This window comes from Desulfosporosinus sp. (assembly GCF_014237355.1).
In the GTDB taxonomy this organism is placed as follows: domain Bacteria; phylum Bacillota; class Desulfitobacteriia; order Desulfitobacteriales; family Desulfitobacteriaceae; genus Desulfosporosinus.
Genome location: NZ_JABZFS010000086.1, coordinates 1 through 57,671, shown reverse-complemented (window position 1 = coordinate 57,671; position 57,671 = coordinate 1). Strand labels below are relative to the sequence as shown.

58 protein-coding genes and 1 pseudogene (1 of these 59 running past the window's edge) are annotated in these 57,671 nt (G+C 44.4%); 2 read left to right on the top strand and 57 right to left on the bottom strand.

Annotation, left to right across the window (positions count from 1 at the left end; translation table 11 throughout):
- Positions 1 to 68, bottom strand: a pseudogene (locus tag HGJ98_RS21010) (GNAT family N-acetyltransferase); its annotated part reaches 204 nt to the left of the window's first position; the annotation flags it as partial.
- A 254-nt stretch (positions 69 to 322) separates the two neighbouring features.
- Between HGJ98_RS21010 and HGJ98_RS21005 the strand changes: the two are divergent.
- The gene (locus HGJ98_RS21005) at positions 323 to 1,189 is read left to right on the top strand and encodes a Na/Pi symporter (protein WP_291353684.1); all 867 of its coding nucleotides are present in this window, start codon (positions 323 to 325) and stop codon (positions 1,187 to 1,189) included.
- A gap of 154 nt (positions 1,190 to 1,343) precedes the next feature.
- On the opposite strand, the gene mobB is transcribed toward HGJ98_RS21005, so the two are convergent.
- From mobB to HGJ98_RS20730, 55 genes are all read right to left on the bottom strand, one after another.
- Positions 1,344 to 1,868 (bottom strand): molybdopterin-guanine dinucleotide biosynthesis protein B, encoded by a 525-nt coding sequence (gene mobB / locus HGJ98_RS21000; RefSeq protein WP_291353675.1) that lies wholly within the window; start codon positions 1,866 to 1,868, stop codon positions 1,344 to 1,346.
- 1 nt (position 1,869) lies between these two features.
- Positions 1,870 to 3,084 (bottom strand): gephyrin-like molybdotransferase Glp, encoded by a 1,215-nt coding sequence (gene glp, locus HGJ98_RS20995; protein ID WP_291353682.1) that lies wholly within the window; start codon positions 3,082 to 3,084, stop codon positions 1,870 to 1,872.
- Between the two features lie 431 nt (positions 3,085 to 3,515).
- Entirely contained in the window at positions 3,516 to 5,477 is a 1,962-nt protein-coding gene (locus tag HGJ98_RS20990; RefSeq protein WP_291353674.1) for a FapA family protein, read from the bottom strand.
- 214 nt (positions 5,478 to 5,691) lie between these two features.
- On the bottom strand, positions 5,692 to 6,840 hold the full coding sequence (locus tag HGJ98_RS20985; RefSeq protein ID WP_291353672.1) for an LCP family protein: 1,149 nt from the start codon (positions 6,838 to 6,840) through the stop codon (positions 5,692 to 5,694).
- A 130-nt stretch (positions 6,841 to 6,970) separates the two neighbouring features.
- Positions 6,971 to 8,545, bottom strand: coding sequence for a bacillithiol biosynthesis cysteine-adding enzyme BshC (bshC, locus tag HGJ98_RS20980; RefSeq protein ID WP_291353670.1), 1,575 nt, complete (start codon positions 8,543 to 8,545; stop codon positions 6,971 to 6,973).
- 38 nt (positions 8,546 to 8,583) lie between these two features.
- Positions 8,584 to 9,639 (bottom strand): selenide, water dikinase SelD, encoded by a 1,056-nt coding sequence (gene selD, locus HGJ98_RS20975; protein ID WP_291353680.1) that lies wholly within the window; start codon positions 9,637 to 9,639, stop codon positions 8,584 to 8,586.
- A 476-nt stretch (positions 9,640 to 10,115) separates the two neighbouring features.
- Positions 10,116 to 11,540 carry an L-seryl-tRNA(Sec) selenium transferase gene (selA, locus tag HGJ98_RS20970; RefSeq protein WP_291353668.1) on the bottom strand — a complete coding sequence of 475 codons (1,425 nt, stop codon included), beginning with the start codon at positions 11,538 to 11,540 and terminating at the stop codon, positions 10,116 to 10,118.
- A gap of 555 nt (positions 11,541 to 12,095) precedes the next feature.
- Positions 12,096 to 12,695 (bottom strand): adaptor protein MecA, encoded by a 600-nt coding sequence (locus HGJ98_RS20965; RefSeq protein ID WP_291353666.1) that lies wholly within the window; start codon positions 12,693 to 12,695, stop codon positions 12,096 to 12,098.
- 123 nt (positions 12,696 to 12,818) lie between these two features.
- The gene (locus tag HGJ98_RS20960; protein ID WP_291353664.1) at positions 12,819 to 13,922 is read right to left on the bottom strand and encodes a DUF362 domain-containing protein; all 1,104 of its coding nucleotides are present in this window, start codon (positions 13,920 to 13,922) and stop codon (positions 12,819 to 12,821) included.
- A 74-nt stretch (positions 13,923 to 13,996) separates the two neighbouring features.
- Complete coding sequence (locus HGJ98_RS20955) at positions 13,997 to 14,443, bottom strand: hypothetical protein (RefSeq protein ID WP_291353663.1); 447 nt, start codon at positions 14,441 to 14,443, stop codon at positions 13,997 to 13,999.
- A gap of 510 nt (positions 14,444 to 14,953) precedes the next feature.
- A complete protein-coding gene (locus HGJ98_RS20950; RefSeq protein WP_291353661.1) occupies positions 14,954 to 15,586 on the bottom strand; it encodes a lytic transglycosylase domain-containing protein in 633 nt (210 codons plus the stop codon).
- Positions 15,587 to 15,630: 44 nt separating this feature from the next.
- Positions 15,631 to 16,095, bottom strand: coding sequence for a chemotaxis protein CheW (locus tag HGJ98_RS20945; RefSeq protein ID WP_291353660.1), 465 nt, complete (start codon positions 16,093 to 16,095; stop codon positions 15,631 to 15,633).
- Between the two features lie 53 nt (positions 16,096 to 16,148).
- The gene (locus tag HGJ98_RS20940; RefSeq protein WP_291353658.1) at positions 16,149 to 16,901 is read right to left on the bottom strand and encodes a flagellar hook-basal body protein; all 753 of its coding nucleotides are present in this window, start codon (positions 16,899 to 16,901) and stop codon (positions 16,149 to 16,151) included.
- A 26-nt stretch (positions 16,902 to 16,927) separates the two neighbouring features.
- Complete coding sequence (gene flgB / locus HGJ98_RS20935; protein ID WP_291353656.1) at positions 16,928 to 17,323, bottom strand: flagellar basal body rod protein FlgB; 396 nt, start codon at positions 17,321 to 17,323, stop codon at positions 16,928 to 16,930.
- A gap of 6 nt (positions 17,324 to 17,329) precedes the next feature.
- Positions 17,330 to 18,103 (bottom strand): flagellar hook-basal body protein, encoded by a 774-nt coding sequence (locus tag HGJ98_RS20930; RefSeq protein ID WP_291353654.1) that lies wholly within the window; start codon positions 18,101 to 18,103, stop codon positions 17,330 to 17,332.
- A gap of 101 nt (positions 18,104 to 18,204) precedes the next feature.
- Complete coding sequence (locus HGJ98_RS20925; RefSeq protein ID WP_291353652.1) at positions 18,205 to 19,644, bottom strand: flagellar hook protein FlgE; 1,440 nt, start codon at positions 19,642 to 19,644, stop codon at positions 18,205 to 18,207.
- A gap of 70 nt (positions 19,645 to 19,714) precedes the next feature.
- Positions 19,715 to 20,290, bottom strand: coding sequence for a flagellar hook capping FlgD N-terminal domain-containing protein (locus HGJ98_RS20920; protein ID WP_291353649.1), 576 nt, complete (start codon positions 20,288 to 20,290; stop codon positions 19,715 to 19,717).
- Positions 20,291 to 20,304: 14 nt separating this feature from the next.
- A complete protein-coding gene (locus HGJ98_RS20915; RefSeq protein ID WP_291353648.1) occupies positions 20,305 to 22,080 on the bottom strand; it encodes a flagellar hook-length control protein FliK in 1,776 nt (591 codons plus the stop codon).
- 70 nt (positions 22,081 to 22,150) lie between these two features.
- A complete protein-coding gene (locus tag HGJ98_RS20910; RefSeq protein ID WP_291353647.1) occupies positions 22,151 to 22,900 on the bottom strand; it encodes a FliA/WhiG family RNA polymerase sigma factor in 750 nt (249 codons plus the stop codon).
- Between the two features lie 195 nt (positions 22,901 to 23,095).
- Positions 23,096 to 23,482 carry a hypothetical protein gene (locus HGJ98_RS20905; protein ID WP_291353645.1) on the bottom strand — a complete coding sequence of 129 codons (387 nt, stop codon included), beginning with the start codon at positions 23,480 to 23,482 and terminating at the stop codon, positions 23,096 to 23,098.
- Complete coding sequence (locus tag HGJ98_RS20900; protein ID WP_291353643.1) at positions 23,482 to 23,964, bottom strand: chemotaxis protein CheD; 483 nt, start codon at positions 23,962 to 23,964, stop codon at positions 23,482 to 23,484. Before HGJ98_RS20900 ends, HGJ98_RS20905 begins: the two co-directional genes overlap by 1 nt.
- Positions 23,961 to 24,557 (bottom strand): chemotaxis protein CheC, encoded by a 597-nt coding sequence (locus HGJ98_RS20895; RefSeq protein WP_291353641.1) that lies wholly within the window; start codon positions 24,555 to 24,557, stop codon positions 23,961 to 23,963. Before HGJ98_RS20895 ends, HGJ98_RS20900 begins: the two co-directional genes overlap by 4 nt.
- Before the next feature lies 1 nt (position 24,558).
- Complete coding sequence (locus tag HGJ98_RS20890) at positions 24,559 to 25,203, bottom strand: flagellar brake protein (RefSeq protein WP_291353640.1); 645 nt, start codon at positions 25,201 to 25,203, stop codon at positions 24,559 to 24,561.
- A gap of 41 nt (positions 25,204 to 25,244) precedes the next feature.
- Positions 25,245 to 26,108 carry a MinD/ParA family protein gene (locus HGJ98_RS20885; protein WP_291353639.1) on the bottom strand — a complete coding sequence of 288 codons (864 nt, stop codon included), beginning with the start codon at positions 26,106 to 26,108 and terminating at the stop codon, positions 25,245 to 25,247.
- Positions 26,101 to 27,237 (bottom strand): flagellar biosynthesis protein FlhF, encoded by a 1,137-nt coding sequence (gene flhF, locus HGJ98_RS20880; RefSeq protein ID WP_291353638.1) that lies wholly within the window; start codon positions 27,235 to 27,237, stop codon positions 26,101 to 26,103. The genes HGJ98_RS20885 and flhF overlap by 8 nt, the downstream gene beginning before the upstream one ends.
- Positions 27,227 to 29,296, bottom strand: a complete 2,070-nt coding sequence (flhA, locus tag HGJ98_RS20875) for a flagellar biosynthesis protein FlhA (protein WP_291353637.1) — start codon at positions 29,294 to 29,296, stop codon at positions 27,227 to 27,229. The genes flhF and flhA overlap by 11 nt, the downstream gene beginning before the upstream one ends.
- Before the next feature lie 154 nt (positions 29,297 to 29,450).
- On the bottom strand, positions 29,451 to 29,582 hold the full coding sequence (locus tag HGJ98_RS20870; protein ID WP_291353636.1) for a hypothetical protein: 132 nt from the start codon (positions 29,580 to 29,582) through the stop codon (positions 29,451 to 29,453).
- Positions 29,579 to 30,631: a flagellar biosynthesis protein FlhB gene (flhB, locus tag HGJ98_RS20865; RefSeq protein ID WP_291353635.1), complete on the bottom strand. Its 1,053-nt coding sequence runs from the start codon at positions 30,629 to 30,631 to the stop codon at positions 29,579 to 29,581. The genes HGJ98_RS20870 and flhB overlap by 4 nt, the downstream gene beginning before the upstream one ends.
- Positions 30,628 to 31,407 carry a flagellar biosynthetic protein FliR gene (gene fliR / locus HGJ98_RS20860; protein WP_291353634.1) on the bottom strand — a complete coding sequence of 260 codons (780 nt, stop codon included), beginning with the start codon at positions 31,405 to 31,407 and terminating at the stop codon, positions 30,628 to 30,630. Before fliR ends, flhB begins: the two co-directional genes overlap by 4 nt.
- Before the next feature lie 124 nt (positions 31,408 to 31,531).
- A complete protein-coding gene (gene fliQ, locus HGJ98_RS20855; protein ID WP_291353633.1) occupies positions 31,532 to 31,804 on the bottom strand; it encodes a flagellar biosynthesis protein FliQ in 273 nt (90 codons plus the stop codon).
- 34 nt (positions 31,805 to 31,838) lie between these two features.
- Positions 31,839 to 32,516, bottom strand: a complete 678-nt coding sequence (fliP, locus tag HGJ98_RS20850; protein ID WP_291353679.1) for a flagellar type III secretion system pore protein FliP — start codon at positions 32,514 to 32,516, stop codon at positions 31,839 to 31,841.
- 89 nt (positions 32,517 to 32,605) lie between these two features.
- The gene (locus HGJ98_RS20845) at positions 32,606 to 33,076 is read right to left on the bottom strand and encodes a flagellar biosynthetic protein FliO (protein WP_291353632.1); all 471 of its coding nucleotides are present in this window, start codon (positions 33,074 to 33,076) and stop codon (positions 32,606 to 32,608) included.
- A gap of 1 nt (position 33,077) precedes the next feature.
- Positions 33,078 to 33,440: a response regulator gene (locus tag HGJ98_RS20840; protein WP_291353631.1), complete on the bottom strand. Its 363-nt coding sequence runs from the start codon at positions 33,438 to 33,440 to the stop codon at positions 33,078 to 33,080.
- A 56-nt stretch (positions 33,441 to 33,496) separates the two neighbouring features.
- Positions 33,497 to 34,783 (bottom strand): flagellar motor switch phosphatase FliY, encoded by a 1,287-nt coding sequence (fliY, locus tag HGJ98_RS20835; RefSeq protein ID WP_291353630.1) that lies wholly within the window; start codon positions 34,781 to 34,783, stop codon positions 33,497 to 33,499.
- Positions 34,776 to 35,771: a flagellar motor switch protein FliM gene (gene fliM / locus HGJ98_RS20830; protein WP_291353629.1), complete on the bottom strand. Its 996-nt coding sequence runs from the start codon at positions 35,769 to 35,771 to the stop codon at positions 34,776 to 34,778. Before fliM ends, fliY begins: the two co-directional genes overlap by 8 nt.
- A 241-nt stretch (positions 35,772 to 36,012) precedes the next feature.
- On the bottom strand, positions 36,013 to 36,441 hold the full coding sequence (gene fliL / locus HGJ98_RS20825) for a flagellar basal body-associated protein FliL (protein WP_291353628.1): 429 nt from the start codon (positions 36,439 to 36,441) through the stop codon (positions 36,013 to 36,015).
- 4 nt (positions 36,442 to 36,445) lie between these two features.
- Positions 36,446 to 36,646: a flagellar FlbD family protein gene (locus tag HGJ98_RS20820; RefSeq protein ID WP_291353627.1), complete on the bottom strand. Its 201-nt coding sequence runs from the start codon at positions 36,644 to 36,646 to the stop codon at positions 36,446 to 36,448.
- 54 nt (positions 36,647 to 36,700) lie between these two features.
- A complete protein-coding gene (locus HGJ98_RS20815; protein ID WP_291353626.1) occupies positions 36,701 to 37,159 on the bottom strand; it encodes a flagellar FliJ family protein in 459 nt (152 codons plus the stop codon).
- Between the two features lie 139 nt (positions 37,160 to 37,298).
- Positions 37,299 to 38,570, bottom strand: coding sequence for a flagellar protein export ATPase FliI (gene fliI / locus HGJ98_RS20810; RefSeq protein WP_291353625.1), 1,272 nt, complete (start codon positions 38,568 to 38,570; stop codon positions 37,299 to 37,301).
- The gene (locus HGJ98_RS20805) at positions 38,476 to 39,435 is read right to left on the bottom strand and encodes a FliH/SctL family protein (protein WP_291353624.1); all 960 of its coding nucleotides are present in this window, start codon (positions 39,433 to 39,435) and stop codon (positions 38,476 to 38,478) included. The genes fliI and HGJ98_RS20805 overlap by 95 nt, the downstream gene beginning before the upstream one ends.
- Positions 39,419 to 40,423 (bottom strand): flagellar motor switch protein FliG, encoded by a 1,005-nt coding sequence (gene fliG / locus HGJ98_RS20800; RefSeq protein WP_291353623.1) that lies wholly within the window; start codon positions 40,421 to 40,423, stop codon positions 39,419 to 39,421. Before fliG ends, HGJ98_RS20805 begins: the two co-directional genes overlap by 17 nt.
- Positions 40,424 to 42,019, bottom strand: a complete 1,596-nt coding sequence (fliF, locus tag HGJ98_RS20795) for a flagellar basal-body MS-ring/collar protein FliF (protein ID WP_291353622.1) — start codon at positions 42,017 to 42,019, stop codon at positions 40,424 to 40,426.
- Positions 42,020 to 42,279: 260 nt separating this feature from the next.
- On the bottom strand, positions 42,280 to 42,609 hold the full coding sequence (gene fliE, locus HGJ98_RS20790; RefSeq protein WP_291353621.1) for a flagellar hook-basal body complex protein FliE: 330 nt from the start codon (positions 42,607 to 42,609) through the stop codon (positions 42,280 to 42,282).
- Between the two features lie 5 nt (positions 42,610 to 42,614).
- Positions 42,615 to 43,103 (bottom strand): flagellar basal body rod protein FlgC, encoded by a 489-nt coding sequence (flgC, locus tag HGJ98_RS20785; RefSeq protein ID WP_291353620.1) that lies wholly within the window; start codon positions 43,101 to 43,103, stop codon positions 42,615 to 42,617.
- Between the two features lie 3 nt (positions 43,104 to 43,106).
- Positions 43,107 to 44,351 (bottom strand): chemotaxis response regulator protein-glutamate methylesterase, encoded by a 1,245-nt coding sequence (locus HGJ98_RS20780; protein WP_291353619.1) that lies wholly within the window; start codon positions 44,349 to 44,351, stop codon positions 43,107 to 43,109.
- Complete coding sequence (locus HGJ98_RS20775; RefSeq protein WP_291353618.1) at positions 44,335 to 44,781, bottom strand: chemotaxis protein CheW; 447 nt, start codon at positions 44,779 to 44,781, stop codon at positions 44,335 to 44,337. The genes HGJ98_RS20780 and HGJ98_RS20775 overlap by 17 nt, the downstream gene beginning before the upstream one ends.
- A gap of 295 nt (positions 44,782 to 45,076) precedes the next feature.
- Positions 45,077 to 47,275, bottom strand: a complete 2,199-nt coding sequence (locus tag HGJ98_RS20770) for a chemotaxis protein CheA (RefSeq protein ID WP_291353617.1) — start codon at positions 47,273 to 47,275, stop codon at positions 45,077 to 45,079.
- A 471-nt stretch (positions 47,276 to 47,746) separates the two neighbouring features.
- Positions 47,747 to 48,115 (bottom strand): flagellar protein FlaG, encoded by a 369-nt coding sequence (locus tag HGJ98_RS20765; protein ID WP_291353616.1) that lies wholly within the window; start codon positions 48,113 to 48,115, stop codon positions 47,747 to 47,749.
- 26 nt (positions 48,116 to 48,141) lie between these two features.
- Positions 48,142 to 48,477: a hypothetical protein gene (locus HGJ98_RS20760; RefSeq protein ID WP_367142756.1), complete on the bottom strand. Its 336-nt coding sequence runs from the start codon at positions 48,475 to 48,477 to the stop codon at positions 48,142 to 48,144.
- On the bottom strand, positions 48,477 to 48,869 hold the full coding sequence (gene fliS / locus HGJ98_RS20755; RefSeq protein ID WP_291353615.1) for a flagellar export chaperone FliS: 393 nt from the start codon (positions 48,867 to 48,869) through the stop codon (positions 48,477 to 48,479). Before fliS ends, HGJ98_RS20760 begins: the two co-directional genes overlap by 1 nt.
- 80 nt (positions 48,870 to 48,949) lie before the next feature.
- On the bottom strand, positions 48,950 to 50,770 hold the full coding sequence (gene fliD, locus HGJ98_RS20750) for a flagellar filament capping protein FliD (protein ID WP_291353614.1): 1,821 nt from the start codon (positions 50,768 to 50,770) through the stop codon (positions 48,950 to 48,952).
- A 343-nt stretch (positions 50,771 to 51,113) separates the two neighbouring features.
- Positions 51,114 to 51,467, bottom strand: a complete 354-nt coding sequence (locus tag HGJ98_RS20745) for a flagellar protein FlaG (RefSeq protein WP_291353613.1) — start codon at positions 51,465 to 51,467, stop codon at positions 51,114 to 51,116.
- Positions 51,468 to 51,663: 196 nt separating this feature from the next.
- Positions 51,664 to 53,412: a flagellin gene (locus tag HGJ98_RS20740; protein WP_291353612.1), complete on the bottom strand. Its 1,749-nt coding sequence runs from the start codon at positions 53,410 to 53,412 to the stop codon at positions 51,664 to 51,666.
- A gap of 91 nt (positions 53,413 to 53,503) precedes the next feature.
- Positions 53,504 to 55,213, bottom strand: a complete 1,710-nt coding sequence (locus tag HGJ98_RS20735) for a flagellin (RefSeq protein ID WP_291353611.1) — start codon at positions 55,211 to 55,213, stop codon at positions 53,504 to 53,506.
- 348 nt (positions 55,214 to 55,561) lie between these two features.
- A complete protein-coding gene (locus tag HGJ98_RS20730) occupies positions 55,562 to 55,948 on the bottom strand; it encodes a flagellar protein FlaG (RefSeq protein ID WP_291353610.1) in 387 nt (128 codons plus the stop codon).
- 500 nt (positions 55,949 to 56,448) lie between these two features.
- Between HGJ98_RS20730 and HGJ98_RS20725 the strand changes: the two genes are divergently transcribed.
- Positions 56,449 to 57,054, top strand: a complete 606-nt coding sequence (locus tag HGJ98_RS20725) for a Uma2 family endonuclease (protein WP_291353609.1) — start codon at positions 56,449 to 56,451, stop codon at positions 57,052 to 57,054.
- A 119-nt stretch (positions 57,055 to 57,173) separates the two neighbouring features.
- On the opposite strand, the gene HGJ98_RS20720 is transcribed toward HGJ98_RS20725, so the two are convergent.
- The coding region (locus HGJ98_RS20720; RefSeq protein WP_291353608.1) for a methyl-accepting chemotaxis protein at positions 57,174 to 57,671 on the bottom strand (498 nt) is incomplete at its 5' end.

Sequence of the window (57,671 nt, the reverse complement as noted above, 5' to 3'; positions counted from 1 at the left end):
GGAATACCAACTTTTCCAAGAGCATAAATAAATGGCCAGTCACGAACATTTCCTTGTCGAACTCGCATATAATCACCTCTTAGGTAATCTATGCAATCATCCCCGGTATCGCTTTTAACTGAATAAATATATCCGGGCACTATAATAGTGTCTTTTTTGTTCTTTACAGATTTATTGCTCCATATAAGTAAAAAGAGGACTCAAACAGGGTAGGGATTCAGGAATCGCCCCTACGAAACGCCCTAAGAAACTTCCTCCGAAAGAGGTGAAACTACTGTACATCGCTATCCTAGTACTAGGCCTCTGCCTTCTTCTTTGGGGAATGAAGATTCTGCGGCAGGGGCTTCAAACCTTCGCCGGACAACGCCTCCACCAAGCACTTCTTTGGATGACAGCCACTCCCTGGAGAGGGTTTTGGAGCGGCTCAATCTCCACAGCTCTTCTTCAATCAAGCACTGCCTTGACTGTCATGGCCGTATCCTTCGTTGATGCAGGACTCCTCCCCTTTGGCAATGCCTTCGCGTTAATATTAGGAAGCAATATAGGTACTACCTTAACGACACAACTACTTGCTCTCCCCTTAGATCACATCACTCCCTATATTATGGTATTTGGCTCTCTTGGATTTCTTTTTATTCCGTCTCGCTGGAGATTTCTTTCACAATCTGTTTTCGGCCTAGGGGTACTTTTCTTTGCATTAGGCCTACTCCAGGTTGGAATGGCACCACTCGTTGACATGCCCATAATTCAAAATTTCCTTCGACAGTTAGGAGACAATCATCTTCAAGGGGTTATAGCAGGGACGGTGGTATCCGCCCTACTCCATTCCTCAAACGCTACGACGGGAATCGTCATGCTGCTCACGGCTGACGGATGGATAACCCTCCCTACTGCACTTGCTTTTATCTTTGGTGCAAATATCGGCACCTGTTTTACCGCCGTTATCGCAGCTCTCGCCTCCTCACGAGCGGCTCAGCGAGTAGCACTATTTCATGTCTTACTGAATGTTTTTGGCGTACTAATTTTCTTACCCTTTGTGGAACCAATGGCCAATGCCCTGACTCTTCTAGGCGGAAGCCTCTCTCGCCAAGTTGCTAACGCCCATACTATCTTTAATCTTTTGTCTTCCCTATTAGCCTTCCCCTTATTGCCCTGGTCGACTAGGTTCCTTAAAAAAGTACTCCCCTAAAAGAATTGTCATCCTGAAGGTCGTGAAGGATCTTCCTCTAAATGCGGCAAGATCCTTCGCTGACACTCAGGATGACAACTTCACAAAATACTCCAAATTGACAACATATTAGTGCACTCCAACGATCAGCGAATAGTTTCCTGAACGCCAACGATCACTTATTTCCCTGAACTCCAAACTTATCTTCAATCAAATCACAAATCCCTTGAACATCCTCTAAGCTAAAGCAGGGTATGCCGTTATCAAACTCAAGATCACTGGCTATGGCAATAAGCTCCTCAGGCTTGGAAAAAAGCCCCTCATGTACTGCCGAGCGAAATACTTCGATTTTCGGCTTATCAGCATGCTTATATCCCTCAGTAAAAATGATATCCACTCCATGAATTCGGGCAAGCACCTCATCCAGGGGCTGATCCTCAGAGACACGTTCCAAGACAGCAATCCTTTGAGGAGAGCTTATTGCCACTATATCTGCCCCAGCACGATCATGGCGCCAGGTATCTTTACCTGGTTGATCCATCTCAAAGCCATGGACATCATGTTTCAAAGTCGCCACCCTCCATCCGCGGCCCTTAGCTTCCCTAATTAGTTTTTCTAGGAGGGTCGTCTTTCCTGAGTTTGACTTTCCACCGACAATAGAGATAACGGGAATTTGAGTAGGTCCTAATCTTACATCCATTTTAACTCTCCCAGTCCGCAATCCAACGCGCCATTAATAGTTCCCCAACTTCCACTGCCCCATGGTTTTCTGGTACATCTACTAATAGATGGCTGCCAATCATCGAGCGAAGGATTCCCGACCCCTGAGCAGGAGCTAGATCCGCCCATAGTTCTCCATCTTTAAATACTGCTTGGGCACGCAAAAAGCGTCGTTGTTTCCCAGTCTTACCAAAGCTGCTCGCCATCTTAACCGGGAATTCTCCCTCTTCCGGGGTAGAACGTCCCGTTAACTTGCGAAGCACTGGACGAACTAAGAGTTCAAAGGTTACCATTGCAGCTGCCGGATTACCTGAAAGGGAGAAAAAGATCTGCTTTCCTTTTTGTCCGACGGAAGCCGGAGTCCCCGGCTTTAAGTTCAATTTCCAGAACAACATTTCACAGCCAAATTGGGCAAGAGCATGACGCATAATGTCATAATCTCCCACTGAAGCTCCGCCAGTGGTTATAACTATATCGGCCTCCGCTACCTTTTCTAAAGCCGCAAGGGTATCCTCAATTTCGTCTGAAACAATTGGAATCACCAGCACCTCGCAACCGGCATCTTGAAGCATACCTCGTAGGGTATAACTGTTACTATTATAAATCTTGCCTGGCTTTAATGGTTGCCCTACGTCCATCAGTTCTGATCCTGTAGAAAGCAGCCCTACCCGCGGGCGACGGAATACATTGACTTGATCCAGGCCTACCGCTGCAAACAATCCAATAGCGGGAGGGGATAAATAAAAGCCCTGTCTAAGCAGAATATCCCCCTCTTTAATCTCTTCCCCTTTATGTACGATATTAGAACCTGGTGACACCGGACGAAGGATCGTCACTTTATTACCTAGTGACTCAGTGTCTTCCATGCGTACTACACAATTTGCACCAGGCGGTATCGGGGCACCTGTAAATATTTTAGCCGTTTCACCAATGCCGATAACTCGATCCGAGAAGGTTCCTGCTGGAATTTCACTCACAACCTCTAATTGGAGAGGTCGGGGATCAACCTCAGTCGCTAGATAGGCATATCCATCCAGTGGCGATCTTGCAAAGGGAGGCATAGCAATTTGCGATGCAACATCCTGAGCCAATACTCTATGGTAAGCGTTGGCAATTGGTAGACACTCTGTTTCAACGGATTGAATGCGAGCAAGAACTATCTCTAAAGCCTCTTCTAATTGAATCATTACCTTCATATCTATTAATTCCTTTCGACCTATAAAACTAGACCCCAAAACCCAAAGGTATTTTTTATTCTGAATAAGTCGATCATAGCTTAACTTAAGTGTAACGGTAATACCAAACCTTGTCAAAAATAACCTGCCAAAGAGGCAGGTTATTTTTGTTTTTGTACTGTCAGACCCCTATGCCGAACTGCGGCATGAATGAAAAAATCCAGTGCGCTTTTGTCATTGTAATGAAAGCAACTTAAGCGCTATGTCATCCTGAAGGAGGAAGGACTGAAGGATCTAGATCCTTCGCTAACGCTCTGGATGACATTTAACCTTAAGTATGCCGTGGCCAAGGATGGCCGAGTGTCCCGTAGCCGGAAGACACTGTCTTCCCACGGATTACTCTTCTTGCAGAATGGCGAGAAGGGACCACCCGCGCCAAGGTTTCTTTAAGTTCAGAGTGGATTTACCCGGACCTTTTCTACTTCTACCCGGCCTTTCTCACGATAGATTTCCAATTTCCGATACGCTTCTTCTATGCGAATGATTTCCTTGCCTACAGCAATAATGACATTAGCGTGGCAATAATCTACGTAAAGATGGCTGTTCGGACTGATTTGAACAAAGGTTGAACTAACCTCCGAGCCTCCCAGTTCATGAATCCGAACCTGCCCACCTGCAATAATCTTACCTCCACGGCATACTCCCTCAATGCTTACGTCCCCTTCTACACGAATATCTGAATTATAGGTCCCTTTCTGACACTCAAATGATCCTCCACATTCAATAGTCGACCCTTGCACATAACGAACGACAAAACTGAGTTTCTCAGGAATCTCGACGGTTAGGTTTTCAGCAAATTGTACAAGGGCTTGGCTCACTCTCTGTAGGAAGGGGATTGATTGAGGATCTAACGGCCCTAAGCCTGTTAAGAAGTGTTTAGCCGATCGGATCGAGACAATGAGACCTTTAGTAATTACTTCATCGTCTTTATTCTCTAGTACAAACTTTTCAACTTGATTGGAGAGTTTGGGAAGCTGATGAAACTGTTTTTCCATGATTAATTTTAAACATTGTCCCGGTTTCAGGTTCATAGCCCCCGGGGACTTTATCAACTCTTCCGTTCGCCTTAAACAAATACTCAGTTGATCCCGTAATTCGGAAACAAGGCGAAGAAGTTCTGAGCGAAACACAAACTTATCTCCGATAACAACCTTTCCGCCTAAAAGATTCTGATGAATCTTAGTCCCTTTTTCCGACCTCAGCTCAGCATGTGAAACTGAACCCCGAACTTCTATCTTCCCACCCGCAAAGATTCTCAGCCCCTCTTGAACATTTCCATTTACGTAAACATCTCCCGGAAATTCGATGCTTCCAGTCGACAAATCAACATCCTTATCTAAGATATAGACATTTTCAACCAGATAGGTTCGATCATCTAACCGTAAAGGTTGTCCAGCACAATCCGCTATCACTTCAAGTTCATCCTCAGAAAGATGAACATTCTTTTTTAGACGAAATTGAAAATCCTTATTGACGGAAGCGGGGAGAATCCTGCCAAAGACGTCTTTACCAGGCACCCCGGGACTACCGGGAATTTTTCGAGCAAGAATAGCTCCCTCTTCAACTAACTTTACTCTGGATGCAAAAAAATCAATCTTTTGTTCCTCTAGGCAAAGACCTTGAGGATCTCCTACAAAGTCTATTAATTGTGAGTGGATTGGCGCAACCGGAAGAGTTGCTTCAGCAACAACGACTTCTCCCAAGCCTTTGACCGCCATTATTTCTGCCCAAATTCCTTGCCGTTTTCCATGAACAACCTTTAAGTGCTGTAAGTCTGCATGCAGCCTGGCCTCATCCCACATCCCCTCTTGAGAGGGCAAACTCTCCCAGCTAACATACTGAGCTAAATCCAACTCTGCCTCAGTCGGAAGATCTTTAGCCAGAACATATCTGCCCGGTTGTTCGTGCTTGACTTTGGCTACAATAGACAATCCCTGAAAACGAACGTCTAGTTCCCAAACCAACAGTCCTTTCTGAACCAACGGATAGAATTCCACTTGATCTCCTAAGTTAACTTTAAAAGGTTCACTTTGCAGCACACCATTGAGCCAGACTTCACCTGCCTGCTGATAGGGAATAAATGTTTTAACCCCGTCACTAGGGATAATAAGGTATTTGGTCCCATCCCAGATTGCTTGACTCGGATCTAATAGACTGGACTGAGGTTGGTCCCGCCAAATTAAGCGAACCTTCCACTGTCGAGAAAAAAAGCTGGGTTTATCAATCACTTCTAGCGTAAGATCTTCTGGCAATAGTTTGAGTTTAAGTGCCCACTCCTCTTTAATTTCTTCTAGAGAATCTGCCTGAACGACCTTTTCCGGCATATTAATCACTCCACTCTCGATAATTGCCATTTTTTAAATAATAACATAATTTCACAGGAACCCCATAGGTCTAAAGTCCTGATACCGGAAATATTCGGGGGGTTTGTTAAGTTTCAAGGAGATTCCTATCGACAACCCACTACGATAAGAAAAAGACAGGAACAAACTTGCGCTTGTTCCTGTCTTTTGTTTTAGATATTTTCCTCTGAACGAAATGGTACTTTTATAGATTGTTTACGTTCTTTTATAGATTGTTTACGTTAATGGTTACTTCTAAAATTCCCGGGGATGCTTGCCCATTCGGATCTTGACTATTACCTGGGACAATGATCTGATCAACATTCTCCTGCTCAGTGGCTTTATCCGAATAATTCGGAGACTTTACTCCATTGGGATCTTGACTGTTACCAGGGACTTTAGGCGGCGGATTCTTAGGCGTTGGTAGGATCGGCTTTAATAAATCAATCTCCGCCTCACCAATTATTTTATCCGTCGTTTTGCCCTGGAACAAGTTTTCAACCACTTTTTTAACCTCATCCGGATCAACCTTCCAAAAGCTTATGCCATCAAGGTCCAGAAATGACCCAGGTAGTGTCTGGGAAATCACCTTTGAACTATCAAATCCCACCGCAACTCTGGACAGAGTTAACATATCCTTGGCCGCTAAATTTGTGTTGACAACATCCATTAATTGAGGAACAAGAAAGGGGAGTTTTGGTATTGTGCTAATTCGAAACACTTCTTTAGCTACGGCTTTTAAGACAACCTGCTGCCTGGCAGTCCGTGAAATATCTGCTAGAGCATCGTGACGAAAACGAGCGTATTGCAAGGCTTTAGCGCCATCTAAGCGTTGTTCACCTTTACGCAAATTGATATACCCATCCTCATCATCACCGGTCTCATAATACATATCTTTCTCGACATTGACTGTGACTCCACCTAAAGTATCAATGATTTTTTTAAATCCTTGAAAGTTAGTCTGTACATAGCCTACGATGGTTTCTCCAGTTAACTCTTCCACAGTACTTTGAAGTGTGGCTAAATCCGTTAATGCTACAACCTCATTTATCTTCACATAGCCATGTCCCTTAAGAGCAACCCTTGTATCCCGAGGAATAGAGAGTAAGCTAGTCTGCTTAGTTTCCGGATCAACACTTGCTAGGATTATTGTATCCGTACTAAAGCTTTTCTGTTCTGGGCGCTGATCTGCTCCTACAAGCAAGACGCTGACCCGATTTTCAAATCCTTGAACACCGGTTGGAGTTGAATCTGATACATTCCCTTGCGGTAAGATCTTACCAGTTTCAAAGAATAATTTATAGCCCAAAAACCCAACAGCTAGTGCTACTGTTATGGTAACCGCTATCAGGATCAACTTCAATGCACGCCTCACATAACCAACTCCATTTAGTAACATCCTTTTACTATTATACTCAACTTTCGTATTTAGAAAAGAACTTTCACAAAATCTGTAGAAATTATTAAGAAATGATCAAGCTCTTTCGATTAAATACGAAGATCAATTATAAAAGAATCCGATGTTCTCTAAAATCGCGAATTGGAATTTGCGCAACCCGATCTACAAAGCTATCTCCATAACGAATGACAAAACTCAGAGGATTCAACACCCGCTCCTGTCTGGACTGATGGGGTGTTATCCCATCTTCAAGCTGTTGTAAGCGATTGAGTATATCATTACATCCTTTGCGTTGTGCCTGCCAAATCTTTGCTTTTAAATAATCCAATTGAAAGTTAACTTTCTCCTCATTTCGAATCAGCCAATCATGCACATTAACATGAATCTCTTCTAGTGGCTTAAGTTCTGCATAACCCTTGGCAATTTCTTCGCGAAAACGCTGAAAGCGATCATCGATATTAAGCGTATCTTGTTCCCGCACATAGCGGTTTCGATAGTCTTCTAAACCGCTATAGACATCTTCAATCGTTAATGCTTGTTTGCTTAGGAATTTTTGCCAAGAAGCAGTCAGCACTACAGCAGATAAGCGCGGAAAAAGAATAGGCATCACGAATCCCAGCGTAGTAAAAACTTCTCCAAGCTGTGCCCAATAATTCAATTCCCCTGGTCCTGGAACATAGGCCAAGGTAGGAAAGAGAAATTCCTGTACTACCGGCCGTGTCACTACATTGGGGGAAAATCGTTCCGGTGCTTGGGTCAACAAGCTGTTCAGGGCGTCCAAATTCCACGACTCTTTTCGCCCACGCAAATAAAACGCTCCATCACTATAAAGGATCCCTCGTCGTTCAGGTACAGAAAGAAAAAGATTTACTTCCCCACCGATTGGTTTGATTTGCGCCTCAAATCCAAGGGCTACCCATTCCTTCGTTCGTTCAGCTAAAGCTTCCCTGATATCAACCTGCATCTTTATAATCTGTTCATACAATGGCGCAGCTAGGCGCTTAAATTCTGGCAACATTGGATCAAAAAAAATCAAACCCCATTTATAAACAAGCCACTGTAAGGTCAGTGCAAACCATTGGGTTAGATTCTCCGCTTGTTCCGTAAGTTGGCGGCATTTTTTCAAGACAGAGGATCGAAATTCACTATCGGGCATTTCTAAAAGCTGAGCTTCAATCGTTTCCCAGGCAGGAACCTTTTGATGACCCACCGATTCCCCACCCCCGTCGCCGGATAAACGACAAGGAATCGGTTTTCCCTCAGAACTTAAAATATAAGTCTCGCGAATCTCCAGCCAGTCATGATCTTCCCCGGCAATCCAAAAAACCGGAACCACAGGGCGACCAAGTTTTTCACGTTGCTCTTTAGCTAAAAGTATCGTGGTCATGGCCTTATAAAGAGTATATAAAGGCCCAGTCAAGATTCCCGCTTGCTGTCCAGTAATCACCGTAAGAGTTTCTTTCTGTCTTAGCTCTTCAATCATCTGAAAGGTTTCGGCCTTAGAACCTAAATGTTGATGATACTCCTTCAGTGTATCTGCCAAAATCTCTCTCGCATAATTTCTTGAGTCCAAATAAGCTGCCCGCTGTTCAAAGCTTTCTTGTAGTTTAGGATCTCCACTCGGAAAAAATAAGGCTACTTGTTCAAAACAAGTAGCCATGGTTTGCATTGGATTTCTCATCTCTATCCCCCCGCTACCTACCAGTACAGGGTATTTTATCATGCACGATTAGAAACCGCAATTCTCCCCGGCTCACCTTTTCTGATACGGCCAATAACAACTGCTGCCGGGGTCTTATACTCTTCTAATTTTTGAATCAGTCTTTCTACCTTGTTTTCCGGTACAGACAACAATAATCCTCCCGAAGTAATGGCATCAAAGAGTACGATTCGGAGCTCCTCCTTAACATCCTCTTCGAATTCCACCTTGCTTTCAAGATGACGCCGGTTAGCCTGAGTCCCCCCGGGAACAGCCTTATGTTCAATACAATTCCAAACACTCTCTAGCACCGGAACAGCCTCTGCATAGACCTCTGCACAACATCCACTGGCCTCGAGCATTTCATGTAAATGACCCAAAAGTCCAAAGCCGGTTACATCTGTAATAGCATGGACCCCAACAGATATTGCCGCTTCAGCTGCCCCCTTATTCAGAGTGGCCATGACTCGTATGACTTCTGCTTCCGCTTCCGGCGAGACAATTCCTCGTTTGATCCCAGTCGTGATGATCCCAACTCCCAGGGGTTTTGTCAGAATTAAGAAATCTTCGGGTTGGGCTTTGGCATTCGAAAGAACATGGTCCGGGTGCACAATCCCAGTAACCGAAAGTCCGTATTTCGGCTCAGGATCATCAATAGAGTGCCCACCAACTAGAACCGCACCCGCCTCCCGAATTTTATCACTCCCACCTTGCAGAATCTTAGCCAATACTTCCATTTCTAACTTTTTAACCGGGAAAGAAACCAAGTTCATCGCAGTTATCGGTTTGCCTCCCATTGCGTAAATATCACTTAAAGCATTAGCAGCTGCAATTTGCCCAAAAGCATAGGGATCATCCACCACAGGAGTGAAAAAGTCTACGCTTTGAACTATGGCCTGCTCATCATTCAAGCGGTATACTCCAGCATCATCCGAAGTCTCCATCCCTACTAAAAGGTTAGCATCCTCTTGATTTGGGGGTAAAAAACGCAAAACTTGCGCCAGGTCCGAAGGACCAATTTTGCACCCTCAGCCAGCCTTCGTGGACAACTGGGTCAACCTGACCTTCTCGGTCATTTTACCCTGTGACATATTAAGATCCATCTTTGCACCACCTATTTATTTACACTTATTTATAAACATAACACTTTAATTATAACAAGATATTAAGCCACGTCAACTACAAACAGGAGCCTGACAAAAGCAAGCGTGACGTGAAAAGCCCCCCCCCCCCCCCGTGATACAAGGGGACGGTCCTTTTGACACGCCCGTTATAAACACAAACAGCTCCCAAAGCTACCGTCTACGTCTTACCCCTCGTCGACCCCAGACTTGAGGAAGTTTCTTAGCTTAGGGAGCAAAATGAGAGAATCGCGTCAATGAGCGCAGTCGTGAATAGCGATGGAACACGTAAGTCTCCAGTGACGATAGTGTCCGGTGGACACTATCGCCGAAGGCGCATGCTCCATAGAGTTCTCACCGCCTGAGGATGACTTACGCCGAAGGCGCAGAGCTACTGACGTTACTTTAGCGCCGTAGGATGTGCGACCGTGCTAAGACACTTCCTCCCCCCATTCCCCTAACCGTTGAATGATCTCTTCAAAGTCACCGCTTAACAGGGTTCGCACATCAATTAGGACCCGATCCTTGTGAATCCTTGATAATATTGCTATTGGCCCTAGGCGGAGAAATTTCTCTAAATCCATGATGTCCCCTTGCTTTGGACGAATAGCACATACCCAAGTAGGCAGCTTAACCGTCGGCCAAGCTCCACCGCCCACTTGAGAGACATCTTCTTGCAACTCTACGGCAATATTCGGATTCGCTTGAAGGGCGGTTACAAGTTCTAAAGCAGCTGTATGTAGTGTATCCAAAGGAGCAGAGAGCATTCTCCAGACAGGAATATCCTCTATTCCTCCGTTATCATATAAGCGAAGGGTAGCTTCGAGAGCCGCTAAGGTTAATTTATCAACTCTAAGGGCTCGTGTTAATTGATTCGTTCTTAAGCGTTGGACAAAACTCTTCTTTCCCACAAGAATTCCCGCCTGGGGACCGCCCAGTAATTTATCTCCACTAAACGACACAAGAGACAATCCTGCCTTAACCGTTTGTTTAATCGTTGGTTCAGGTGGAAAACCCAGACTTGTCCCATCAAAGAAGCTACCGCTTCCCAAATCTTCCATCACCGGAACCCCTAGTCTCTCTCCCAACTCTACTAGCTCAGCTCCCGAAACGGCATGGGTAAAACCTTCAACTCTGTAATTGCTGGTATGGACTTTGAGTAACAGAGCCGTATCCGGACCGATAACTGCTTCATAGTCTTTCAGCCAAGTCTTATTCGTCGATCCAACCTCGACAAGCTTTGCTCCGCCAGCTTTTAGAACCTCCGGTATTCGAAAAGATCCACCAACTTCCACAAGTTCCCCACGGGAAACAATAACCTCTTTCCCTAAGGCGAAAGTATTCATCATTAATAAAACGGCAGCTGCATTGTTATTTACGACCATAGCTGCTTCAGCGCCAGTCAAACGACAAAGTAGCTCTTCAACGTGAGTATAGCGCGAGCCTCGCTCTCCAGTCTCAATAGTCAGCTCAAGGTTGCTGTACCTTTCTGCTTGTTCGGCGACAAAGCGCGCCACGTCCGGCGCTAGCAAAGCTCTTCCGCAATTGGTATGCAATACGACCCCAGTGGCATTGATAACACGCCTTAAACTGGATTCGGTACGCGACAATGTCTTGAGAACTTCATTTACTATCCAGGGCCAAAGGGTCGCTTCAAACTCTTCGAAGGAACCGGAGTGATTATGGTAAATAGTTTCCCGTGCGCCTTGTAAAACCTGTCGAACACACTGAGTTAAACGAAGTAACCACCGCTCATTCGTCATAAACGGACTGAATTCTGTTTGTTCTTCCAACCGAGAAACTACTTCGTGAACAGCCGGAAGAGCCCTTAATCGCCTATGTATCTCTTGTTGCACTAATTGCCACTCCTTATGAGCCAATCTTATATCGACCAATTTCCTGCAATCTGGCCCGCATTCTTTTTAGGATTTCGACAGCATGATTAGCATATGATAAAGGAAACCAAGCAGTGAGTTTTCACTTTGAACCTTTTTTCTTATTTATTGAAGTTATCCGTCACCCTGGCCTTGGGCCTTTATGACTTCTGACTTCTAACTTCTGACTTCAAGGAGGTATTTCATTGTCTAACACCAGCTCAGTTTGTCCACTTAAACAGTCAGATCATCAGGCTGTTATTCTTCCCTTTAAATCACGCTCCCAAACAAAAGAACAATTCTCGCCCTGTATTTTTTGCGGTAAAACTATAAAAGTTCAGAGGTTTAAAGGCAAGACAGTTTGCATCAACTGTCTACATCAAATTCCTGCAATCTTTTACTACGGATAAAGAAAACTTGGCTGGCGCTAAGCCGTAGGCGCAGGCGGCCGGCTTAGTTGCGCTTATGCTTCGAAAGTATAACGCAAGTTTATACTTTCTGACAGTATAAAAAGAAAGGGAAGCATTTGCTTCCCTTTTATAATGCCTCGCTTTGTTTCGTTTTATTGAAGGAAGCATTGAGTGTTTGAACTGCCTTAGCAGAGATAATCTCTTTTCCGTGTTCAGAAAGGAAAACTCCTGTCGTACCAACAATTTCACCGTATTCGTCGAGGATTGCCTCTGCCAATAATCGTTTCTTACCCGTCCCCATTCGGTTGAGTACAAGATAGTATTCATTTTCAAATTCATAAAGGCTAGACTTCAACTGTGCAAATTCCGGCAAACGCCCTACAGCTGAAATTACGTCCTCAAGATCAGCAAATACATAGACTAACTCTGTCACTCTACCTTTAGAGGCCTTCCGAACCACCTTCTCTTTAACAGAACCCTCAGCTTCTTCCTGCTTCATAATCGTAATTACGAACTCATCATTTGTTGCCACGGTTGCCTGAATCCAGAAAGGTTGATCTAAATTAAATTCAACTTCTTCTCTTGCTTGCGCGATGAGTTCCCAGAACAATTGCTCCGTCTTAGCTGATCGCTGAAAAAGATCAGCCATCGTAATATCCCTCTCAGTCAATTCTGTTAAAGAGATAAAGATGCGGATGGTATGCTCGTTAACCTTTTGGACACGCATATTCCCCACTCTCCTTTCCGCATCGCTTGTTACTATAAAGTATACTTACTCTATCTTATTCCCATTATAGCATATTACGCCAATACTTTTTCCGTGAAATCCATGAGAATTGTAGATTCTTCGTTATCCAATCTGGATAAGGTCGTACTTCCTGCTCCCCAAGCCAACTCTTTCACCATAGGAAAGCTGAATAGTCCAGTCTATTTCCGGGAAAAGCACCCGGAATTTGTCATGTTCAGCATGGCGTTCGCCAAGCTCCGAGAGCGGATTCCCATGTGCTTGGTTAATCAAATCCACTGCGGCCTGATCAATAGCAATGGGATCCTTGGAAGCGAGAATACCAATATCTCCAACAATCGGCACATCATTCCAACCACAGCAATCACAAAGGGGCGAAACATTGGTTACAAAGGTTATAAACCCTGTTTTCCCCTCTTTGCCTTTAAGAACTCCTACGGTATACTCGACAATCTTTTCTTGTATGACATCGGCCTCCGTTTTCCAGTTTATAGCAATAGCGCAAACTGGACAAGTCACCGTACATTCGCCGCACCCTATACATTTACTCTCGGAGATCTTTGCCTTGCCTTCTATAACAATAGCCTCAGCAGGACACCATTTTGCGCATTTACCACAGGCAATGCAGACCTCTTCTTTAATTTGAGGCAACAAATCCGAATGCTGTTGTTGTTTGCCTGCGCGACTGCCTAAACCCATCCCTAAATTCTTCAAGGTCCCACCAAACCCTGTAGCTTCATGTCCTTTTAAATGGGTAACGGCTAATAACGCATCCGCCTGAACTGCGGCACTCCCAATCTTCACTTCTTTAAAGTGCTTAAGATCGACTGGCACAGATATATAGTCTTTCCCATTTAGACCATCCGCAATCACTAAAGGGGCCCCCACAACGGAATAATCAAAACCATTCTCAATCGCCGTCTCTAAATGATCGACGGCATTCGAACGAGAACCAACATATAGAGTATTAGCATCTGTTAAGAAAGGACGTCCACCTTTGTTTTTAACCTGCTCAACAACGCGCCGTAAATACTGAGGCGGAACATAGGCAAGATTTCCGCGTTCCCCAAAGTGCAGCTTAATTGCCACAAGGTCTTGAGGGGCAATTGCATCAAGCAATCCCGCTCGATGTATTAATTGCTCTAGTTTCTTGAGAAGGCTTTCCCCTCGCTTCGTCTTCATACTGGTAAAATAAACCTTAGAATTCAAAATAACCACTCCCAACAACTACGATGAACCGAATAGCGTTCTAAAACTCCTGACCTATCTTAAAAGTATTAACTCTATAACAAACTACCCATAACCTCACAGCGTACGACTTCTCGTCTAGTCGGCAGGTACATGAGCTTAACTTGATCATCGACATTCAACTGTTCATAAACATAATAGTCGATATAAAACTGCTTACGTTCCGTACCACTACGAAGATCTAAAACATATGAGCTTGCACCTGTATCGAAGGATTTCCCCTGTACTGAACCTTGGATAATCCCAGGTCTATGAAACCAGTCTGGTTGAGAAAACAAAAGTAAATCTATATAAACTCCTAATACTCCTATCCAGATAGAAGCTCTCACAGTCCAAATTAAAAATCCCCAAGCGTCACGAGCATAGCGCCAAGTACAAACGAATTTCCAGCCCAGTCGGAGGATAACCATCCCAATTATCAGAAAGAGCACCATCAAATTAGGCCAAGTCGTACTCCATAAATAATAATAATAGTCTGCCATTACTTACCCCTTTACTAAGCGGATCATGAAAAATGAAGCTTGCTGTCAAGCTATCGTTGCCCAGCATAAGGCTTGCTGTTTGAAGGTTTATAGGTCTTCATAATTAGTTCGCTGAAGAATCTATAATCTCCTTCTCTTAATCATAAGTTTAGTGTCCTGGTCGACGGACAAGTATGATAGTTAAGAAAAACGCCATGCGTCTTTTTACTATACTCTTTGCTATGAAAGCAACTCAAGGGCTATGTCATCCTGAAGGAGGTACGACTGAAGGATCTAGATCCTTCGCTAACGCAAGGATGACAGAATAATCTTTTGTTTATTCTGGTCCTGCGAAGCGGCATAGGGGTCTGATACGTCGAAAAAAGGAGCTGTGTTCCCACGCTCCCTAAAAACAGTTCCTCCGTGATACAATCACTGTATATCCTTACCATTTTTACGGCTGGTCATAAGCCGGCACCTCAAGGATATGGCATATGCTTACATTTGCCTTAAGTCCTGTAAAGTTTAGTCCTAAGCTTTTTGGTCGATTCCACCCAAACCGCTCATAATTTTTTGTACATAGGCCTGAGTTTCTTTGTAAGGCGGTATTCCATTATACTTTTCAACAGCACCTGGTCCGGCATTATAGGCTGCCAATGTCAAAGGAATATTTCCATCAAAACGATCCAGCAAATCCTTTAGAAAATGGGTTCCCCCATCTAGGTTCTGTATGGGATCATAGGCATTCTGAACTCCATAGGAAGCTGCGGTACCTGGCATTAATTGCATCAACCCCATAGCTCCTGCAGGAGACGTAGCTTTAGAATTAAAACCCGATTCGGCTTTAATCACCTGCTGAATAAGGCTTTGATTCACTCCATATTTTTGGGCCATTGAATTTATAAGGTGATCTAGAGAACCGACATGTTCAGTGTTGTTCTTAGGAGTATGGGGTTGTTGGGTGTGTTGATTTTGCTGACTCATTAACCCTAGTGCAGAAGACGTCCCTCCTCCAAGAGCGGCTTTAAGCAACGTAGCAAAAAGTAGCATATTCGAATTGCTGCTATCCGCTTCTGAAAACCCCACTTTATTGGGCTGGACATTTTGCCAAGAATGATTCATCTCTTGCAATTGAAATAAAAGAAGCATCTGGGCGGCATTCATACCAATTGCCTCCTTTCATTGTCACTAACGGACAAGATCAAACCCTACTGAGGGACAAACTTGCTAAGACCTTGTAATTCGGTATCCTCTAAAATGCGCTTAGGATCCAAAAGTATGATAATCCGATCAGGCAGATTGACTAGTCCCCCGATAAATGGAGCAGTAACTAAGGGGGGAGGCGGATCTACATCTTCCAAGGTTCGTACTTCCAAGACTCTATCCACGGAAAAACCCACCAACGTTTGATTGACTTCCGTAATTAAGGCAAAGGACTCAGTGTTTAAGGAAGCTTCATCAGATTCTCCTTGTTCTACTGCAGCAATGCCGAAGCGAACATGTAAATCAACGACAGGAATAGCCTGAGAGCGAATATTAATTAATCCTTGGACATAGGCTGGTGCCTGAGGAATTGAGCGTATTTCTCCTAAAAGAGTAATCTCTCTTACCACCTCAATTGGTATTGCGTATTCTTCGTTCCCTAAGGCAAAGATAACGACCTGTCCGATCAAAAACCTTCAACTCTTTCTCTACAAATTTTAGCTCCTGTTTTAAACTATATTAGTTATACTCTGCCAACGTCATTAACCGCTTTCTCTAAGGCCTGGTCTTGAATTTGCAGTACTCTTTGGCTTGCCTCATAAGCACGCATGGCCACTACCATTTTAACCATTTGATCGTTGACATTAACGTTTGACTCTTCTATTGCGCCTTGGCGCATTTGGATCATGTCCCGTGGAACCGGAACCGGGATTTGAGCCGAGCTATATAGCGTGGTTTTCCCTTCACGCTGCAATTCAGTACCCTGAATATCAACGATTCTCAAATGATCGACAATCTCCCCATTATCCCTAATCGTTCCATCATATTCTATTGAAAAATTAGGACCCAGCGGTCCGATCTCACCATTATCCCCTAGAACAAGATTTCCCGCTGTGGTGCGAAGTCGATTAGCTTCATCTAACTCAAAATGACCATTGCGAGTGTACCGTTCACCCGCCGTCGTTTGAACTACAAAGAACCCCTGAGAAACTAACGCTACATCCGTCGGTTGATCCGTTTCAACCACTAAACCCGAACTAGTTTTTATGGCGAGTTGATCAGCAAGTGCGCCCGTCCCCATTCCACCAATAGGCACCTTTTCAGTTCCATCGCCAGCTGACATTCTTTGTAAAAGCATTGAGGGAAATGACTCTACAATCCGCTGTTCTTCTCTATACCCTGGGTTGCGGATATTATCCAAGTTTTCCTCAATCGAGCCCGTCAGTTTCTGATTAACAATCATCCCAGTTGCCGAACTATATAGTCCTCGAATCATCTTTTACCTCCGACTGTATCCCTTTATCATTTAATGACCATACGCAGCAATCCTAGTTGTGAAGAAATGGTCCGTGTGAGTGAATTATAGTAAATTCCATTTTCCGCCACATTGGCCATTTCACGATCAATATCTACATTATTTGCATCATTACGCAAGCTCGTACTAAGGTCCGTCTGGACAATTGTTTGAGTTCCAGTTTCGCCGCTGAGATGCTTGTCAACAGTTGTTTTAAGCGGAAGGGCTGATCCGCTGCTGCCTAAGGCAGCATCAAGGGCCAGCTGAAAATTAACATCAGAACGTTTGAAGCCTGGTGTGTCAACATTTGCAACATTGTCTGCCAGGACTTTTTGCCTCAAACTAGAAGCGTTTAAGCCCTTTTCCAGAACTGTTAAAACAGGAATGTCTAACCATCCAGACATATGATTTTACCTCCTCAATGCATTCGCTTTGGCCATCATATCGTCCCCTTGTTGAAGCAGCCGTGCATCCATTTGGTACGCCCTTTGGGCTTGAATCAAATTCGTCATTGCAGTCGCCAAATCAACATTCGATTGTTCAATAGCTCCTGATTTAACTTCCCCGAAACCATCTGAACCCGGTGTACCTGTCTGAGGCACGCCAGATTCTGGGGTCTCTAAAAAGAGACTATTGCTTATTTGTTGGAGACCATCTGTATTTGTAAAGCTGGCTAACATGATTTGTCCAATGACTTCTTGTTTTCCATCAATCATTGCCAGGATGTCGCCATTCGGCTTAACTTGGACTTCACCGTAATCCGGTGAGATGACCACTTCTGGCTGAAGAGCATAGCCTTGATGATTTATCAACAACCCATCCTTATCCTGTTGGAACAAACCCGCTCTAGTATAAGCTATATCTCCATTGGGGGGCTTCACTTGAAAGAAGCCCTGTCCATCAATAGCTAAGTCCCATGGATTATTGGAACTGGTTATAATTCCTTGGGACATATCAATTCTCTTACCGTGAAATAAAGCTCCAGTGCCTACCCCTAAAGCCGCACCATCAGGAACTCCTCCGTATAAGGATAGATTAGCAGCTTTTTCCTGAGGATCATAGGCTTCGGCCAAATTAACCACACTGGCCTTAAATCCAGCAGTACTAATATTAGCAATATTATTCGCTAAAATATCCACTCTCTCCTGCTGAGAGCGAAGCTGAAATTCTGAAGATAGGCGCATTCTTTTCCCCTCCACCGAACTTTATAAGGATGTTAACCTATAACCAGTTTATCCCACCTTGAGATTTCCTCTTCTAAAGTGAGAGCGGTATACTAGTTGACTTAATTCCGCTTCAAGTCAATAAGCTCCTGAAGCAGCGAGTCGGATACGGTGATAACCCGTGAATTAGCTTGGAAGCCCCGTTGAGTAACGATCATATCCGTAAACTCTTGGGATAAATCAACATTGGACATTTCAACCGCCCCTGGAACAATCAAAGCACGCCCATCTTCAGCAGCGGAGCCGATGTCGGCATCCCCCGAGTTATTGGTTGTAGAATAAAAGTTCCCTCCGAGTTTATTTAGGCCTGCATCATTGGAAAATTTGGCGATGGCAATCTGGGCAATTTTCTGAGTGGCAGAGGTGTTTCCATCGCTATAAACTCCAGTGATTATCCCTGTTTGGTCGATACTGAAACTCGTTAAAGTACGAGGTAGGTTTAAAAAGTCATAACCAATCGTATCATCTTCCGTCGGGGGGGTAGGAGCATTTTCGTGGTTTGAGAAGGTAATTGTATACTTTCCGTTAGTATTTTCTGCCCAATAATAATTAGGAGAGTCATTGACTTCGGCTAAGCTTGGAGCCATGGTATATACACTCGTATCCATTCCATTCGAAGCATAGATTTTTGCTCCTGAAGAAGGCATATGATCAACCGTAATCTTGTTCGGATTATTAGCATCCACGGTCAAGGGGTTAGAGGCTGCAACATAACTAATACTCATGACCGTCCCAGAGGCTCCGTCAGTTGGGCGTTGGTACCCTTCGGAAAATGTAATTGTCCCACTTTCAGGATCAAAGGTAAATTGACCTGACTTCGGGCTGCTTTCCACCCGGGTCATGCCGTCAATGGTTAAGACCCCGGCCCCAATCAATTTATCTCCTTGCATGGTTGTCGGCGTATCAGAATCAGTATATGTGTAAGTGATATCATCATCCCAATTATCCACAGTGGCATTTAACTGAATTTTCTCAGGCTTAATCGGCATATTTTTATCCTGTGGCAAAGAATCACCCAAAGAAAACTTAATAGCCCCATACCCTGGTCCAGTCCAGTTGACCTTCGTCGAGTCATCCGCTCCCCAAGAATACCCTTGAACCCGAGCACCAGTCGAAGGATCTTCCAAGTAACCATCCCTATCGAAGCCAAAGCCGCCGGCTCGTGTATAGACGATTTGACCACCATTATCCATAACAAAGAACCCTGGTCCCTGTAACATTAAGTCTGTGTCCTTGCCCGTGGATTGAGCACTTCCTTGAGTCATAATCTTGTCAATCGAGCCCAAAACCGCCCCTAAGCCTACTTGAATTGCATTCGTCCCCCCTTGAGTAGCTGAAGGAGATGAAGCACCTTTCATCGTTTGGCTGAGCATGGTGGAGAAATTAGCTCTGCTGCGCTTAAAACCCAAGGTGTTAACATTTGCTACGTTATCCCCGATCACATCCATCTTAACTTGGTGGTTTTTCAGGCCCGAAATGGCTGAATATAATGAACGCATCATAGCGTGAATTCCTCCTCTTTTCTATGTGGATTAATCGATGGTTTTCAGGTTTTATCATATCCCCGCTACATTAAGTTGTTGCTGGGTCATTCGTATCATCTGTGGACTCATTTGTATCGATGGTGTCAGTCGTTGTATCCGTTGTATCCCCTGTATCCCCCGTATCGTTATTTACCGGAGCTTTATCCATAACCAAAGTAACTAGATTCAATTCAAGATCAGCAAGAGTCCCATCGGATTTTCGAATTTGTACGGTTGGTTCACCATCAAGCCACTTTACAGCTTCAACCACGCCTTCCATTGGAGTTGAGTCAGTCACATTGATTCCACCCACCCATTTCCCAATCATAGCAGCACCTTGGGTCAGTGTAGCCTGTTGAGCGAAGTTGAACATACTTTTGCTCAAATCTTCCATGGACTTAGCGACATTATTCATTTGCTCCAAAGAGCTGAATTGGGCCATCTGCGAAATGAAATCCTTATTATCCAACGGTTGCAGAGGATCTTGGTTTTTAAGTTCTGTCATAAGTAACTTCAGAAAATCGTCTTTGCCTAACGCTGTGTTTACGGCATTAGAAATCGATTGCCCATTAGTGGAATTATTCGTGTTCGATGTAGAATTTGTACCATTAATTGTATTACTCATTATGTTTAGCCCTCCTAGGCGGTGACATTAATTCGATTATTCAGGTCTGCATGAGAAGGCAAGTTTAAGACGGTAAGTGGATCTTCATCCTCAATTAGGTTCGTGTTTGAATCCTGTGTCCTGTGAAATTGCTCTTGATGATTTTGATTCTGCTGCTGTTCCCTGCCCTGCTGCCCCATTTGCAACGTACCACAATTCACACCTTGATTTGTTAAAGTATTACGCAGCTCTGTCAGTTGACTCTGAAGGATCTGACTTGTAGCTGCTTCGGACGCATGTACCTGAAGATGAACTTGACCATTTTCCCATCTCAACCCAATACGAATTCGACCTAAATCTGCTGGGTGCAGTTGAATATCCAGTTCCTTTAATTCATGATTTCGGCTGGAAACTCGCTCCCGAAATACATTGGAGATCTGTTCCCAAACAGGAATCCCACTGGTTTTTCCTTCAGCAACACTAACCGCTTGAATCTTTCCTTCCAATCCTATCCCCGGATTTATATCCTGATTTTGAGAGGCTTTCACTCCGGTATCGGAGGGTTCCGCTTTAAGCGGTTTACTGTGCAGTTGATTTATTTCAGCTAATTTCTGCTTAAAATCTCCGTGAACCATTATATCCTTACTAACCGATGTCGCCTTGTCAGAGACATTGCTATCTATCTTCGGCTGTTTAATGATTGCTCCAAGTTCATTACTATCCGCTTGAAGCATTTCCTTGACGACTCCTCGCGGAACATTTGCTTCTGGAACTTGATTTAGCACTTGATTGAGTACTTGATTGAGTACAGTAAGCAAAGCAGAAGACTTAGGGCTTAGCTCTCGGTTGCCATCACCTTGTTCCTTTGTCAAGAATTCCAACAAAGGTTTAATGACTTTCTGCAGACTTGGGTAAAGCTCACTTTGTGCTCCCCCATCCATTCCCTGCATCCATTCTTTTACCGTCCTAGCGATATCCTGCCGTAGAGACTCCTCAGTAACCTTTCCCTGTTTGCTATTACCTTCAATGATTTGGGCATTTACTAAACCTAAAGAAACTCCTTCTTCAGCTGAGTCTGTAACCGTATCGTTCCTAGAGCTTGAAGGATTCAGGGTATTAGTGAGTGTCTCTTCAATCGCCGTATCCAAACCTGCTCCCTGAGGCCCTTTAATTCCTTCAATATTACTCACTGTTGCTTGTAAGTTCTGAGCTTGACCTTCGACGATTGAAGGGTTGGCAACCGTCAACCACCCCTGGACAAGTTTCATCATTTCCTGACGTTGACTTAAACCCAGTTCTGAAGCTAAGGCTACTCCCTCTGAAGAGGATTCCGTAATCTGTCCAGAGAGTGCTGTTAAAAGCTCTGAGATAATTTGTCTATAGTTATCCAACTCCGAAGTTCCGGGGTTATTCCCCTGAAGTATTTGTGAGGTCATTCCTTTTATCCCAAACACTTCATTTGATATTAGAGAATCAGTTCCCTGATTCACACCGTTTCCGGAATTGGCCTCCTTGCCTGCCGGAAGATGACTCAACTCATTTGGCTGAGAAAGAAATGAAAGCACAAAATGACTATACCCGAGATTCTGTACTAAAGGATCCGGATCTTGTCCTGCTTCCTTCTCTTGACCAATCATTGAGTTTTGTCCCATCGGATCTGCGTTCATAGTTGTTAAGCCACTGAGCATAGCCGCAAATTCAACCATCGTATCTGCTAAGCTATCTGTCGCATTATTACCCTTCATGCTTGAAGTTTTAGCTAATTTACTTCCGCCACTTAGGGAATCCGAAAGGACGTTAATACCAGACATCCACTGTCACCTCCTGCTTAGAGTTCTAAGTTATATATCGACAAAAAAAGCCTTACACATTAGGTAATAATTAAAATAAATTCTTTTTCTGCCTGCTAAGCCTTCCTCTAAGTCTTAAAATGGCTTGAGAATGAAGCTGAGAAATTCTAGATTCTGAAAGCTTTAGGATAGCGGCAATTTCTTTTAGGGTAAGTTCTTCCTGATAATAAAGTGCGACCACTAACTTCTCTTTATCCGGTAACTTTTCCACTGCTACCGCCAAAATCTGTTTTTGCTCCTCTTTTTCAACAGCTTGATACGCTTCCTGTGCTTCCTGATCCACTAGCAGATTAAGCGGCGTACCGCTATAATCCCCCTCATTGTCGACGGTTTCATCGAAGGACGTTAAAGTTAAGATCTGAGCTTGAGCTAAAGTCGCTTCAACTTCCTTGATTTCTATTTGGAGCAACTCGGCGACTTCTTCCACCGTTACCGCTCTACCAAGCCGATACTCTAACTCAGTAAAACCGTCCTGAATTCGCTTTACTTTTTGCCTAGCCGAATGAGGAACCCAATCCATGGTTCTGAGTCCGTCGATCATGGCTCCACGAATGCGAATCGAGGCATAGGTTTCAAATTTAAACCCTCTGGCCGCTTCAAATCGTTCCAAGGCATCGAGTAAACCAAAGACACCATAACCGACGATATCATCCTCGTCCACATGGGGTGGAAGAGAAATCGCTAAACGACCTGCAATGCGCTTAACCAATGGCAAGTATCGTTCAATATGCTCTTGTTTCCAAGGACCGCGGGAAGCGGCTTCATAGGCGTTCGGTATCAAGATTACTCACCCCCGTAATCGTGGTTCGAGGTTCGAAGTTCGTAGTTCGAACCTAGGTTTCTATCCATATGTTTATAATCGTAGTTCGCACTTCACAATTCGTGGCTCGTGCCACGAAGAATCCATAGTTTGGGTTCGAACCTATGTATCTAATCTAAGTTGGCTCAGCTCGCCTTCGAACTATCGAACATCGAGTTACTGCCAGCCCATTCGGCGGACAATTTCTGCTTGACGCTCGCTATCAGGTAATCCCGAGCTTAAATCACGATCTATCTGTCCGGGAAATTCTGCATCTTTTTCCTGTGGAGTAGAAAACTCATCATCTCCAACAGAGAAATCGATATTGCTCCCCCGGCTCGTGTCCAATTCTGTATCTTGAGGTTTTTGAGGTGCAGTTCTTTCAAATAAATTTAAACTTCCAATCATCAGAACGTAAATGACTCCAAAAGAAACCCCGGCTCGAATTATTATGTTAAGGAGGCCTAATTCATTAAACCAACTTAGTAACACGACAATAAGGGTAGTGCCGATAGAAAGGCGCATTGCCCAAACCTGGTATTGTTCTCTGTTTTGGTCGGACATTAAACCACCTTTTCTCCATGATTAATCGTTCGTATACGTAATTCTCCTGACCCGACATCAAAATGGATGGTGCGCCCAAAACTACCTCCAACATCGGAGGCCAAAAGAGGGATTCCGTGTTTTTTCAATTCCTGGCCCACCGCTTCGGCGTTGCGATCTCCAATTTTTAGCACTGGGGGTTTCCCCGGAAAGGAAAACATCTGAGCACCACCTGCCATCTTAGCTTTTAGCCGAGATTTGTTAGCACCCATCGACGTAATCTCTTTAATCAACAATTCCAGCGCAGTATCCGCATATTTTGCTGGATTCCCTCCAAGGCTTCCACTAGCCGTAGGCAGCATAATATGGGCCATTCCGCCGACTTTAAGAAAAGGGTCATGTAGGCAGATCCCGATACAAGATCCTAACCCTGCCGTTAACAAAATGTCAGGCATCTTAGCAGTTTTGAAATCAGCCATTCCGACAGTAATAACTACACTCATACTCCCATGGCCCCCAACAATTTTTTCAATGAACCATCATCAGGCAAAAAGATAAATTGCCCTTCGATTTTAGGAATTCCGGTTAACTGGGTGTCAATAAACAATACTGTATCGTCCAGTACGCCTTCTTCGAGAAAAATTCCATCTAAACTTGCACCAATCATATCTACCGCTAAAGCAGGTACAGAAGGTTGCAAGGGGATCCCGGAAAACTGGGTTAATGCGATAATGAAGGAACTCACCAATATATTCCCTACTTCTTTTAGGGCGGATTGGGCCATCTCACCCATATAAATATCCATCGGCTCCTCGGTTCCAAATAACGCTTGCACCACAATTTCAGCGCTTTCTACAGGAAAGAAAAAGACAGCTTTCCCAGGGGCCTCCCCTTCTACTTTGACATAAATAACTGCCTGAGGAGTATCAAGTTGTCCCACAATTGATGAAACCTGTTCAAAGGGAACCGCCCAAACTTCAGGGACTGACATATCAATTCGTCGCTGTAGAAGAGTGGACAAGGCCGTGGCAGCATGTCCGGAACCAATGTTTGCTATCTCACGTAAGGCATCCAGTTGGAATTGTGTAATCTTCAATTTACACCAATCCTTTCTTACGCATTGCCCTTTGTATATCAAAGACGCAACGAATAATTTTGTCTCGTTCGCGTTCCGAAATTTCATGGAATTGGACGGACACACTGTAAAGCTTAGTATCCTCAATATTAAAAACCCGACATACACGAACTGGGGTTTGTATCTCCCCATAAGGTAAGGATAATTGAGCATAGAGTAAGGATTTATTTTCTACCTTTACCGGTGTAGAAAATCGCATACCCCCTCCACTCAAATCAAGCATAATTGCTTTGTAGAGATCGCTGAGTCCTTCTTTAGTCACCATTCGAAAGGTGACTGGAAATGAGGCTGGGACTCTCACAAAATCACGCCGTTGGACTTTTTCTACACTATCCGGCAATACTAAGACAAGTATTGGGAGTGGGATAGCAATCCTTTGCATAATTTTCCCCTCAAAGGAATAGACAGCAGTTTCGTCGTAAAAGGTTATTTTCACCTTAGTTCCTTCTCGAACAGGAACTAGCTCACCATTTTCAAAGGGAACACCAACCGAGAGAAGTCTCTCTCCCACTTCTTCAATTCGTGATCGGTAGTGCCCTTCATACTCACCTTCGAGGACGGTAAGTTCCACCGCCAGCCCAAATGAAAGTTTTTTCTTATACGACAAGTCGTCACCCCCTTTTCGAAGTTCAATGTTCGTGGTTCAATTTAAAACAGTCTGAGTAATTTGCTTAAGAAACCTTTTACACCACCAGCTTGACGCGGGGGACTAAGATAAATTCCAGTAACTTTACCGGAAATCCATTGAATACAACGATAGGCTGCACTATCCGGAAAACTAATTCCTAAAGGGTCCTGCTGCATAACTGAGCGCCCGACGAGTGGGTCATCGTATACCCATCCTAAAAAGTTGAGTGACCCATCTAAGAATTTACGAACAGCAGTTTCCAACCGTTTATAGGTAGCCAAGGCATCTTTCTCAGTTCTTACCCTATTAATCACTAAATGAATGGGAACCTCACCTGCTTCTTGTCTCAAGGATTTAAGCAAACCATAGGCATCTGTTAGCGCTGTTGGTTCTGGTGTTGTCACCATAATGACGTCATCAGCAGCCTGTAAAAAATTAATCACAGTATGACCTAGACCCGCTCCAGTATCAATAATTAGTAAATCCGTCATCTTTTCTAAGCGCCCAAGATTAGCGATGACGTTCTTTAGCTTATCTCGCTCCAAATCAGCCAGCTTCTGTACCCCAGAACCACCTGGGATAATTCCTATTCCGCGGGGGCCTGTCAGTAGAATCTCTTCAATGGTTTTTTCTCCAGATAATAGATGTTCAATTGTATAACGAGCAGACAGCCCAAAGGCAATATCGACGTTAGCAAGTCCCAAATCTCCATCAAGAATAATTACCCGACGTCCATATTCAGCCAAGGCCAGAGCTAAATTAACGGTAAAGGTAGTCTTCCCCGCTCCGCCTTTGCCACTTGTAACGGCAATAACCCTCATTTTCGTTGGCTTTGGTTGTTTGCGAGACGCCAAATCTCGCAATACACTCGCTTGATCATGCATGGGGCATCTCCTCCCCGATTACATAGCGAGCTAAACGAAAAGGTGTTGCTGCCTCTATGTCATCAGGGACATTTTGGCCGTTGGTTAGATAAGCTGTAGGAAGGGTTGTTTGACTCAAGAGATTTAGAATCGACCCGGCACTCCCTGTCTCATCCAATTTGGTAAAAATGAGATGAGTCGTAAAACTTTCAAACCGTTTATAAATCCGATATTGATCGGCTGTTTGCGTCGTCGCGCTCATAACCAGCATCGTGAAGTCTGGCTGAGCCTCTTCTAAAAATGCCCGTAACTCAGACATATGTAAATCATGATGAGGACTTCGCCCCGCAGTATCTATAAAAATTAGTTCCTTATCTGCATGACGCTCCAAGGCATCACTTAGCCCGGAGGGCGTCATGACCACTTCAACTGGTACTCCAATAATTTCTCCAAAGGTTTTAAGTTGCTCTACTGCCGCAACTCGATAGGTATCTGCAGTAATTAAGGCTACTTTGCGTTTATCGACAATACTAAACCCTGCAGCCAGCTTACCAATGGTCGTTGTTTTCCCCACTCCAGTAGGGCCAATCAAAGCGATAATCCTAGGTTTATCGATTCCAGGCTGTATAAGGCCAATCTGCCCGCATAGTTGACTGACATTGGCTTCAATCCGGGCGTATACCTGAGAATTGTCATCCCACTCTTGGGGGGATAGAGTTTGCTGGACATTGTTTATTATGCGCCGAACCAAATGCTCACTGATCCCTCTGTTTTGGAGAAGGTCCACCCATCTTTGCAGAACAGGCGGCCAATCCCTTTTGTCCTCCTTAGTGTCCGTCTGCTTATTTAATTGCTTATTCATTTGTTCAAGTAAACGTCGCATTGATTTTATTTCTGCTTGAAGGTTCTCGGATTGATCCTTTGGCTCGGATAGATTCCTCGTTGGAACCGAGACCGACGTTTTCTGGGCTGTAACCGGAACTTCTTCAATGGCCGCTGTGATTTCAATTTTCTTTTTACCAAATAAGCCAAAGAAACCTCCATCACTAAATTCTCGTGTCTGAAGAATAACAGCTTCTGATCCCAGTTCCTTTTTCACTTTTCCCATGGTCTCTGAAACATTGTCTCCCACAAATCGTCTAACTCGCACGATCCATCCCCACCATTCCTACAGCTTGAACTTGTATTCCTTGGACTAATTCGTTATATGAAAGCACCATTAGTTGAGGCAGTTGTCGTTCCGTGACTCTCTTTAGATTAATTCGAACCAGCGGAGCGCAGACAATAACCGGAGTTAAGCCTTTAAGTACCACCTTTTCCACCTCACGGGTGAGGTTTTGCATGAGCACTTGCAGCACCTTCGGATCTAAGGCTAAATACGTACCATAATCAGAGGGTTGAATGCTGTCCAGAATCTGCTGTTCAATCTGTGGATCTAAAGTCATCACCGGTAAGCTCTTATCTTTGCCAAGCAGCGGTTGCAGTATCTGCCGAGCTAAGGCCTGCCGGACATGTTCTGTCAGGCGATCCAGATCCTTGGTAACCTGCGCGTAGTCTGCCAAAGTTTCCAGAATAGATACCATGTCTCTTATAGAAACCCTCTCTCGAAGCAAATTAGAAAGCACCTTCTGAACCTGACCCAGACTAAGCATATCCGGAATCAGCTCATCCACTACTGCCGGAGCTAATTCCTTAGCATGATCAACAAGTGTTTTAACATCTTGACGGCTGAGAATTTCCCAGGCTTGACTCTTAATCACTTCTGTAATATGGGTTGCCAGCACGGTTGGTGCATCCACCACCATCCACCCGTTAAGCTCGGCTTGCTCTCGATACATGGCATTAATCCATTTGGCATCAAGTCCGAAGGCCGGCTCCTTAGTCGGAGTCCCGGGAATCCCCTCATCGTCAAACCCACCACTCATGGCCATGAAATGATCCGCTAAGATTTCCCCACTAGCGATTTCTGCACCACGAATTTTTATAATATATTGATTTGGCTGTAAGTTCATATTATCTCGAACCCTAATGACTGGAACAATAAACCCCAGCTCACTGGCAATTTGACGACGAATCAGAACAATTCGATCCAGCAAATCTCCCCCTTGATGGACATCGACTAAAGCAATCAGCGCGTAGCCTAGTTCAAGCTCCATATGGTCAACCTGCAAGAGGTTAAGAACATTTTCCGGTTTCTTGCTTTCTTCAATCTCGGTTTCTCGGACAGCTGCCGTCTCCTTAATAACAGACACCTTAGAATTTCGCTGAAGCATCATTCCCATTCCAATTAAAACAGCAGACACTGTAAACAGCGGTACTTTTGGCAAGCCAAGGAGAGCTAACATAGATAGTACTCCCGCCGTAATGAATAAGGCTTTCGGCTGTCTAAACAGCTGCTTGACTAAATCTTCCCCTAAATTACTTTCCGTAGCTGCCCGGGTGACCACTAGGCCTGTTGCCGTCGAGATTAAGAGGGCCGGGATCTGTGAAACAAGTCCATCTCCAATTGTCAACAAAGTATATTTATGAAGGGCTTCCACCAAAGGCATATCCTGCATCACAACCCCTGTGATAAAACCCCCGATAATATTAATAAATAGGATAATAATTGCGGCAATGGCATCCCCTTTAACAAACTTGGTCGAACCATCCATTGCACCATAGAAATCCGCTTCCTGTTGAATTGCCTTACGTCGGTCGCGAGCTTGTTCTTCATTAATCATCCCAGCATTAAGGTCTGCATCAATAGACATTTGTTTACCCGGCATAGCATCTAAGGTAAAACGAGCTGCCACTTCCGAAACACGCTCGGCTCCTTTGGTGATGACTATAAACTGAACCAGCACCAAAATGATAAAGATGATAAACCCTACCACTGCATCTCCACGAATGACGAATTCTCCAAACTGTTGAATAATATCCCCTGCATGCCCGTCAAGCAAAATCAGACGAGTCGCTGAGATATTCAAAGACAGTCGGAACAAGGTTAACGTCAATAAGAGGGAAGGCAGAGCAGAAAACTCTAAAGGGTCTTTGGCAAAAACAGCTAGCATTAGAGTTAGAACAGACGCTGTAATATTCAAGGTAATAAGAATATCCAGCAGCCCAGCGGGCAGCGGAACAACCATCATGACCACGATGCTGACCAGTCCTAAAGCCGCAACAATGTCAGTGTTATTCAAGAACCGACCTTTAACATTCGCAGACATGGTGTTCCTCCTTTCGTGAATTCTTTCGCTCATAATGCAGTACCGCTGAAATCCGCCCCTTGAAACCGTGCAAGCTACCATCGCATGAATGAAATGAAATTGCTAAGAGAACCATCAAGCGGGAGGAGCGATAGCGAGTGCCGTTGGCGTAGCGTTAAGACGCACCGTGGTTCACATCAGGTATTTCCCAGAGGTTTAGGTGCGTTAGTGTAGCCAACAAACGAGCCGCTCCGGGAGCTTTGGTGAACGTGCAATTCATTTCATTCATGCCCCCAAACGCATTCATGCTCGCTTCTTCTTTTTCTTTAATCGATATACAAAGGCCAAAACTTCGGCAACAGCCTTATAAAGATCCGCCGGAATCCCCTGCCCAATGTCAACTTGAGCATAGAGAGCACGGGCCAGCGGCTTGTTTTCCATAATTACAAGGTCGTATTCTTTAGCCAACTCCCGCATTTTCAGGGCAACCTGGTCCTGCCCTTTGGCAACAACGTAAGGGGCACTTTGAACCTTCTGGTCATAACGCAAGGCGACTGCGTAGTGAGTAGGATTCGTAACAACCACATCGGCCTGTTTCATGTCTTGCATCATTCGACTCATTGCCATAGCACGTTGTCGTTTTTTAAGCTCACTTTTCAGTTCAGGATTCCCCTCGGTTTGTTTGTATTCCTGTTTTAAATCTTCATGAGACATTCGTAAATTCTTTTCGTAATCCCAACGTTGATAAATGTAGTCAAAGGCGGCGATTCCTAAAAACGAAAGGGAAATGTTCCAGGCAAGTTCCATTAAGGCCTCGGCTAAAAATATGGCTCCCTGCCCTACATTTAGCTGCTGCAGAGCTGGATAAACATGCAGTCGATCCCGGACACTTGCGTAAAGAAAGTAGCCGATTAAGATCACTTTCATTAAAGACTTTGCTAATTCCACCCAAGCTTTAACTCCAAACATCCGTTTCGCACCACTGATTAGACTTAAACGAGAAAGTTGAGGTTTCATGGACTCTCCGGTAAAAAGGACTCCCACTTGGATGTAATTAGAGATTAAAGCAATAACAAAGGCCGTGCCAAAAATCGGAGCCATAATCTGAATCCCTATCCAAAGGGTGTTAAGCATTAGGCTGGCCACTGTACGTTCATTCCATTCCGCGGATAGGCCAAGAACGTAGGGAAAAAGATACTCAATACGGGTAAGCATTGCCGGAATCCAGAACCTGAGAACAGCCACAAGGCCTAAAAGCATCAACGCCGAGATGACTTCTTGGCTTTTAAAAACCTGACCTTTTTTTCTCGCTTCCTCTTTGCGCCTGGGCGTGGCGGGATGTTTTTTTTCACTCACTGCTTCCACCCCTGGTAAAGTTCTAAGACCCAAGACATGCTGGTATCAAACAGTTTTGCAACGGATTCTCCGAAAAAAGGCATTGAAAGAAACAAAATAATAAGTCCAAACATAATCTTAACCGGGAAAATAACTGCAAAAATATTTAGCTGAGGTACTGTTCTAGATAAGAGTCCCACCCCTACATCAGATACAAGCAATGCTCCAAACACTGGCATTGCCAATTGAACAGACAAAGCAAAAACATGAGCAACAAGTTGGGCGTAGAAGAGATAATTATGGGGTAAATCCGATGGGTTTAAGGGAATATAAGCATAGCTTTTTACCATAGCAGCAATTAAATAGTGATGAGAGTTCGTCGATAGTAAAAGCATGGTCGCTAAAATCATCTGGAAGTTCCCCATCATAGGACTCTGCACCCCATAAACAGGGTCGATGGCTGAACCCATGGTAAAACCCATTTGGTAATCGATCAACTGCCCTGCTCCTTGTAAGATGGCCGTTAGTAAATATATTAGAAATCCAATGACCAGACCCGCTAATATTTCCTTAATTACCACAGCCACATAAGCTAACAGTTCACCCGGAATTGCTGGATTCGTCGCCTGAATGACGGGATAGAGAATAACTGAGATACTTGCAGCCAAACCTAGCCTTACCATTCCTGGAACTCCCCTGGCACCGAAGACTGGAGCAAGCATAATCATTCCAGCCCAACGACATAAAATTAGCAGAAATAAAGAGAGATTCCATTGGAGCAGCTGGGCTAAACTCAAATTTTCTCCCCCCTAACTCGATATTCGTGGTTCGATGTTCGTGGTTCGAAGTCTAAAGTTCATGTTTTGAGGTCGCTGTTGATTCATCGTTCGAACTACGAACTACAAACTACGAACCACGAGTTCACATGCCTCCGAACGTGGCCAGCTCGGTCAATAAATTATGTGTGTAGGCGGTCAGAACAGACAACATCCAAGGACCTAATAGAAGCATAACGACAGCCACTGCAACTACTTTGGGAATAAAGGAAAGGGTTTGCTCCTGGATTTGTGTCATAGCTTGAAAGATACTAACCAGAAGACCTACCAACAAGGCCACCCCTAGAATCGGCCCTCCCACGAGAAGCACGGCTCCTACTGCTTCCCTAGCCATATACAGTACCTGATTTTGGGTCATCCTCCTGCCCCCTTTCCCTCATAACCTTTGAGAATTATTTAAAGCTGCCCACTAAGGACTCTACGACTAAATGCCATCCATCCACTAAAACAAATAATAGTAGTTTAAAGGGCAAAGAAATCATCATAGGAGGAAGCATCATCATCCCGATGGACATTAGGGTACTGGATACGATCATGTCAATTACTATGAAGGGAATAAATATGGCAAATCCCATCTGAAATGCTGTTTTTAATTCGCTAATCACAAAGGCCGGAATCAGTACATAGGTCGGAACGTCGCGATAGGTTTTCGGGCGCTCCATTTTTGATAACCCAACAAAAAGCTCTAAGTCCTTTTCCCGAGTTTGCTTAAACATAAACATCCGAAGGGGTTCCTCCGCTCGATCAATAGCCTCCGCCTGAGTAATCTGATTCTGCATATAGGGCTGGATTGCGTTGGTATTAATCTGGTTCCAAGTCGGTGCCATGATAAAGAACGAAAGAAACAAGGAAAGTCCCACCAGCACCTGGTTCGGTGGAAGCTGCATCGTCCCCAAAGCATTTCTAACAAAAGACAATACAATGATAATCCTTGTAAAACAGGTCATCATCATCAAAATAGCCGGCGCTAAGGAGAGTACCGTAAGTAACATTAAGATCTGCAATGACGTACCTGTTTGTTCCGTCGTTGAAGTTCCCAAGTCTAGGGTAAGTCCTGCTGCCCAAGCCATTTTGGGACTCGTCAGGAAACCCAATCCCAGAGCAACCCCAAAAGGAAGCCCTAAAGTAAGAAATTTAATTAAATGGCCTGAAGAAGACATTACTTTTCGACCTCCTCAAGCAAACGTTCTAATTCAGCAGAGAACGGTTCTTTCTGTCGTGAACGCCTCCGCCACAGCCTCTGGATACTTTGCAGCCATCCATCCACCCGTTCAGTTGGGCGTGTAGCAATCTCCTCCAGAATCTCCGCTGCAACATGAGGATCGTTGATCTCACTGATTTTCACCAAGTGATGATCTGAACCGCCCAGGACTTGAAGCTGACCTGCAATTTCTACTAGGTATAGGCTTTGCTGTCCGCTTAAACTTTGCCGGTCGAGAACCCTTGCCCACGGAGCATTCATTAACCGCATATTCGCCTGGTTAAGGCGGCGGAGAATCCAGAGGGACACCAGCAAAATAATGAGAAAAACCAGGAGAGTTCCCAGAAGTCCCCACCATGAAAAAACAGACTGCTCAACCACGGGAGCGGCCCCACTTGAAGGATACGGCTGGCCTTCGTTGAATGGCATTTTATTTCAACGCCTTCGTAACAGCCTCAACTACCCGTTCCGCTTGGAAAGGCTTAACAACGAAATCTTTCGCCCCGGACTGAATCGCTTCAATAACCATGGCTTGTTGGCCCATGGCGCTACACATAATAATCCGAGCTTTAGAATCCAGCTTACGAATCTCTTTAACCGACTGAAGACCATCCATTTCCGGCATAGTTATATCCATAATCGTCAGGTTTGGTTGTAATTCCTTATACTTCTCCACGGCCATAACTCCATTTTCTGCCTCACCAACCACGTTAAACCCATTCTTTAACAAAATGTCTTTAAGCATCATACGCATAAACGCTGCATCATCAACAATCATTATTGTCGCACTCATCAATTTTCTCCTCCTTTTCGACTATGAAACTTCATCATTTCTTGGAAATTCCTTACTTACTTCAATGAATTCATTCGTTCCATGGGATGCACAATATCAGTAATTCGAATTCCAAAGGTCTCATTAATAACAACAACTTCACACTTAGCAATCAGCTTACCATTGACAATCATATCCACTGATTCCCCTGCCAGACGATCCAACTCTATAACGGAACCAGGTCCCATATCAAGAATTTCCTTAATCGTCTTTTTTGCTCGCCCCAGTTCAACGCTTATTTGTAAAGGCACATCCAGAATTAAACTAAGATTATCAGGCTGCGTGAGCTGGGGACCTGGTTGAAGGGGGGCAAATTGGGCCGGTTGAACAGGAGTTTGCATTTTCGGTGGATGATTTGTTTGCCCCATCCCATAGGAAGAATAGTCCATTGGCGCCGAGTAAGGCGGTGTCTCAAAGGCTGGCGCTTCGTAAGCGGGTGCCTCATAGACTGGAGGCGGGGATGGCTGAGGATTTTGAAACATCGCGGGTGAAGGTGCAGGTTGAGCCGGAGCAGCAGGCTTTGTGGGCGCAGCAGGTTGGGCTGCAGGTGCAGTGGTACTGCTACTCATTTCGCCCATTAGCTTTCCAACCATTCCTCTAGCAACGCTAAGGGGAATCACTTGAACAAGGGTGCTGTCAATGACATCTTCCACAACCATTCGAAAGGAAATCCGAACAAGGGGTTCATCTGGAGCTAGAAAGTCATGAATTATGTCTCTTCCCGAGGACATGTCATTGAGGACCAAATTAGGAGGCGTAATATCGACCATTGCATTAAACATCGTCGACATAGAGGTGGCCGCCGATCCCATCATTTGGTTCATTGCCTCGGAAATCCCACTAATTTGAAGTTCAGAAAGCCCTTCTGAGGGATTTTTTCCATCCCCCCCCATCATGAGGTCCACAATGACTGAACCGTCCCGTTGAGAAAGAATCAAGAGGTTTGATCCTTCAATTCCTGCTTTGTATTTGACATCACATATCACGGAAGGGATGGGATAATCCTGGCGAATCTGTTCCGAGGTCGTTAAGTCGACTCTCGGAGTGGTAATATCAACCTTTTTACCTAAGAGTTGAGATAATGTCGTTGCTGCAGTGCCCATTGAAATATTGGCGATTTCTCCGAGAGTATCTTGTTCCATCTCGTTTAAAAAATCGTAGGCTCCCATAGACATGTCTGCCATTGGGATCTCTGGGGTCTCTGGGGCCTCTGAGAGCATTTCAGGCGGGGTCTCAAAGTCTGATTCTAGCGTTCCCCGAAGCAACGCGTCAATTTCTTCCTGAGTGAGCGACCCATTACTCATTTTGTTCCCCTCCTTCCTCTATAATTTCCGTTATCTGAACGGCGAGATGTTCCCCGTGAAGACCAGGGATAGACTTGAATTTCATGAATTCTCCCACAAAAATTGGCAGTGGGTCCTGTACGGATTGGTTCAGTGGAATGACATCTCCCTTAGAAAGCTCTAAAAGGTCTCTAACAAGAATCTCTGAAGTCCCTAAAAAAGCAACCATATCCACTTTGGCAAATTCGATTTTTTTGCGGATGGCTTTTACCTGTTCTGGAGATGTGACCTTTGCTTCGGTAGAAAAAAGGAAAAAGGTACTTAACTTATCTAAGATCGGCTCAAGCACGAGATAGGGCATACAGATATTTATCATCCCTACAGCTTCACCAATCTTGACCTCAAGAGTAATAAGTACAATCATTTCGTTAGGAGCTACAATTTGCGTAAACTGAGGGTTTGATTCCATGGACAGAAACTGCGGTTTAAGAGCGTAAACCTCAGACCATGCCTCTTCCGAGAGATGAATCATTTGTGTAAGACGGTTTTCAATAATCGTTCGTTCAATTTCTGTCAAATCTCTGTTCTTTTCCGTCCCTCGCCCTTCCCCTCCTAAAAGCCGATCCACTACGGCGAAGGTGAGTGAAGGGCTCACTTCCATTAAAATAGTACCCTCCAAGGGACTCAAGGAGTATAGGGCTAGGACAGTGGGGTTGGGCAGTGAACGAATAAACTCATCATAGGTGATTTGTTCTATAGAAAGAACCGAGCTCTCAACAACGGAATGCAAGTTGCCTGAAAAAAACGTCGTAAGTCCTCTACAAAAATTCTCATGAATATTGTGGAGGGAGTGAATCTGATCCTTGGAAAACTTATTCGGACGTTTAAAATCATACACACGAATCCGCTTTTGAGTCTTGGTCGTCTTCATTTCCTCTACATCAACTTGTCCATCGGACAGCGCATTCAGCAGAGCATCAATTTCTGCTTGGGACAAGACGTCTCCCATCAAACCACCCCCTTCTCGATGTTCGTAGTTCGAACTTTATCCTCGATATATGTGGTTAAAACCACATGATCGATGTTGTAATTTTTATGTCATTCTGAGCACAGCGAAGAATCTTATTCATCTAAGTTATGGCTATACCAAGAAAGATTCTTCACTTCGTTCAGAATGACCACGCGTCGCCGCACCACAATAAACAAAAGATGATATGGCGCTTAAGTTGCTTTTATAGCAATGACCTTGCTTATTGGTAGACAAAAGAAAGAAAGAGAACATCAATGATTTTGTTTTCTGCAACTTCGTTTAGGCGCTCTATTAGTTCTTTTCTTAACGTTTCCCGTGCGTCTGGGGTTTGAACATCTGCCAGAGATTTATTGGCTAAGACTGAATTAACTCGATCTTTTAAGAACGCGTCCTCCTCTTTCAAATGTTCCCCGGCTTTGGCATCCGTCACTTGCACTGTAATAGCCGTCTTAAGAAAAGCTCCTCCCTGTAAATTGACAGTGAACTCACCAATGGGCAGTAAGGGGCCAGTTTTTTTAACTGCAGTCTCTTTTGTACTATCTACCGGGGTATTAAAAAATACTTTTTGAGCTCCAATTGTTCCCCCAACTCCTAAAGCAACTCCCAAGAACAAGGCAAGGATTACAAAAATTAGAGTTTTACGATTCATAAATCTATTGCTCCTCCACTTTGTAATTCTGGCAACGCCTACGAAACTCTGCAATCCGCTCAATAAGAACCTCGATGGCTTCTGACACAACGTATTTATTTCCACCCGTTAACGTAATAACCGTATCCGGAGTTTCTTCCATTATTTCAATTAAATCTGGATTTATAGCAAAGGCCTTTCCATTTAAGCGAGTAACGTAAATCATAAGCTTCATCCTTCCGTTGATCCTTAGCTTAAGGATCCATTTCCTTAAGTTAATTTAGACAACTTTGCTGACAGATTTCTTTCCAAGCCAGTGAAGAACTTGACCGGTTTCATCCAACACTTTTTGTTCCTTCTGTAATTCTGCCGCTTTAAAGGCCGCAGCTTGTTTTTCCTTAAGCCTCTCATACTTTTCGACTTCACGATGTGCTTCTAATAAACACCGACGAGCGTTCTCTAGAACAAGTTCTTGTTCCCTTTGTTGTGCTTCATATTGAAGCAATTGCTGCCATTGTTTCAATGCAAATACTTGACATACTCCTAGATCTTCTGGTCGGTAACGCCCTGCCTCTCGTTGACCTTCTTGGGCTTCCTCATAACGAAGGCTTTGAACCTCGCAAGCCTGAACACAATCTTGCCATCGCTGGAGTTCTTGAGCATACACCAATTGAGCGGTTTCTAAAATTTGTTGAGCTAATTGTAGGCTTGCTTCCAAGCGAAACCTGAATCGGGCCATACTTCTCACCCCTTTACCAGACCAATCTTATGAAAGTAACCCCAGCGTATGTCGTCCTGAAAAAGGTACGATTGAAGGACCTAAATCCTCCGCTTTCGCTCAGGATGACAGAACAATTTTTCGCTATCGTGACGCGGGTTTAGCGAAAAATCCCTTGCAATTGTTGAAGCATCTCTTGGGCTGTAACATATTCATCGACTCTTTGCCGAGAAAAAGCTTGAATGCGGTCCATATGGGCGATTGCCCCATCGATCTTAGGATTACTCCCAGGAGTATAGGCCCCAATATCAATCAAATCCTTTGCATCCCGATAAATAGCAATATATTCACGCACCCTGCCCGCTAATTCCTTGTGTTCCGGACTGACCACATCATTCATAACCCGACTGACGGATTGTAAAATATCAATGGCCGGAAACTGGTTTTGCATAGCCAACTCCCTAGTTAAAACAATGTGCCCATCGAGAATTCCGCGAACTGAATCCGCTATCGGCTCATTATGGTCATCCCCATCGACAAGGACTGTATAGATTCCAGTAATACTCCCGATTTCTGCCATTCCTGAGCGTTCCAATAGTTTAGGCAAAAGAGCAAATACAGAAGGAGGATATCCACGGGTTGCCGGAGGTTCACCTACGGTGAGGCCCACTTCCCGTTGGGCCATGGCAAAACGGGTTACCGAATCCATCATGAGCAGTACATTCTCTCCTTGGTCCCGAAAATACTCTGCAATGGCTGTAGCTGTAAATGCAGCCTTTAGTCGAACTAGAGCAGGTTGATCCGAGGTTGCAACAATAATGACTGAACGAGCTAAACCCTCTGGACCAAGATCCTTCTCAATGAAATCCCGTAATTCACGACCCCGTTCTCCAATCAGGGCGATAACATTGATATCTGCAACGGTATTCCTGGCCATCATGCCCAGTAAGGTACTCTTGCCCACGCCGGAGCCAGCAAAAATCCCCATCCGCTGTCCACGACCGATGGTTAGAATCCCATCGATGGTTCGAACTCCAACACTAAGAGTGTCTCGGATTCGCGGGCGTAATAAGGCGCTGGGTGGTTTGTTCTGCAAGGGGTAGGCTGTTTCTGTCTGAAGCGGCCGCCCATCCAAGGGGTGTCCCAGTCCATCCAGAATGCGGCCGAGAAGTCCCGGTCCTACAGGTACCGTCAGCTTCTGCCGCTGAGACAGCACACGGTCTCCCGGGGCAATCCCTTCGAGTTCCCCTAAAGGCATAAGCAAGGTGGTTGAATCTCGAAAACCCACCACTTCAGCCGGAAGTTCTCGTCCCTCTCGGGTGATGATATGACAGTATTCACCCACACTGGCTCGCGGTCCAGCTGACTCCACCATCAGGCCCACGATCTTTGAGACCCTGCCTTGAGACGAGATCGGTTCCGTCTGTTCCACAGTCTGCGCTAATCGATTCCACGCCCCCATGCTCAAGCTCCTCTCGTAAGCTATGTTCTAGTTTATCTAATTGGGCTTCAAGCCTTCCATCAAAAACCCCTTCGTCACACTCTAGGAAACAGTCTCCAGGCTTTAAGGATTCATTGATAACCCAAGGACAGGGCAGCTTCCCCTCCAGCCACTGGATATCATCCGGAGCCACATGAAGCCGCCAACCCTCCCTTTCCAGGGGTAAGAGGGTTAAAGCCTGGATGATGGCTGCCAATCTCTGAGGTTCAATTGAAAGGGTTGAACGCACAATACGTTCAGCAATTTTTATGGCTAAATGAAGTAAATCCTTATCTACCTTGGCGTATTCCTCTTGAACCGCTCTCTGGGCTAACAGAAAGAGCTGATTAGCCTCCTCGGTCAGGCGTTTTCCCTCAGCCTCACCGGCTTGCCTTCCTTCACGAAAACCCTCAGCCTGGGCCGCGGGATAAATATCAGCCTTTGCACGCTCCTTGACTTCTTGACGTATACCCTCTAAATCCGTCTGGGCTTGGGCAAGGATTTTCTGAGCATCAGCTTCTGCTTGAGCAAGAAGTTTCTTAGCCTTAGCTTCAGCTTCCGCCAAAATCTTTGCTGCTTGATCTTTGGCTTCTCCAAGAAGCTTTCCTGCTTCATCCTTGCTTGCTGCATCCCAAGGAGTATCCCCATCCGAGAGTTCAGACTCCGGGGCAGAGGTCTGCTGACGTTCTTCTCCCACACTAAGAACCGTCAAACACTTGCCCAACTGCTGAAATCCTTCCAGGAATTCCACCATTCGCGGGGTTGATACCTCCACATCGTAACTCTTGACAACTCGTCCGCTAATAGATAATCTCATCGGCGCCTCCTCTAGAGATGACAATTGCGCCACTCTCCTCGATTTTGCGAATGACTTTTACAATGCGCTGCTGAGCGTCTTCTACATCCCGTAACCGTACAGGCCCCATAAATTCCATATCGTCCTTGAGCATCTGACTGGCCCGGGAGGACATATTGGATAAGATCTTTTGAGCCACTTCTGGATTGGACCCTTTAAGGGCCAGACCTAAGTCTTTGGTTTCCACTTCACGCAAGACTAACTGAATACCGCGGTCGTCCAGCATAACAATATCTTCGAAGACAAACATCTGTCGCTTAATTTGTTCGGCTAAATCAGGATCATCGATCTCCAGAGAATCCATAACGACTTTAACCGTTCCCGGATCCGTTCTGTTAAGGACATCCACGATACTCTGGATCCCCCCTGAAGCTGTATAGTCTGTAGGTGCTAAACTAGAAATCTTACGTTCTAAAACCTTCTCAATTTCTTTGAGCACTTCCGGACTCGTACGACCCATGGTTGCGATTCGCTTCGCCACATCAGCCTGTCGGTCTGGGTTAAGGCTGGCGAGCAAGGTCGCGGCTTTTTCAACGGGCAGATGCGTCATAATCAAAGCAATCGTCTGGGGGTGCTCTCCTTGAATAAAGGAAAAAAGCTGTTTAGGATCTGTCCTGCGCACGAGATCAAACGGCCGCATCTTTAAAGAAGTCGATAAACGACTGATAATCTCAAAGGCTCTAGTTTCTCCCAAAGCACGTTCTAAGACTTCTCGTGCATACTCGATGCCCCCCTGGGAGATATAGTCATTCGCCATGCACATTTGATGGAATTCTTCCACAACATGATCCCGCTGTTCTGGCGATATTCGACCGACATTAGCCATTTCCAGGGTCAATTGTTCTATTTCAGCATCCCCAAGGTGTTTAACTACATTAGCGGAATTTTCCGGACCCAAAGCGATCATCAGAATCGCCGCTTTTTGGATTCCGGTTAAAGCGTGCGCCATCTACCTCTCCTCCGATAGCCATGTTTTCATAAGACGGGCTGCCTCATCCGGGTTATTGCGTGAATATAGTTCGACGGCCTCTTTAGTCTTTTGCTTCTCAATCTCATCCGCCGATTTAGCATTTTTCTGGGCTAATTTTAGTTGAGCTTCTTCCTCTGCAATCTGTTGAGCCATGAGCAGTTCTGCGGTGGCAAGGGTCACAGGCTCCGAATTATTATTTAGCTCCAACATTTTCTCAGCACGGGCTTTTTTGGAGCGTTTTCGAAGTAACACGAGGCTAAATATTAAACCCAATAATACTGCGGCTCCAATTTCGGCATAGGTGATAAGTTCTTGCCGTTTCTCAGCGTTTTCCATGGCCAAGACTTCTTTCTGTAAGTCCATCTTATTAAAGGGTATGGCAGCTACCTGGACTTCGTCCCCCCGGTTTGCATCCACTCCAGCAGCAGAAGCTACAATGGTTTTAATTTGGTCCAGTTGGTCCTGGGTAATGGTGTCCGCGTCTGCCATAACCGATACCGAAAGCCGTTTAACACCGCCGGGGCTTACAATTTGTTCCTCTTGAGTGGTATCCACCTGATAGTTTTTAGTACTGGTAACTTTCGTAGATGTAGAATTCACATTTTGGGTAGTGGGATAGGTCGGTGCCCCATTGGCATCCAATCCCGGTGTACCTCCAGCCCCCACTGTACCATTTGTATTGGTTTCGTTGGAACTCTGTTCACTCACTACGGCCCCGGGGCCATTGGTTTGTTTAACGATGGTTTTCTGATCGAAGTCTAATACTGCACTAATTCGGACGACGGTTTTCCCTGAGCCCAGCACACGATCCAGCATGCTCTGGATTGATTTCTGTATGTCTTCCTCGACGGTTTGTTTAAGTTGATATTGAGTACCTGTCAATCGGTTAGGATCACTGCTCTTTCCGAGAACATCAGATAGAACATTCCCTCCTGTATCTACAATCGTCACATTCTCCGGTTGCAGTCCTTCGACTGAGCCTGATAACAAGTTTGCGATAGCACGCACCTGATCTTCACCAAGTTTCGTGCTTGGGACAAGTTTCAGGGTCACTGCCGCTGTTGCTGCTTTTTGACTATCGACAAAGAGCGAGGGTTCCGGCATTACAATATGCACACGGGCGTCTTCTACCCCATTCAAGGTCTTTAGTGTATTTTCTAATTCGTTCTGTAATCCGAGAACATAACGTAGTTTCCGATCAGCATCCGTCTCCCCCAGTCGCATGGTATCCAAATTATCAAAGCTGAATTTGCTTTGTTGAGGAAGCCCAGCACTGGCTAGTTGTAAACGAAGATCTGCCGCTGCCTGTTGTGGAACCAAGATGGTTGAGCCATTATCCGCCAGCTTGTAATCCGCTTTAAGGTCTTTTAGCTTCGTCGTGACCGCCCCGGCATCAACGTCACTCAGCTTTGTAAAAATAGCTACGTACTGCGGGCGTCCTGCCCAGGTAATTAGGTAAATCAACGCTCCGGCAACCAAAAGGGGAGCAAGCACCGTTATTATTTTCTGTGGGCTAGAAAGGTTGTTCCAAAATGTCATAATCGATTGCTTTATTCCCGCCCAAGAAAAATTCACCTTGGCTCCTCCTTTCAATTCGTGACACGAAGTTCGATGCTCGAGGTTCGAATGAAGACGTTCGTTCCGAACGTTTAATGCATCGAATCTCGCGCCTCGCGCATCGTTCCTCTGACTAAATTATTTTCCATGAATTACAAGACTTAATAACCCCTAAAAAATAACGGTTAACACGTATTTTTATATAACAAGCTACTCCAGCTTGAATCGAGACGTTCGTTTATGAACGTTTCAAGTCGAACTTCGAGCATCGCACCTCGCTAAATCTGCATACGCATGATCTGATTATAGGCATCGATCACTTTATCACGGGTTGCCACAGTTAAGGTCAAGGACAGACTGGCCTTTTCTAAGGCTACCATTACTTCAGACAAATCCTGAACCTGACCAGTCGCTAAGGCCAAGGTAGCCGTATCTGCCTTTGATTGCAAAGCATCTACTTCACCCAAGGCATCTTTCAAAAACTTAGAAAAATCTGCCCCTGCCTTTGATGCGCCCTCTCCGGAACTACCACTCGCCTCAAGCCCTGTTGGTGTAATCGAATTGATGATTCCAAGGGGCATTATGGGGGCAATCGGTGGAATACTCATCTAACTTACCCCTTTCCTATCTCAAGTGCTTTAGCCAGCATTGACTTACTGACGTTTAGAGCCGTCACGTTCGCTTCATAGGCTCGCGAGGCTGTCATCATATCCACCATTTCCGTCACAATATTTACATTGGGTTGACGGACATATCCTTCTGGCAAGCCTAGTTCTGCTACTTTAGCCGCATCCGGAGAATCCGGGTTATACTCCAGCCGAAAGGGTTGGGTTACATCGTTCTGAATGCTCGCCACATGTACCCCATTCCCTACCTTCCCGATACCCATAGTATCTCCAAGGACTTTAGAAAAGGATGTTTCCGGTGGACGAGGTACAAACACTGCGACCTGTCGGCTATAAGGGATCTGATTTCCCGCTGGAGTTAATTCTCCCGTACGAGTCGTATTAATATTAGCAATATTGTTGGCTGTAAGATCCATTCGCAAGCGTTGGGCCGTTAAGCCGGAAGCGCTAATTTCAATCGCTCCAAAAACCCCCATAGATTATCCCCTCCTCATAACACATTCCACAATTGCTTTTCCGATCTCACCAAGGGGGACCACTCGATCGGCTAAACCAGCATCCACGAGAGACCTAGGCATCCCATATACAACACAGGTTTCCTCTGCCTCTGCAATGGCAAACCCCTCTAATTTCTTAAGTTCTTTCATACCCTTAGTACCATCACTTCCCATTCCGGTCATGACCACCCCTAGTGTCCCCTTTCCAACTTCCTTCCCTAAAGATAGGAACATGACATCAATTGAAGGATGATAAAGGGTGGGTATGGGAGCTTCATTTCCAATATTCAGGATCAACTGACCAGACCTCCGCTGAACCTGAAGTTGTTTACCAGCCGGAGCTACATAGACCGTTCCCGCTTTCAGGGCTTCTCCATGGACTCCTTCCCGTACGTTCAAAGCACACAACCCGTTCAATCGCTGAGCGAGGGGACCTGTAAATCCTGGCGGCATATGCTGAGCGACCAACACCGGCACCGGGAAATTCCTTGGAAGTGTGGGCAAAACTGCTTGAAGCGCTGAAGGCCCTCCCGTAGACGTTCCGATAGCCACAATTTCAACCGCATGTTTTGGTAACATTCCCACTTTACCCGTACTTACCGCCCTAGATCCAAGTCCCGAACTTTTATTCAAGGAAGATTTAGGTGCCACAGCTTTTGAGATTCCAGCATGAATTCCGGAACCTGTCTTCACCGTTTCGGGAGAAACCGCCGGGGCGGGGGCCGTGATAACCGAGGGGGAAGCCGCAGGGTTCGTGGTGGGGGAATTCGCTGAAACAGCGGAGAATTCTTTGGGTTTAAGTCGTGCAGGATTAACTAGGGCCGCTGCTTTTACTTTATCAATTAGATCCCGGGAAAAGGCCTGTAAATCCGCGCCAGGCTTTCCCGACGGTTTGGCTACAACATCAATAGCACCCAAATCAAGAGCTTTCAAGGTAGACTGTGCACCTTCTGTCGTAACAGCACTCAAGATGATCACCGAAGTCGGTTGCCAACGCATAATTTCATCCAAGGCCTGGAGCCCATCCATGATCGGCATCTCAACATCCATAGTAACGACATCCGGACGAAGAGACTGGAGTTTCAGAATCCCTTCCCGCCCATCTTTCGCTGTATCTAAGACCTTAATACCCGGGTCCTGATTGAGAATCTTTTGTAAGGTCAAGCGCATAAAGGGGGAATCATCAACGATGAGGACCCCGATCTGAGCTCTATGCGCTGACGTCATGGCTTGTTTCTCCACCCATGATGTGATCAAGATCTAAGAGGATAAGCAGACGTTCCCCTATTTTCCCTACTCCGCGAATAAACTGAGAGTCCATCCCCAGGGCGATGGGCGGAGGTGGTTCTATGGCTTCACTGTCAAGACGCAAGACTTCAGTTACGGCATCCACCCGGACTCCAAAAACCTTAGTTTGGACTTGCAAGACCACAATTCTGCTAAGGTCAGTTTCTTCCACCCGAGTCATACCAAAACGAGTTCGCAAGCTGATCACAGGAATGACATTCCCTCGCAAATTAATAACACCCTCAATATAATTAGCAGATTTAGGCACCCGAGTTATTGGTGGAATACGGATAATCTCCTGGACACGCATAATATCAACACCAAATTCTTCAGACCCTAAGCTAAAGGTCACTAACTGTTCTTCTGCCATTTACAAAACCCCCTTTATTCGTAGTTCGTGGTTCGATGTTCGTGGTTCGACTGGAATAAAAACTTGTCAGTTTTTAGGAACTTATTTAAAGTTTCTTTTATAAGTGTTCGATATTATAGATAAGCGAGTGTGATTGATCAAGATTTTAGTACTTTGTCATTCTTAGTACAGCGAAGAATCTTATTTACCCCTCGAATTTAATCGGGATAGATTCTTCACTTCGTTCAGAATGACAGGCCCTTTTATAAAAAGGGAAACGTTTTTTCGAACTTCGAAGATGCGCTTCGCGCTTCGCCTATGCTTTTCGTGTGACTAAGACATCTTGGATTAAAGAGCCTATATCGAGAATCAAGGTCACTTTACCATCTCCGAGAATGGTTGCTCCGGCAATTCCAGGGAGATTATTGAGAAACTCGCCTAAGGATTTTATGACGACTTCTTGTTGTCCCCGTAACTCATCCACGATAAGCCCTAGAGCTTTATCGCCAAAGCCTACCACGACAACATAGACCTCACTGCTTTCAGTTTCCGGCTTGGGAAGATCAAATTTTTCTTGGAGAGAAATCAAAGGTAAGGTATTCCCTCTCAATTGGACCATTGGCAGCCCACCCACAGTTTTAATATCTTCTCGATTAACCAGAAGAGTCTCTAAAACTGAAGAAAGTGGAACAGCATAAATTTCCTGGCCTACTTCGACAAGAAGGGCCTGAATAATCGCCAAAGTTAAAGGCAAGCGAATGGTAAAGGTACTTCCTTTCCCTTTGCGCGTTGTAATATCTACCATACCGCCCAGATTATTAAGGGCTTTTTTCACAACGTCCATACCAACACCACGACCGGAAATATCCGTCACCACGTCTGCAGTGCTAAAGCCCGGTAAAAAGATGAGATTCGCGATATCCCGTTCAGATAGTTCTTCTCGTTCCCCGATCAAACCTTTAGAAATGGCTATTTGCCGGATTTTATCGAGATCCAATCCTCCCCCGTCATCCGAGATCAGAATTGCTATATGGTTCCCCTCATGGTAGGCATTTAGGGTAATAGTACCTAGTTCAGGCTTACCGGCCGCCCGGCGATCTTCAGGGGATTCGATGCCATGATCCACTGAGTTTCTAATGAGATGCATTAAGGGATCTCCGATAACTTCAACCACCGTCTTATCCAGTTCTGTATCTTCACCTTTTAAGACAAGATCAATTTCTTTGCCTGTTTTTTTAGCGAGATCCCGAACTAAACGGGGAAATCGATTAAAGACGGTTCCAATAGCGACCATACGTAACCGCATAACACTCTCTTGAAGATCATTCATTAACCGACCCAAGTATACATTGGCTTCATTTAAACTATTGACCATACCATCTGTACTATATTGAGCTTTCAGGTCCAGACCGATCTGTACCAAACGGGTCCGGGTAATAACCATTTCCCCAACAAGATTAATGAGGTTATCCATTCGGGCGGTATCAACTCGAATCGTATGTACCTGAGTGTTTCCTTCACCATTGGCGGTTTCTGCCATAGGCGTTCCAGGAGCTTTAGCTATTCCCTTTGGTTCAAGGGTTGTTTTTTGAGTCACTATAGGTTTGATGACGTTTTCTTCCGCCCCAACACTTGGAATCACCTTAGGCTCTATCCCTATTTCCGCAACAGGTATTTCCGCTGCACTTTCCTCAAGGTTGGTTTCCACTATCTCTATAACATTTTGATAGGGATGTACGAAAACATCCTCCAACTCAGAAATTTCCAGAAGCTCCTTCCGAAGCTCTTCTCGCGGCTCATCACAAAGCACGAGCATAAAAAATTCCTCAGCATCCCCAACTTCCAGATCCTCGAGACTCGGCAAAAGTTTGATAACTGCGCCCATTCCTTCAACTCGTTGAGTTGCCATGACGGCACGGACTGCTTTCATGAGGGTATTAGGGCCAAGTTTCACATGTACCTGATAAACCCCACGCCCTAAACTATGAGCATCAATTACCTTTTCGGATTCGGAGGGTGTTAAAGCGAAGTCTACGGGAACAAATTCTACCAGGTCTTCCGTTTCTGTCTCAGAGGTTTGAATCATCTCTTCCTTAACAGGTTTATCCCCCTTTAAGATTCCTCTCATAGAGGAGGCTAAATCTTCGAACTCAATGGTAATCTCCTGACGCTGCTCGACCTGAGCCAACATCGCTTTCACTCGATCTGTCACAGCTAATAAAGTATCGATCATTTCCAAGGAAACATCCATTTTTCCCTGGCGCAAATGATCTAATAAATCTTCAGCAGCGTGAGTTAAGGCAACGATTGGCGTAAACCCCATGGTCCCAGAAGCTCCCTTTAAACTATGAGCTGAGCGGAAGAGATCGTTAATAAGTCCAATATTCCCTCCCTCTTTCTCTAGTTGTAAGAGTCCAGCCCCCAGCTTCTCAATCTGTTCTTGGGAATCTAATAGGTAAAAGTCAATGAATTCTCCTAGATCAACTCCCAAATTGTTGTTATCATCTTGACTCACGCTTTGCCCCCCTATCTTTTATATCTATTACAAATAACCTGACGCAATTCACTCTAGCGCTTCCGAATTTTATTTGTCACATATTGTTATGTATTATTTAAAAAAGGACAAATTAATCCGATTACTTTGTATTCGCCATATATTTTAGAATTCCTCCAAAGAAGCATATAAACAATATTACTTATATTCTCTTTATCTTAGCACCAAGTCGCAAAATCGTATATAAGTATTTTCGACAAAATTGCCGAGTTTATTGTGTTAACTGTAAAGATATTCTAATTTACTAGCAAATTGTGCTATGTGACTAACAATACACTTAGTAGTGAAGCCTACAAATAGTCGGATTGTCACAATCCACTAGGACCTTTGGGCAAAAAAACAAAACAGGAGGCAAAAAATTGCTTCCTGTTTGTTTTATACGGTAAAACAACAAATGTATTATCTTTATTCCAGATATAACCTCATATTCGATCACACAAGTTCATCGAACAATATGCCTGCCACTTGAGTGAAAGAACCTAAAATATCTAAAACCCGTTTAGGCGTAATTTCATCTAATACCTCACCGCTTGGCTGATCAATAATCTTAACCATGAAGCACTCAGGCTCTTCATGAACCTGAAACTCTAAGCGTTTATCAATAATTCCCATCAGTCGATTGAGCTTTTCCGTCGCCTTTTCCACCTGTTCACGTGGAATTTCTTCCCGGGCAGAGGGTATTTCTCCCTTACGATCGATGACCTTACGAGGTGTTTCCAAGGAACGGTCTAACTTTTGCCCTGCAAAAGCATCCATGGGAATCATGGTGGTCTGAGTATTCGGTTGAATGGGATTGATCATGATAAATCCCTCCTATATATCGCCAATTACCGTTGCCAGCTCTTCTGGCTGACAGCCGTTGTACTTACTGCACCATAGGCTTCCGAAACCTGGTGTTGTCGTTTGCTCCGACTAAGTAAGATCTGAACATTATCGATAATATATTGATTATCTTGGTAAATTTCAGCTAGAATCGCCTGTCCCACCGATGAGCCTTTGAATCCCTCATCCTCGACCTGATCAATGGCGGTTTGCAACTGTTCCCGTTGATTCATCAGCTCATTAAAAAGCTCCATATCCTGTTTAGCTAAAAACTTAGCCATTTCTTTAGTTAAAAACCGATAATCCTGCCACAGTGCTTGGGCTAACTTGTCACCTATCATCACTTGCCTACTGCCCTGGCTACATGAGTAAGTTTCATGGCCTCTGCCCAAGTATCTCTCATTTCTGTCAACATACTTTTGGCGTTCTGCAACTGTTCTAGATCCTTTTTGATGTTTCCTTGAATGAGACAGTGTTCAATATATTCATAGAGTTGCGCCCAAGTTTTTGAGAGTTCATAGCTCATATCCAAGGTCTGAACAAACTCTCGTACGATGTCCTGCACACGCAGATTAGCATTATGGGATTTTTGGACATCCCCCTGTTCCATGGCCAAAATGCTTTCTGTCAAGAATCTTAAAGCACCATTATACAGTAACAATGTCAACTGTTCCGGTGAAGCCGTCATAACTTGCTGATTTTTATAGGCGTTCGCCATCTGAGAATTTATCATGAAAAATCCTCCTTACTTTCTTGTAATATCATCTGAACAATTAATTCCCTTAAGTTCAACGAAACTCTTGCTTATGAGTTTTAACCGCTACTAAACTGTTCTAACAACCATGAGTTTTGCTGGTTAAGTTTATTCAGTGCCGCTTCCATAGCGTCAAACTGTCTATAGTAGCCTTTTTCAATGTTTATAAGCCTAAGATCCATCGTATTTAATGACTCGGTGTAGTTCTCGAGTCTTTTTGCCAGAAAACTATTAGTGTCCGTAGCGCCAGGTAAACCAGCCTGGTCTTTAAGTTTATTTATGGAAGTATACATCTGGTCATATAGGCGATGAGCTACCCCTTTAGTCTCCTTAGTATCTCCAGATGACCCAAAAATTTTATTAACAATATCGGAGTCCTCGGTGAGAGCCTTTCTCAGTTCGTCTTCATTCACATATAGCTTGCCGCCATTGTTAGACTCAGAATTGATATTGCCGTCTTCATCGATATACGAACCAGTCAAAATCCCAATAGATGAAGCACTCCTATAATCTCCAGTTAGCCCACTGATCGGAGTAGAAAAAGCAGACCGCAGGTTAGTTATCATATCAGTTAAAATTGGGTCGCGGCGTAAGAGCCCGCTGCGGGCTTTTTCCTCCCATACCTTGATGTCGTTTTCTTTCATATCCGCCTTCTGAGCGTCTGTTAGAGGAAGGAAATCTCGATATTTATTCTCAGCTATCTCTGAATTGACCGCACCAATCATAGTGTTATAACTATCCACAAAGGCTTTGACATTAGCAATGGTCTTATCAATATCCGGTTGTATAGAAATATTGGTGGGGGTGGTGCTTACTGATTTTAAATTATAATTCACACCTGATATTGTAAAGCTATTTGTGGATCTAGCTATGTCGACACCGTCCAGTTTTAATTTAGCGTCCTGACCAAAGGTTGTTAGTTTCAATTGATTGATCAAGAAATCTTGGCCGGTAGCATCATTACTAGAAATACTGAAAGCATTACCATCCGCATCAGCCTTTAAGGTAACCTTTTGAGTCGTAGCATCATAGCTAGCCACTTCACTGCCAGCGTAAGAGTTAATAGCTCCAATGATATCGCTGAGTGTATTAGACGCCCCATTGATCGGGATATTATGAGTTCCGGTGCTGGTTTTTACATCTATGCTAAAAACTCCGCTTATACCAAAAGCTTCACTAATTGTTTTTGTAGTATAGCTGGCAGCATCAATTCCTAGTTCAGCATTACTCACCATTCCCTGATCTGTGACTGTTCCAAGTTTTAGTTTATTCAAGATAAAGTCTAGCCCCGTTGATGAGCTTCCAGTAAAATCCACCTTAGCTTCTGCACCTGTCTTATTCGAATAAATGTAAAATCGATCAAGCGTCGTATCGTAGTTAGCCTTGACATTAGCATCTGTCTGGTTAATTGCACTAACGACATCATAGATGGTGGTCGTATCTGTCACACTAACGCTAACCCCTTGGCCATTAATTTTAAAATCCAGGGTCGAGCCAGCAGTGTATCCGAATTGACTGACAAGAGTACCCGAAGCATTGATACTGTCACTGCTCGAAAGTTTTACGCCATCGGCTAACTGACTCACCACGACTGAGTGAGACACATTCGCTGCATCTGCATTGGCGGTAGCACTTAAAACACTATCATTGGACGATGTCACTTGTTTAGGCAACAAGCTACCTGATTTTCGAAAATCAAAAATTGTGGAGTTGCGAAAATCCTGTGAAAGTGTATACATGGTGTTATAGTCTTTTTTCTGCCACTCCGTCTGTGTCTTTTGCTGCCATACTTTATCGAAAGAGGCCCGCCGGGCCTTCATTAAGTCTTTAACCATTTGGTCAACGTCCATGCCAGAGCCACTTAAACCGTAGGTGCGCATATCTGATTTGTCCCCCCTTAAACCCAGATCTCTTACTTGATACTGCTTTTTAAGTACCGTAAAAGCTGATCATTCGAGTCTATTGACTAATGTTATATATTTCTCCGTCATATTAATTATCGGTGAATTGGTCCTGATACTTTAGGCTTAATATAACTTTATATGAAAAGAAGCTTAAAAATTATCTCATTGTTATGAGTAAGGTCGAAGCATCCCAATACTATATAGTAAAAAACGGTAATGCCCCATCCTAATTGGATGAGGCATTAATATCAAAGGCAATAGGTTTTAAATTAGAAAAATCTTATGTTTCATAAATACCTGACAAATCCATCTATGAAGCTTAGAGTAATTTGTTCACAATCCAGCCTATATTACGTTCCTTAGATCTTTGAGCAATTTGGATTACGGCATTAGGTGGTAATTGGGTAATCAGTCGACCGGAATCCCCATCCATAATTCTGACCTGGTTCCCATTCTGGCTGTCAAAGATGGTGGAAACTTGGATATTTTTTTCTGCAAGTAACTTGGAGATGTGTCCCAGAGCAGTTTGGAATGCCCGTTCTGCTACAGCGACTCGACCCCCTGCGTTAAGTTCTTGAGAAATCTTCTGAGCAGCCGGGGTGTTAACCCGCTGACGGATAGAAAGTTCCATATTAATCGGATTGCTAGAAGTAGGTCCAATAGTAACAGCCATGTACTAATACCACCTTACACGCTAATATCTGATTAATATTGTAGCACGTCATATTTATCTTCCGCAATACTTTCTTGTAATTTATGCCAATCCTTAGCCGGTAATCAATTTGTGTAGATATTAATATCCAAACTGCATAAAGCACTTTGCCAAGGTCTCTCCAAGAGTATGAGTGCACTTATATTGGCCTTACTCTTTACCTGAGCAATTGGAGAACACCTTGTGGTAGTTGGTTAGCTTGCGCCAGCATAGCTTGAGCGGCTTGGGCTAGGATATTGTTCTTCTGAAAGTTCATCATTTCTTTGGCCATGTCTGCGTCACGGATACGGGACTCAGCGGCGGTAAGATTTTCTTCTGCGTTAGAGAGGTTTGCTATGGTGTGCTCTAGACGATTCTGAATAACTCCATAGTAACTTCTAACAGAAGATACTTGCTCTATCGCCGAGTTGAAACTTGCGATCGAGCTATCAGCATCACTACGGGTAGACACGCTTACATCTTTCAGGCCAAGTGATGATGACCGCAGGTCATGCAATTGAAACGACATACTCTGAGCAGTATTGGCTCCGATCTGGAGAGTAATGCTGCCACCGCTACTTCCGGGAATATAGTTAGTAAGGCTGCCGGAGTTACCAAAAGAAAGGTTATAGAGGGCATCCAGCACTGAAGTACCTGTCTCATTGGGAATAGTCGCGTCCTGAGTTAGGTTGCCGCTGCTACCTTTGACATTGCCATGAACAATAGCTCCTGAGCCTAGTGTAAAGTCAGTACTATTAGTGAGGTAAGTATCCACATCAGTACTGTTATTGAAATACTCTATAAAGCTATCGACATCCTGAATGTCACTCACGCGGTGACCAACCGCTACGTCGGTTGTTCCTATCTCTGTACTTGCAGAATCCCAAGTAACAGCATTAATTGCTTGACCGAGGCTCTTGCCCTGTTCCAATTCGTCGATCAAAGCAGATATCCCACCATCGATCAGTTCATGCATTACTTTGACCGCTTCAAAAGCAGAGCGATAATCCCCATCAAAAGGATTTGTCATATTTACATTGGAATCCGTTACAGGAAAAAAGTTGCCTCCTTGAATGGCCATTGCTAAACCTTCGAGAAACCAGTTTTCTTTACCCTGGTTTAGTCCATCGATGCTAAAGGGCATCTCCGTAAATTGGAGGGCATGGACCATTTCATGGGCAATTAAGGTATCTAGGACTCCATCGGGGAGTAAATTGCCGGATCCATCAAATACTTTGGCCACGTTTACCCGGAGGGTCAAAGAGGCTCCACCATCAGAAGTTCCCATCGAGGCGGCGGCTGCATTGACATCCAAATCGCTATAGTAGGCGACTGCGAGGTTTCTCTTACTGGCCGGATAGTCCACCCCTAACTGGTCATGAATAGCAACCAGCGAATCATTGATCCAGCCTGGCAGATTCATTGTGAGTTCATCTAATGCCGCCTGAGATATACCATCAAACTGGGATGGCCCTACCGCCGTAGAAACGGTCGGAGGAAGTATTCCACCTGTCCGGTTTAATAGTTTGATAGTATTAAACTCCGTATTATTGGCCACATCATCGATACCCAACAGAATATGTTTAATCTCGTCTTGAATTTTTGCTCGGTCTGAATCAATAATTGTGTCGCTGGCAGCTTGCACAGACAACTCTCTACCTCGTTGCAGCATATCATGAATTGCAGACGCACCGCCTTCAGCAGTCTGAATGAGCGAGATACCATCTTGAGCGTTGCGGATGGACTGGCCAAGACCACGAATCTGACCGCGCATCTTTTCCGAAATAGCAAGACCCGCTGCATCATCACCCGCGCGATTAATTCTCAGACCAGACGATAGCTTTTCAAGAGATTTGCTTGCTTGGTTACTATTGCCGGCAAGGTGCCTGTAGGCCGTCATTGCAGATAAGTTATGCGATATTATCATAGTAAACAGCCTCCATTGCCATCTTTCCTATACTATCTAGGTACTAAAAAAGCCCTGGTGAACCAGGGCTTTTTGTACTAGGGTATTAGGATTAACGGAGTAACTGAAGAACGCCTTGAGGCTGTTGGTTAGCTTGAGCCAGCATCGCTTGAGCAGCTTGGGAAAGAATGTTGTTCTTTTGGAAGTTCATCATTTCTTTCGCCATGTCTACGTCACGGATACGGGACTCTGCACCGGTTAGGTTCTCGGAAGAAGTTCCAAGGTTGTTGATGGTGTGCTCAAGACGATTTGTGAAAGCACCGAGTTTGGAACGTTCTGCGGAAACACTTGCGATAGCGTCATCAATAACTTTGATAGCTGCAGTTGCACTCGTGTGCGAGGAAACGTCAAGTGCAGCTTCTTTTACAGTTTCGCTTGTACCATCAGTTACCGTGTTTTCTGCTTTAAAACCAGCGGTTCCAGCAGCTGCGGTGATGCCGAGAGCTTCGGAACGCATATCATTGATATCGATTGTAAAGCTTTGGCCTTTATTAGCACCTACTTGGAAAGTGGCTTTGAATTGCTCTTGAACGCCACCATCGGCAGTTTTTATATTGTTACCAGCCACCCCCCCTGTGGCAGCAGTAACAACTATGTTATTACTTGAATTTGATAAGGTTACCCCATCAACATCCGCTTGTTGAACTACAGCATCAACAACAGATTGTTGCCAGTTAGCAGTTGCCTCGATAGCACCACTTATATCAATACCTTGCGCATTGCCTGTGTATGCTCCATCGTTTGCATTGTAGAATTCGAGAACTGTTCCATTAACAGTGATACCCTTCCCAACTAATGCCGTTGCATCAGCGGCGGAACCAATAGTAGGCATTGTTAAAGTCGTAGTGGCTTTAGCAGCAGCTATATCGGCACCCGCTGCAGTTCCTCCTGGAACGTTAGTGGCTGTCATAGTTGTTGGAGTTGCAGCAGAAATATTACCAGCTGCACCATCAAAACGACCATCCTTTGTAGCCTTAATAATGATATCATTACCACTTGCCGTTACTGTATAGTTTCCTTTTAATGTATCATTCTTGTCAATAATTGCCTGCATAGCTGAAGCGACGTCTGTTGCAGTTTCAGCAGCATCTTGCGATGCATCCACGTTAATGGTCGCAGCATTTGCTGTTACACCATAAGCTGTATGGTCAGCATTTCCACCTGCACCAGTTGCACCAAAAGTAACCCCTACGACTTGACCGTTAATCGTATACGAAATTGCGTGAGTTGCAGCGGCAATGGACATAGTATCTTGACGCTTTGCTTGAGTTTTGTATGCCTCGGCACCGCCTGTTAGGCTTCCAGTTCCAGCGGTTATCCCTGTTGCATCTAGGGTTGTTTTGCCGTCACCCTTCAGCAAGCTTTGGGTATTGAACTCAGTAGTGTTACCGATACGGTTGATTTCAGAAGAAAGTTGGTTGATTTCCTTTTGGATCTCGTCGCGGTCACTACTAACGTTAGTATCACTGGCTGATTGTGTAGCTAGTTCTTTCATTCTTTGAAGAATTGCATGAGTTTCGCTCAAGGAACCCTCAGCCGTTTGAATCATTGAGATACCATCTTGGGAGTTTCGGGTAGCTTGATCCAAGCCACGGATCTGACCGCGCATCTTTTCACTGATTGCAAGACCAGCAGCATCGTCTCCAGCTTTGTTGATTCTAAGACCTGAAGACAGTTTCTCCAGAGACTTGGAACTGTTAACGTTGTTAGTGCTCAACTGACGATAGGTGTTGAGGGAAGCCATGTTGTGATTAATAATCATTATATATTCCTCCTTGATTTTCATGCCAGGCATCCTTGCCCGTGCATCTTGCATGTAGTAGAGCGCTTCTTCCTCCGGCCGGTTGGATGAAGGTTTCTACTTACTTGCTTATATAATATATCGCTAGTTTACTGTTCTCACCTTAGTCCTAATAACGGCCAATTTTACGTTTATAGTATCTATTTAGTTAATTTTCCTCCTAATTACGCTTGTTTTCATCTAATGTTTCTAAGTCTAATTAATTGCATAGATTTAGGAAGAACCCGTATGGAAACAATGTTCCAAACGAGTTCTTTACGATCTCTATCTTCTGGGATTAATTTATTTTTTTGCTATTGACTACTAAATTCAAACTTTCTTATCTAGTAACACTCCCACATAGTCACTAATAGCAGCTAGGGTGTCCAACAATTCATGGGGTGGAAATTCCTTAATAACTCGCTGGTCTTTTGAATCCACTACCTGGACTATCACTCTGTTAGTCTTCTCATGTATTTCAAATTTAAGATCAGTATTAATGGTTTCCATGAACTTGTTTAAGCCATCCGTAACTTGACCAATTTCATCATTGGTGAGCTCTTTGATATCTTTATTTGGTTGCAATTGATCCTTACCTATTTCTGGTTTAACAACATCATTAGGTTTGCTACCAGCCTCTTCCGCTGGAGAAGCTACAGTAGATGTAGATGAAATACTATTAACATAGACAGGGACTTGTCCAGCATTAATCTCCATTTTGTTACACCTCATCAATAGAATCATTATCTATATTAAGTATCGGATAAATATTTTAAACCTTTAATAGAATTTCCTTTACCTGTGTTAAATCGTTGTAGATCCCTATCAGGATTCTACATCTAGTCATGGAGAATAGCACTGCTCAGGGACCGGTGCCTGACCTGGGACCTGTGCCTGACACCAACTTATCCACTTATTGTTTAGCTTGTGAAAACTAGGGTTCACGCTGAAATCAAGCCATAATTACAGACGTTGATTTCTGTAATCAATCATTAATTTAGTATAATATGAGAATAAGGATCATGGAACCTCTCCTTTCTCCAATGGATACGACATTTTTAATTGATTTTATCAATCGACACTACACCAAGGAATCCCTGGAAACCAGTTGAAGGCGTTCTGCCATGACTTGCATCTAGGCGTTTATAATGTGCTTGAGACTTACCTCGACGCGAATACCATTATATGTTAAAATTGCCTACGGAGGTGGCTTCCAGATGGGGCAAGAATTCAAAGAGAGTTCTTTTTCAAAGCAGTATGGTATGATCAAATATTCATATGCCGACTATCTGAATTGGCCAGAGGATAAATCTGTTGAGCTAATTGAAGGAGTGGCCTATGCCATGACACCGGCACCAGCTAGGATCCATCAGAAAATTGTCGTCGAACTCCTCCGTCAGATTTCTAATTATCTAGTGAGCCGGTCTTGCGAGGTTTATACGGCTCCCTTTGACGTAAGACTCGCGGATGCAGATGCATCGGATGAGGAAATAGAGAGTGTTGTTCAACCCGATATAGCTGTTATTTGTGATAAAGAAAAATTAGATATTAAGGGGTGTAAAGGAAGCCCTGATTTAATTATCGAAGTAGTATCCCCTGCGAGCGTCTCATTGGATTACATAAAAAAGTTAAACTTGTATGAGAAACATTCTGTTAAGGAGTACTGGATTATTCATCCCATCGATAAGCTTATTATGGTCTATACCCTTGAGGAAAAAGGAAAGTATTCTAGACCATCTGTATATCCACTCGGTGAGAAGATAAAAATGGGGATTTTCGAGGATTTAGCCATCTCCCTTGGTCATTTGGTTAAAGAACTGTAATATAATGCCATCGATTGCCGAAAAACAGGCCTTGGAGAGTGATCTTTCTCCAAGGCCTGTATATATCCAGGGAATAAGATAAGTTCATGAGACTCTCAATTTTAGGCTTCTTAGCAATCTCAAACTAAAAATTTACTACTCGAATTCTTTAATCTTTGCGCCATTTCATCAAGCCCGCTAATCGAACCAGCGACCTCTTGAACCGATGCCGACTGTTCTTGAGTTGCTGCAGCAATATTTTGGGCACTATTAGCTACTTGTACTGAATTCTCTTCAGCTTCTGTTATAGACTTAACGACCTCTTCACTTTCAACGGCTAATTGCTTTGTTTCAGTGGTGATATTTTTTGCTTTATCCGTTACTGACGAGGCCGCTTGTTGAATTTCGATAAAGGATTGTCCAGCGCTTTTAACAAGCTGCGCTCCTTCGGCAATGGCATTTGCTTCGGCTGAGATCGATTTTGTGACCTTTTCAGTTCCATTCTGAATCTCAAAAACGATTGTCTTAATTTCATTGGTGGCTTCTGTAGCACCTTCTGCTAGTTTTCGTACTTCTTCTGCCACGACTGAAAATCCTCGACCGTTCTCACCTGCTCTTGCGGCTTCTATTGCGGCATT

Bases quoted from the DNA above. Each gene is read 5' to 3' on its own strand.
- HGJ98_RS21005 (WP_291353684.1), top strand. From the start codon at position 323: ATGAAGATTCTGCGGCAGGGGCTTCAAACCTTCGCCGGACAACGCCTC.
- mobB (WP_291353675.1), bottom strand. From the start codon at position 1,868: ATGGATGTAAGATTAGGACCTACTCAAATTCCCGTTATCTCTATTGTC.
- glp (WP_291353682.1), bottom strand. From the start codon at position 3,084: ATGAAGGTAATGATTCAATTAGAAGAGGCTTTAGAGATAGTTCTTGCT.
- HGJ98_RS20990 (WP_291353674.1), bottom strand. From the start codon at position 5,477: ATGGCAATTATCGAGAGTGGAGTGATTAATATGCCGGAAAAGGTCGTT.
- bshC (WP_291353670.1), bottom strand. From the start codon at position 8,545: ATGAGAAATCCAATGCAAACCATGGCTACTTGTTTTGAACAAGTAGCC.
- HGJ98_RS20965 (WP_291353666.1), bottom strand. From the start codon at position 12,695: ATGCGTGTCCAAAAGGTTAACGAGCATACCATCCGCATCTTTATCTCT.
- HGJ98_RS20955 (WP_291353663.1), bottom strand. From the start codon at position 14,443: ATGGCAGACTATTATTATTATTTATGGAGTACGACTTGGCCTAATTTG.
- HGJ98_RS20950 (WP_291353661.1), bottom strand. From the start codon at position 15,586: ATGAATGCCGCCCAGATGCTTCTTTTATTTCAATTGCAAGAGATGAAT.
- HGJ98_RS20940 (WP_291353658.1), bottom strand. From the start codon at position 16,901: ATGATTCGAGGACTATATAGTTCGGCAACTGGGATGATTGTTAATCAG.
- flgB (WP_291353656.1), bottom strand. From the start codon at position 17,323: ATGTCTGGATGGTTAGACATTCCTGTTTTAACAGTTCTGGAAAAGGGC.
- HGJ98_RS20930 (WP_291353654.1), bottom strand. From the start codon at position 18,103: ATGCGCCTATCTTCAGAATTTCAGCTTCGCTCTCAGCAGGAGAGAGTG.
- HGJ98_RS20925 (WP_291353652.1), bottom strand. From the start codon at position 19,644: ATGATGCGTTCATTATATTCAGCCATTTCGGGCCTGAAAAACCACCAA.
- HGJ98_RS20920 (WP_291353649.1), bottom strand. From the start codon at position 20,290: ATGAGTAATACAATTAATGGTACAAATTCTACATCGAACACGAATAAT.
- HGJ98_RS20915 (WP_291353648.1), bottom strand. From the start codon at position 22,080: ATGTCTGGTATTAACGTCCTTTCGGATTCCCTAAGTGGCGGAAGTAAA.
- HGJ98_RS20905 (WP_291353645.1), bottom strand. From the start codon at position 23,482: ATGTCCGACCAAAACAGAGAACAATACCAGGTTTGGGCAATGCGCCTT.
- HGJ98_RS20900 (WP_291353643.1), bottom strand. From the start codon at position 23,964: ATGAGTGTAGTTATTACTGTCGGAATGGCTGATTTCAAAACTGCTAAG.
- HGJ98_RS20885 (WP_291353639.1), bottom strand. From the start codon at position 26,108: ATGCATGATCAAGCGAGTGTATTGCGAGATTTGGCGTCTCGCAAACAA.
- flhA (WP_291353637.1), bottom strand. From the start codon at position 29,296: ATGTCTGCGAATGTTAAAGGTCGGTTCTTGAATAACACTGACATTGTT.
- HGJ98_RS20870 (WP_291353636.1), bottom strand. From the start codon at position 29,582: ATGAATGCGTTTGGGGGCATGAATGAAATGAATTGCACGTTCACCAAA.
- fliQ (WP_291353633.1), bottom strand. From the start codon at position 31,804: ATGACCCAAAATCAGGTACTGTATATGGCTAGGGAAGCAGTAGGAGCC.
- fliP (WP_291353679.1), bottom strand. From the start codon at position 32,516: ATGGCTTGGGCAGCAGGACTTACCCTAGACTTGGGAACTTCAACGACG.
- HGJ98_RS20845 (WP_291353632.1), bottom strand. From the start codon at position 33,076: ATGCCATTCAACGAAGGCCAGCCGTATCCTTCAAGTGGGGCCGCTCCC.
- HGJ98_RS20840 (WP_291353631.1), bottom strand. From the start codon at position 33,440: ATGAGTGCGACAATAATGATTGTTGATGATGCAGCGTTTATGCGTATG.
- fliY (WP_291353630.1), bottom strand. From the start codon at position 34,783: ATGAGTAATGGGTCGCTCACTCAGGAAGAAATTGACGCGTTGCTTCGG.
- fliM (WP_291353629.1), bottom strand. From the start codon at position 35,771: ATGGGAGACGTCTTGTCCCAAGCAGAAATTGATGCTCTGCTGAATGCG.
- fliL (WP_291353628.1), bottom strand. From the start codon at position 36,441: ATGAATCGTAAAACTCTAATTTTTGTAATCCTTGCCTTGTTCTTGGGA.
- HGJ98_RS20820 (WP_291353627.1), bottom strand. From the start codon at position 36,646: ATGATTTACGTTACTCGCTTAAATGGAAAGGCCTTTGCTATAAATCCA.
- HGJ98_RS20815 (WP_291353626.1), bottom strand. From the start codon at position 37,159: ATGGCCCGATTCAGGTTTCGCTTGGAAGCAAGCCTACAATTAGCTCAA.
- HGJ98_RS20805 (WP_291353624.1), bottom strand. From the start codon at position 39,435: ATGAGATTATCTATTAGCGGACGAGTTGTCAAGAGTTACGATGTGGAG.
- fliG (WP_291353623.1), bottom strand. From the start codon at position 40,423: ATGGCGCACGCTTTAACCGGAATCCAAAAAGCGGCGATTCTGATGATC.
- fliE (WP_291353621.1), bottom strand. From the start codon at position 42,609: ATGAGTATTCCACCGATTGCCCCCATAATGCCCCTTGGAATCATCAAT.
- flgC (WP_291353620.1), bottom strand. From the start codon at position 43,103: ATGGGGGTTTTTGGAGCGATTGAAATTAGCGCTTCCGGCTTAACGGCC.
- HGJ98_RS20780 (WP_291353619.1), bottom strand. From the start codon at position 44,351: ATGACGTCAGCGCATAGAGCTCAGATCGGGGTCCTCATCGTTGATGAT.
- HGJ98_RS20775 (WP_291353618.1), bottom strand. From the start codon at position 44,781: ATGGCAGAAGAACAGTTAGTGACCTTTAGCTTAGGGTCTGAAGAATTT.
- HGJ98_RS20765 (WP_291353616.1), bottom strand. From the start codon at position 48,115: ATGATCAATCCCATTCAACCGAATACTCAGACCACCATGATTCCCATG.
- HGJ98_RS20760 (WP_367142756.1), bottom strand. From the start codon at position 48,477: ATGATAGGTGACAAGTTAGCCCAAGCACTGTGGCAGGATTATCGGTTT.
- fliS (WP_291353615.1), bottom strand. From the start codon at position 48,869: ATGATAAATTCTCAGATGGCGAACGCCTATAAAAATCAGCAAGTTATG.
- fliD (WP_291353614.1), bottom strand. From the start codon at position 50,770: ATGCGCACCTACGGTTTAAGTGGCTCTGGCATGGACGTTGACCAAATG.
- HGJ98_RS20745 (WP_291353613.1), bottom strand. From the start codon at position 51,467: ATGGCTGTTACTATTGGACCTACTTCTAGCAATCCGATTAATATGGAA.
- HGJ98_RS20740 (WP_291353612.1), bottom strand. From the start codon at position 53,412: ATGATAATATCGCATAACTTATCTGCAATGACGGCCTACAGGCACCTT.
- HGJ98_RS20735 (WP_291353611.1), bottom strand. From the start codon at position 55,213: ATGATTATTAATCACAACATGGCTTCCCTCAACACCTATCGTCAGTTG.
- HGJ98_RS20730 (WP_291353610.1), bottom strand. From the start codon at position 55,948: ATGGAGATTAATGCTGGACAAGTCCCTGTCTATGTTAATAGTATTTCA.
- HGJ98_RS20725 (WP_291353609.1), top strand. From the start codon at position 56,449: ATGGGGCAAGAATTCAAAGAGAGTTCTTTTTCAAAGCAGTATGGTATG.